Source organism: Bradyrhizobium sp. CSA207, from assembly GCF_029051685.1.
Lineage (GTDB): Bacteria > Pseudomonadota > Alphaproteobacteria > Rhizobiales > Xanthobacteraceae > Bradyrhizobium.
Genome location: NZ_JAACFT010000020.1, coordinates 113,399 through 168,420, shown reverse-complemented (window position 1 = coordinate 168,420; position 55,022 = coordinate 113,399). Strand labels below are relative to the sequence as shown.

The 55,022-nt window shown below is 60.4% G+C and carries 56 protein-coding genes and 2 pseudogenes (1 of these 58 cut by a window edge); 36 read left to right on the top strand and 22 right to left on the bottom strand.

The annotated features are described in order from the left end of the window. From GWG65_RS23335 to GWG65_RS23315, 5 genes and pseudogenes are all read right to left on the bottom strand, one after another. Positions 1 to 124, bottom strand: a pseudogene (locus GWG65_RS23335) (saccharopine dehydrogenase); the annotation flags it as partial. Between the two features lie 456 nt (positions 125 to 580). Continuing rightward, positions 581 to 2,680 carry an ABC transporter substrate-binding protein gene (locus GWG65_RS23330; RefSeq protein ID WP_275197919.1) on the bottom strand — a complete coding sequence of 700 codons (2,100 nt, stop codon included), beginning with the start codon at positions 2,678 to 2,680 and terminating at the stop codon, positions 581 to 583. 826 nt (positions 2,681 to 3,506) lie between these two features. Further along, positions 3,507 to 4,061 carry a thioredoxin family protein gene (locus GWG65_RS23325; protein ID WP_275197910.1) on the bottom strand — a complete coding sequence of 185 codons (555 nt, stop codon included), beginning with the start codon at positions 4,059 to 4,061 and terminating at the stop codon, positions 3,507 to 3,509. A gap of 269 nt (positions 4,062 to 4,330) precedes the next feature. Further along, positions 4,331 to 5,173: a DUF1194 domain-containing protein gene (locus GWG65_RS23320; protein ID WP_275197909.1), complete on the bottom strand. Its 843-nt coding sequence runs from the start codon at positions 5,171 to 5,173 to the stop codon at positions 4,331 to 4,333. Positions 5,174 to 5,531: 358 nt separating this feature from the next. Further along, entirely contained in the window at positions 5,532 to 6,188 is a 657-nt protein-coding gene (locus GWG65_RS23315; RefSeq protein WP_275197908.1) for a phosphoribosylanthranilate isomerase, read from the bottom strand. Between the two features lie 687 nt (positions 6,189 to 6,875). On the opposite strand from GWG65_RS23315, the gene GWG65_RS23310 reads away from it, so the two are divergent. From GWG65_RS23310 to GWG65_RS23245, 14 genes are all read left to right on the top strand, one after another. Beyond that, the gene (locus GWG65_RS23310; protein WP_148740336.1) at positions 6,876 to 7,091 is read left to right on the top strand and encodes a hypothetical protein; all 216 of its coding nucleotides are present in this window, start codon (positions 6,876 to 6,878) and stop codon (positions 7,089 to 7,091) included. 107 nt (positions 7,092 to 7,198) lie between these two features. After that, a complete protein-coding gene (locus tag GWG65_RS23305) occupies positions 7,199 to 7,705 on the top strand; it encodes a prepilin peptidase (protein ID WP_275197907.1) in 507 nt (168 codons plus the stop codon). 1 nt (position 7,706) lies between these two features. Next, complete coding sequence (gene cpaB / locus GWG65_RS23300; protein ID WP_275197906.1) at positions 7,707 to 8,675, top strand: Flp pilus assembly protein CpaB; 969 nt, start codon at positions 7,707 to 7,709, stop codon at positions 8,673 to 8,675. Beyond that, positions 8,675 to 9,871, top strand: coding sequence for an AAA family ATPase (locus tag GWG65_RS23295; protein WP_275197905.1), 1,197 nt, complete (start codon positions 8,675 to 8,677; stop codon positions 9,869 to 9,871). Before cpaB ends, GWG65_RS23295 begins: the two co-directional genes overlap by 1 nt. Continuing rightward, the gene (locus GWG65_RS23290; protein WP_275197904.1) at positions 9,868 to 11,244 is read left to right on the top strand and encodes a CpaF family protein; all 1,377 of its coding nucleotides are present in this window, start codon (positions 9,868 to 9,870) and stop codon (positions 11,242 to 11,244) included. Before GWG65_RS23295 ends, GWG65_RS23290 begins: the two co-directional genes overlap by 4 nt. Then, positions 11,241 to 12,173, top strand: coding sequence for a type II secretion system F family protein (locus GWG65_RS23285; RefSeq protein ID WP_275197903.1), 933 nt, complete (start codon positions 11,241 to 11,243; stop codon positions 12,171 to 12,173). Before GWG65_RS23290 ends, GWG65_RS23285 begins: the two co-directional genes overlap by 4 nt. Beyond that, the gene (locus GWG65_RS23280) at positions 12,170 to 13,078 is read left to right on the top strand and encodes a type II secretion system F family protein (protein ID WP_342760661.1); all 909 of its coding nucleotides are present in this window, start codon (positions 12,170 to 12,172) and stop codon (positions 13,076 to 13,078) included. The genes GWG65_RS23285 and GWG65_RS23280 overlap by 4 nt, the downstream gene beginning before the upstream one ends. Before the next feature lie 2 nt (positions 13,079 to 13,080). After that, positions 13,081 to 13,728 (top strand): isoprenylcysteine carboxylmethyltransferase family protein, encoded by a 648-nt coding sequence (locus GWG65_RS23275; protein ID WP_275197901.1) that lies wholly within the window; start codon positions 13,081 to 13,083, stop codon positions 13,726 to 13,728. A gap of 48 nt (positions 13,729 to 13,776) precedes the next feature. Then, on the top strand, positions 13,777 to 14,208 hold the full coding sequence (locus GWG65_RS23270) for a hypothetical protein (RefSeq protein WP_275197900.1): 432 nt from the start codon (positions 13,777 to 13,779) through the stop codon (positions 14,206 to 14,208). Between the two features lie 9 nt (positions 14,209 to 14,217). Beyond that, complete coding sequence (locus GWG65_RS23265) at positions 14,218 to 15,591, top strand: pilus assembly protein TadG-related protein (RefSeq protein WP_275197899.1); 1,374 nt, start codon at positions 14,218 to 14,220, stop codon at positions 15,589 to 15,591. Then, entirely contained in the window at positions 15,591 to 16,007 is a 417-nt protein-coding gene (locus GWG65_RS23260) for a TadE family protein (protein ID WP_275197898.1), read from the top strand. The genes GWG65_RS23265 and GWG65_RS23260 overlap by 1 nt, the downstream gene beginning before the upstream one ends. Before the next feature lie 401 nt (positions 16,008 to 16,408). After that, complete coding sequence (locus tag GWG65_RS23255; RefSeq protein WP_275197897.1) at positions 16,409 to 18,088, top strand: type II and III secretion system protein family protein; 1,680 nt, start codon at positions 16,409 to 16,411, stop codon at positions 18,086 to 18,088. An 11-nt stretch (positions 18,089 to 18,099) separates the two neighbouring features. Continuing rightward, on the top strand, positions 18,100 to 18,498 hold the full coding sequence (locus tag GWG65_RS23250) for a hypothetical protein (protein ID WP_275197896.1): 399 nt from the start codon (positions 18,100 to 18,102) through the stop codon (positions 18,496 to 18,498). Positions 18,499 to 18,575: 77 nt separating this feature from the next. After that, complete coding sequence (locus tag GWG65_RS23245) at positions 18,576 to 19,112, top strand: tetratricopeptide repeat protein (protein ID WP_275197895.1); 537 nt, start codon at positions 18,576 to 18,578, stop codon at positions 19,110 to 19,112. A gap of 135 nt (positions 19,113 to 19,247) precedes the next feature. Here GWG65_RS23245 and GWG65_RS23240 read toward each other — a convergent pair whose 3' ends face one another. After that, positions 19,248 to 20,060, bottom strand: coding sequence for a hypothetical protein (locus GWG65_RS23240; RefSeq protein WP_275197894.1), 813 nt, complete (start codon positions 20,058 to 20,060; stop codon positions 19,248 to 19,250). A 146-nt stretch (positions 20,061 to 20,206) separates the two neighbouring features. Here GWG65_RS23240 and GWG65_RS23235 point away from each other — a divergent pair, with 146 nt between their 5' ends. Next, positions 20,207 to 20,560: a hypothetical protein gene (locus GWG65_RS23235; protein ID WP_275197893.1), complete on the top strand. Its 354-nt coding sequence runs from the start codon at positions 20,207 to 20,209 to the stop codon at positions 20,558 to 20,560. Positions 20,561 to 21,154: 594 nt separating this feature from the next. Here GWG65_RS23235 and GWG65_RS23230 read toward each other — a convergent pair. After that, complete coding sequence (locus GWG65_RS23230) at positions 21,155 to 21,430, bottom strand: hypothetical protein (RefSeq protein WP_275197892.1); 276 nt, start codon at positions 21,428 to 21,430, stop codon at positions 21,155 to 21,157. A 380-nt stretch (positions 21,431 to 21,810) separates the two neighbouring features. Beyond that, positions 21,811 to 22,086 carry a hypothetical protein gene (locus GWG65_RS23225; RefSeq protein WP_275197891.1) on the bottom strand — a complete coding sequence of 92 codons (276 nt, stop codon included), beginning with the start codon at positions 22,084 to 22,086 and terminating at the stop codon, positions 21,811 to 21,813. Positions 22,087 to 22,408: 322 nt separating this feature from the next. Between GWG65_RS23225 and GWG65_RS23220 the strand changes: the two genes are divergently transcribed. The 3 genes from GWG65_RS23220 to GWG65_RS23210 all read left to right on the top strand — a co-directional run bounded on the left by GWG65_RS23220 (position 22,409) and on the right by GWG65_RS23210 (position 24,668). After that, positions 22,409 to 22,927: a hypothetical protein gene (locus GWG65_RS23220; protein ID WP_275197890.1), complete on the top strand. Its 519-nt coding sequence runs from the start codon at positions 22,409 to 22,411 to the stop codon at positions 22,925 to 22,927. Positions 22,928 to 23,368: 441 nt separating this feature from the next. Beyond that, a complete protein-coding gene (locus tag GWG65_RS23215) occupies positions 23,369 to 23,650 on the top strand; it encodes a hypothetical protein (protein WP_275197889.1) in 282 nt (93 codons plus the stop codon). A gap of 262 nt (positions 23,651 to 23,912) precedes the next feature. Next, positions 23,913 to 24,668 carry an outer membrane beta-barrel protein gene (locus GWG65_RS23210; protein ID WP_275197888.1) on the top strand — a complete coding sequence of 252 codons (756 nt, stop codon included), beginning with the start codon at positions 23,913 to 23,915 and terminating at the stop codon, positions 24,666 to 24,668. Between the two features lie 78 nt (positions 24,669 to 24,746). Here GWG65_RS23210 and GWG65_RS23205 read toward each other — a convergent pair whose 3' ends face one another. The 3 genes from GWG65_RS23205 to GWG65_RS23195 all read right to left on the bottom strand — a co-directional run bounded on the left by GWG65_RS23205 (position 24,747) and on the right by GWG65_RS23195 (position 26,288). Continuing rightward, the gene (locus GWG65_RS23205; RefSeq protein ID WP_275197887.1) at positions 24,747 to 24,986 is read right to left on the bottom strand and encodes a hypothetical protein; all 240 of its coding nucleotides are present in this window, start codon (positions 24,984 to 24,986) and stop codon (positions 24,747 to 24,749) included. 126 nt (positions 24,987 to 25,112) lie between these two features. After that, positions 25,113 to 25,595, bottom strand: coding sequence for a hypothetical protein (locus tag GWG65_RS23200; RefSeq protein ID WP_275197886.1), 483 nt, complete (start codon positions 25,593 to 25,595; stop codon positions 25,113 to 25,115). A 159-nt stretch (positions 25,596 to 25,754) separates the two neighbouring features. After that, positions 25,755 to 26,288 (bottom strand): GNAT family N-acetyltransferase, encoded by a 534-nt coding sequence (locus GWG65_RS23195; RefSeq protein ID WP_275197885.1) that lies wholly within the window; start codon positions 26,286 to 26,288, stop codon positions 25,755 to 25,757. Between the two features lie 219 nt (positions 26,289 to 26,507). On the opposite strand from GWG65_RS23195, the gene GWG65_RS23190 reads away from it, so the two are divergent. From GWG65_RS23190 to fabI, 6 genes are all read left to right on the top strand, one after another. Further along, entirely contained in the window at positions 26,508 to 27,353 is an 846-nt protein-coding gene (locus GWG65_RS23190; protein ID WP_275197884.1) for a metal-dependent phosphohydrolase, read from the top strand. 66 nt (positions 27,354 to 27,419) lie between these two features. Next, positions 27,420 to 28,535 (top strand): AI-2E family transporter, encoded by a 1,116-nt coding sequence (locus tag GWG65_RS23185; RefSeq protein WP_275197918.1) that lies wholly within the window; start codon positions 27,420 to 27,422, stop codon positions 28,533 to 28,535. A 70-nt stretch (positions 28,536 to 28,605) separates the two neighbouring features. After that, a complete protein-coding gene (locus GWG65_RS23180) occupies positions 28,606 to 30,828 on the top strand; it encodes a DUF3141 domain-containing protein (RefSeq protein ID WP_275197883.1) in 2,223 nt (740 codons plus the stop codon). 23 nt (positions 30,829 to 30,851) lie between these two features. After that, positions 30,852 to 31,814: a phosphate acetyltransferase gene (locus GWG65_RS23175; RefSeq protein WP_275197882.1), complete on the top strand. Its 963-nt coding sequence runs from the start codon at positions 30,852 to 30,854 to the stop codon at positions 31,812 to 31,814. A gap of 5 nt (positions 31,815 to 31,819) precedes the next feature. Next, positions 31,820 to 33,034 carry an acetate/propionate family kinase gene (locus tag GWG65_RS23170; RefSeq protein ID WP_275197881.1) on the top strand — a complete coding sequence of 405 codons (1,215 nt, stop codon included), beginning with the start codon at positions 31,820 to 31,822 and terminating at the stop codon, positions 33,032 to 33,034. Next, positions 33,031 to 33,819: an enoyl-ACP reductase FabI gene (gene fabI, locus GWG65_RS23165; RefSeq protein WP_275197880.1), complete on the top strand. Its 789-nt coding sequence runs from the start codon at positions 33,031 to 33,033 to the stop codon at positions 33,817 to 33,819. The genes GWG65_RS23170 and fabI overlap by 4 nt, the downstream gene beginning before the upstream one ends. 19 nt (positions 33,820 to 33,838) lie before the next feature. Here fabI and GWG65_RS23160 read toward each other — a convergent pair whose 3' ends face one another. From GWG65_RS23160 to GWG65_RS23150, 3 genes are read right to left on the bottom strand one after another with little or no spacing between them, the layout of a single operon-like run. After that, positions 33,839 to 34,297: a MaoC family dehydratase gene (locus GWG65_RS23160; RefSeq protein WP_275197879.1), complete on the bottom strand. Its 459-nt coding sequence runs from the start codon at positions 34,295 to 34,297 to the stop codon at positions 33,839 to 33,841. 13 nt (positions 34,298 to 34,310) lie between these two features. After that, entirely contained in the window at positions 34,311 to 34,961 is a 651-nt protein-coding gene (locus GWG65_RS23155; protein WP_275197878.1) for a 3-oxoacid CoA-transferase subunit B, read from the bottom strand. A gap of 4 nt (positions 34,962 to 34,965) precedes the next feature. Beyond that, complete coding sequence (locus GWG65_RS23150; RefSeq protein WP_275197877.1) at positions 34,966 to 35,613, bottom strand: CoA transferase subunit A; 648 nt, start codon at positions 35,611 to 35,613, stop codon at positions 34,966 to 34,968. 173 nt (positions 35,614 to 35,786) lie between these two features. On the opposite strand from GWG65_RS23150, the gene GWG65_RS23145 reads away from it, so the two are divergent. Next, positions 35,787 to 36,245 (top strand): potassium channel family protein, encoded by a 459-nt coding sequence (locus GWG65_RS23145; RefSeq protein WP_275197876.1) that lies wholly within the window; start codon positions 35,787 to 35,789, stop codon positions 36,243 to 36,245. Here the strand turns inward: GWG65_RS23145 and GWG65_RS23140 are convergent. Then, positions 36,223 to 36,906 (bottom strand): helix-turn-helix domain-containing protein, encoded by a 684-nt coding sequence (locus GWG65_RS23140; protein ID WP_275197875.1) that lies wholly within the window; start codon positions 36,904 to 36,906, stop codon positions 36,223 to 36,225. The genes GWG65_RS23145 and GWG65_RS23140 overlap by 23 nt on opposite strands. A 365-nt stretch (positions 36,907 to 37,271) precedes the next feature. Between GWG65_RS23140 and GWG65_RS23135 the strand changes: the two genes are divergently transcribed. Continuing rightward, positions 37,272 to 37,895, top strand: coding sequence for a response regulator (locus tag GWG65_RS23135; protein WP_275197874.1), 624 nt, complete (start codon positions 37,272 to 37,274; stop codon positions 37,893 to 37,895). A 205-nt stretch (positions 37,896 to 38,100) separates the two neighbouring features. Then, on the top strand, positions 38,101 to 38,475 hold the full coding sequence (locus tag GWG65_RS23130; protein WP_275197873.1) for a response regulator: 375 nt from the start codon (positions 38,101 to 38,103) through the stop codon (positions 38,473 to 38,475). Positions 38,476 to 38,490: 15 nt separating this feature from the next. Here GWG65_RS23130 and GWG65_RS23125 read toward each other — a convergent pair whose 3' ends face one another. From GWG65_RS23125 to GWG65_RS23115, 3 genes and pseudogenes are all read right to left on the bottom strand, one after another. Then, positions 38,491 to 39,102: an invasion associated locus B family protein gene (locus GWG65_RS23125; protein ID WP_275197872.1), complete on the bottom strand. Its 612-nt coding sequence runs from the start codon at positions 39,100 to 39,102 to the stop codon at positions 38,491 to 38,493. Between the two features lie 8 nt (positions 39,103 to 39,110). Then, the gene (locus GWG65_RS23120; RefSeq protein ID WP_275197871.1) at positions 39,111 to 39,974 is read right to left on the bottom strand and encodes a dienelactone hydrolase; all 864 of its coding nucleotides are present in this window, start codon (positions 39,972 to 39,974) and stop codon (positions 39,111 to 39,113) included. Positions 39,975 to 40,030: 56 nt separating this feature from the next. Continuing rightward, positions 40,031 to 40,815 (bottom strand): annotated as a pseudogene (locus GWG65_RS23115) (hypothetical protein). A gap of 132 nt (positions 40,816 to 40,947) precedes the next feature. Between GWG65_RS23115 and GWG65_RS23110 the strand changes: the two are divergent. From GWG65_RS23110 to GWG65_RS23100, 3 genes are all read left to right on the top strand, one after another. After that, on the top strand, positions 40,948 to 41,622 hold the full coding sequence (locus tag GWG65_RS23110; protein WP_275197870.1) for a YoaK family protein: 675 nt from the start codon (positions 40,948 to 40,950) through the stop codon (positions 41,620 to 41,622). Beyond that, complete coding sequence (locus GWG65_RS23105) at positions 41,622 to 43,307, top strand: SulP family inorganic anion transporter (RefSeq protein ID WP_275197917.1); 1,686 nt, start codon at positions 41,622 to 41,624, stop codon at positions 43,305 to 43,307. The genes GWG65_RS23110 and GWG65_RS23105 overlap by 1 nt, the downstream gene beginning before the upstream one ends. 410 nt (positions 43,308 to 43,717) lie before the next feature. Further along, entirely contained in the window at positions 43,718 to 44,152 is a 435-nt protein-coding gene (locus tag GWG65_RS23100; protein ID WP_275197869.1) for a hypothetical protein, read from the top strand. Between the two features lie 175 nt (positions 44,153 to 44,327). Here GWG65_RS23100 and ppk2 read toward each other — a convergent pair whose 3' ends face one another. Together ppk2 and GWG65_RS23090 are read right to left on the bottom strand one after the other, a co-directional pair. Next, positions 44,328 to 45,128 (bottom strand): polyphosphate kinase 2, encoded by an 801-nt coding sequence (ppk2, locus tag GWG65_RS23095; protein ID WP_275197916.1) that lies wholly within the window; start codon positions 45,126 to 45,128, stop codon positions 44,328 to 44,330. Positions 45,129 to 45,166: 38 nt separating this feature from the next. Further along, entirely contained in the window at positions 45,167 to 45,619 is a 453-nt protein-coding gene (locus GWG65_RS23090; RefSeq protein ID WP_275197868.1) for a hypothetical protein, read from the bottom strand. A 173-nt stretch (positions 45,620 to 45,792) separates the two neighbouring features. On the opposite strand from GWG65_RS23090, the gene GWG65_RS23085 reads away from it, so the two are divergent. From GWG65_RS23085 to GWG65_RS23060, 6 genes are all read left to right on the top strand, one after another. After that, positions 45,793 to 46,257: a hypothetical protein gene (locus GWG65_RS23085; protein ID WP_275197915.1), complete on the top strand. Its 465-nt coding sequence runs from the start codon at positions 45,793 to 45,795 to the stop codon at positions 46,255 to 46,257. After that, on the top strand, positions 46,250 to 47,482 hold the full coding sequence (locus GWG65_RS23080; RefSeq protein ID WP_275197914.1) for a biotin/lipoyl-binding protein: 1,233 nt from the start codon (positions 46,250 to 46,252) through the stop codon (positions 47,480 to 47,482). Before GWG65_RS23085 ends, GWG65_RS23080 begins: the two co-directional genes overlap by 8 nt. Positions 47,483 to 47,596: 114 nt before the next feature. Continuing rightward, a complete protein-coding gene (locus tag GWG65_RS23075) occupies positions 47,597 to 48,964 on the top strand; it encodes a TAXI family TRAP transporter solute-binding subunit (protein WP_275197867.1) in 1,368 nt (455 codons plus the stop codon). Between the two features lie 105 nt (positions 48,965 to 49,069). After that, positions 49,070 to 50,635, top strand: a complete 1,566-nt coding sequence (locus GWG65_RS23070) for a DUF3300 domain-containing protein (RefSeq protein ID WP_275197866.1) — start codon at positions 49,070 to 49,072, stop codon at positions 50,633 to 50,635. Beyond that, on the top strand, positions 50,632 to 51,549 hold the full coding sequence (locus GWG65_RS23065) for a DUF2950 domain-containing protein (RefSeq protein WP_275197865.1): 918 nt from the start codon (positions 50,632 to 50,634) through the stop codon (positions 51,547 to 51,549). The genes GWG65_RS23070 and GWG65_RS23065 overlap by 4 nt, the downstream gene beginning before the upstream one ends. After that, entirely contained in the window at positions 51,533 to 52,000 is a 468-nt protein-coding gene (locus tag GWG65_RS23060) for a hypothetical protein (RefSeq protein WP_275197864.1), read from the top strand. The genes GWG65_RS23065 and GWG65_RS23060 overlap by 17 nt, the downstream gene beginning before the upstream one ends. Before the next feature lie 353 nt (positions 52,001 to 52,353). On the opposite strand, the gene GWG65_RS23050 is transcribed toward GWG65_RS23060, so the two are convergent. Both GWG65_RS23050 and GWG65_RS23045 read right to left on the bottom strand, forming a co-directional pair. Continuing rightward, positions 52,354 to 54,048 (bottom strand): MASE4 domain-containing protein, encoded by a 1,695-nt coding sequence (locus GWG65_RS23050; protein ID WP_275197862.1) that lies wholly within the window; start codon positions 54,046 to 54,048, stop codon positions 52,354 to 52,356. Positions 54,049 to 54,716: 668 nt separating this feature from the next. Next, positions 54,717 to 55,022, bottom strand: the 3' portion of a protein-coding gene (locus tag GWG65_RS23045) for a hypothetical protein (RefSeq protein ID WP_275197861.1). Its footprint extends 141 nt past the window's final position; 306 of the gene's 447 nt are visible here — the last part of the coding sequence; its start codon lies off the right edge, out of view; its stop codon occupies positions 54,717 to 54,719.

Here is a 55,022-nt window from a genome sequence, read left to right as displayed (position 1 = left end):
CGCGCCCGGCGATCGCCCAGGACGGAGCATCGTCGCCGCGATAGGACGTCGCCAGATATTCGGCGATGAGACGGCCGGTGTAACCCGTCGCGCCATAGACGATGAGGTCGAAGTCCCGCTTCACGACGCTGGTCCTCCTCGAGACCCGGGAGAGCGCTACCCCTTACTCGGACCGGTCTCCCGCCGGCTGGATCGCACCAGCTTGCCTGGCGCACTCATTCGATCAACCTCCTCGGCGCGGGCCGAGTAGCGCCTAAGAGGTGGGGATGCCAGGCCACTTTGCGCTGTCCCGGAGCCTGGCGAGGACACGAGGACGCGCAGCAAATGCCATTCGAGGGGGCAGCCGCTTCATTGAACCGTCCCATCGCGTTTGACGGAGGATACCACAGTTCCTGTCTTTGGGGCGCGCAACATCCGGTTGGAGTCAAGAACGCCAATTTGACCGCGGGCACGCCACTTCTGGTTTACCTCGATAAGCGGACAGTTTCCGGGCCGGTTGGCATGTCTCAAAGGGCCAGATCCGGACCAATGCTGCGAATTCAAGAAGGTGTGGCGGGCCGGCGAGGTATCCACGCTTGCCTCACACGGCATAACGCCGGTAGAGCACGACGATGATAGCGAGCACCATCCCGGCATAAATGACCTGCGCTACGTGATCCAAAACAACAGCGACGCGCTTTCGGCCGGTGTCCCGAAGTTTTTCATGTCGGTAGCCCGCCAATATCGCCATCAGGCATAGTACGAAGAAGATGTAGAACATCTCTTCGACCACCACCGTGTATCCGACATCGCCGATCTGACTGTTCACCGCTACGAGCAGCACCGCGCTCGCCAGGATCGAGGTCACTGGGATCGTCACGCGTTCACGAAACATGGTTTCGGGAAAGAACAGCGTCGCGAATACGACGAGCACGAGCAGAAACAGCGGCAGCAGGTTCTTCAGCATGTAGATGGCGGAGCTGCGGCGCAGCGTGATGGCCGCATCGAAGCCTGCGAATTCCGTCCTTGCCTCGGCACCAAACAAAGACGCCTTTCCGAGCGTCGATCCGCTGGACAGGGATTCGACGAAATAGTTCAGCCCGAGAAATCGCCAGAGCGGAAGTCCGGAATAGGCTCCGTCCTCGGCCCGCGAGCTTCCGTCGTCGGCGAGGCGCAAGCCGAACCGATCGATAACATAGGTGATGAGTTCCCGCCGCTGTTCCGTGTTCTGGAAACGTAGATGCAATTGCTGCGTGTCGAATGGATAATCATGGAGATCGAAACGGGCCTTGAAATCGCCGTTGATGCGATAGAGCCGGTAGCTCAGGCCGTCTTCCTGTCCAGCCTGAATCGGCCGAGCTGGATCGAACGCCCCGCGATCCAGCAAGGCCGGGAATTCGACGTGCGTCTGCGCCTCATCGTCGCCAGCGAACCGCATCCAGAGATAGAATTCGACGTTGAACGAATTTTGCTTCACGTCGACCCGGCTGACGCGAATGATATCGATGCCGGTATAAACGACACGCTGAATCCAGTAGCGCCGATCCTCGAACGCGATGACATGGCCCTTCTCCTGTTCCGCGGCGAGATCGATTCCATCAGGCTGATCGATGCGCACGAGTTGCTGCGGCGCCGTGACGAACCGACCGTAATGGAAGAAACCCATTCGGATCGGGCGCGGAATGTCGCGGTTCGCGTTGAAATAGAGCCGCCCCGTCAGCCCGACGACCGCCGATTTCGGACTGTCGGTCGCGGCCAGTGCAACGCGCACCCGGTTGCGATCCGCAACCTTGCTGTCCGATCGTTTCTGAATCCCCTGGCCCATAAACCGGCGATGTACGGCAGCTCGTTTCAGCGCATCGATCATCAGGCGCGCGGCGTCATACGCGCCGCCGGCAACCCAGCTTGGCGAGGTTCCCGCTTTCGCTTTGTAGTTGGCGGCAAAGGCCTGCGCCGCCGCGCCGGCGCTGTCGAACATCAGCGATGAAGCGGCATACAGATTCTCACTGAAGAAACCCGGATGCGCTTTTTCCTCGGGCTCGTTGGCGAAATTCTGCAAATAGCTTTCGCGGGCCGCGCCTTGGGATGCAATGATCGTTCCCTTGATGCCGTGGCGGCGCAGCGCCTTGACGATGTCTGGGCTAAAATCGGGTGCCGCGCCGACGACGATAACGCCGGGTCCGGGCTCCTGCGCGGCAGCGTCTAGCGTCCCATCCATCGATCCGATCTGACCGGCTGCGACGTCCAGTCCGAACACACGCAACTGGTCCGCCGGATAGGCCGCCGCAAATCCACGCTCAAAACTCTTGCCGTAGGAATCGCGCGTGTGAACGAGACGGACTTTTGGCTCCTTCATCACGGCGCGCAGATGTTCCGCGATCGAGCGCGCCTGTGCGGAGACCGGCGCCAGCGCACGAAAATAGTAATCATTGGTGGATGTCAGATCGTCGGCAGCCGCGCTTCCCGTGAGTGCCGGAATCCGCGCATCCTTATATACCGGCGCTGCCGCGAGCGACGCGGAGCTGAGATAATGTCCGAGCACAGCGACGCATGGGCTGTCGGCGATCGCCTGCGCATTCGCGCGCGCCACGGCTGGATTGCTTGCGTCGTCGAACAGAACGAGTTCAATCGGCCGTCCGTTGACGCCACCCTTGGCGTTCACCTCGTCGATTGCAAGCTGCATCGCGACCAGGCTTTCCATCCCGGCCGAGGCGGACGGGCCAGAGAGCGAATTGGCGAATGCAATGCGAATAGGCTCCGGGCGGGTCCAGAGGATGGCGGCCCAGGCGACAGCGAGCACCAGGACGACGCCCGCAACAACGGCAGGCCACATTATAAGCCGCTGCTTCATCGTCGATCCTCGCATCGATCGGCATAAGCCGAGATTCTCCAGATCGAGGCCTCAGTCGGGCCGAGATTGCCGCCGCTGAGAGCGTTTTTCAAGCCCGCCCCATCGCCACCGGCAAGATCTACGACCACTCAAAGCGGATGAAGGAAAAGTGCGTGGTGCCGAAAGTCCGGGCCGTCGGCAGTAGCCTCGGTCATTCACATACCCCGCCTGACACCGCCCGCATTCGCCGGATGGCTCGGAACTGCTTTCGTTCTCGTGTGAAGCGCAGCCGATGAGGCGTTTTGAGAGCGCGGTCCCGATCATTCGATTTGAACTGACCAGGACGGCTTGCCCCAGGAGCCGCGCCCCACGGCTGGTTTGGGTGCGTCACTGTCGTTCGATGTGTCGCGGGACGAAAGTGTCGCAAGCGACGCCACGGCTGTTATTTGAAGTGTTCTGCATCCGATAGATGCTGCCTCGCCAATGTCGCGTTCGCGTCATTTTCGACCGACTTAGCCGGTTGTCTCACCGGTTGATGTCCGTTTTGCCCCGGAAGCAGATCTGAAGGAGGAGGGGCGAATGCGACCCGACAGCAGCCGCACGGCCCTCGTAATGCCGATAGTCAAATCGCACATGTGCAGCAAATGCTGCCGCATGCGGCGGTCTCAGATACGAAACCCGTTGACTGGAATCGGCTTTATTCCTCCTTCCATTTGATCGAGCAGCCAATAGACGCCTTTTGGTCAGCCGGCGCCAGACCGGTGGCCGCAATCGCGCGCATGGGCTCGACAAGCTCTCGGGGCGCCCCCGCTCGAGGCGGAGTTGTATGCCCTTCGTCGAGCCGGCCGCGATACTTGAGCTTGCGGTCGGCATTGTAACCGAAGAAGTCCGGCGTACAGACCGCCCCATACGCCCGAGCGACTGTCTGGGTCTCGTCGTGGAGATATGGAAACGGGAAATCATGAGCCTTCGCGAAACACTTCATATTCTCAAATGAGTCTTCGGGATAGCTCGCCGCATCGTTCGAGCAAATCGTCGCAAAGCCTATGCTCTCCGACATCAGCACGCGGGCGTCCGAAACCATGCGGTCGATCACCGCCTTAACATAGGGACAATGGTTGCAGATGAAGACGACGACCGTGCCTTTTTCACCCGCAACGTCGTCCAGTGCGTAAGTCTTTCCGTCGGTGGCCGGAAGCTGGAACACCGCCGCCGGCGTATCGAGCGCGACTTCGGTAGCTGCTGTCGCCATATCGCACCTCCTTGTGCCCAAATATATGCTGACGACGGCCTGCTGGGGCACAGTTTCCAAAGCCTGCTCGCCAGTCGCGTCGTTTTGGCCTTACGTCAGTCATTTCCGGTCGACCCTTAACAGCCGCCATTTGGACGAGCGCGGGATTTCGTCGGTGTGGGCCACGAACGGACGTTAGCACCTCCAAGGATCCGGCGCGTGGCTGCGACCATGATAAACTGCTGTCTAAAGTTTGTTCGTCCGGCGGCTCTGAATGATTGTCTCGACCCTCATCGCCGGCCGCGCTCCTGCGATTTTTTTTCGCCGATCAGACAGGGCACTCGGGGCTCTTTCTCGGCAGCTCGGACGATCCCGCTCTCTGGCGTGAGGCCGGCAACTTCGCGAACAAGCTTGGTCCGGATCGCTTCCTGGAATTTTTCGCGATCTTTGATCGTCATGATGAAGGCGCCCGGCCCTCCGATCACGCAGTCCTCGTAATAGAGATCGAGATTCTCGATATCGGTCGTCGAGAGGGATGGCTCCTTCACCATGATCGGGAGGCCGTTGATGATGATGCCTTTCTCCAGGGCAGCGTCGCGCGCGCCGATTACAGGGGCTCCGTCGTTGTTCGGCCCATCGCCGGAAATGTCGATGACGCGCCGCAGCCCGCGATACGGACTCTCTTCGAACAGCTGCAGTGCGAAATTGATCGCGCCGGAAATCGAGGTACTCGAACCTCGGCGAACCGGCGTTTTCATGATCTCGGCGGCCACGGTATCCGCCGATTCCGGGCCGTCGATCACGCGCCAGGGAATGATGATCTTGTCGTCGCCCGACATCGACCACTCGAAATAGATCACGGCCACCTTGCTGCCCGGAATGGCACTCAGCGCCTGCAGGAAGTCTTTCGACACGATGGCCTGTGCATAGCCCTCGCGCTGAATGGCAAGTTCGTCCATATCCATCGAATAGGAGACGTCGACGGCGATAACGAGTTCGACATTGACCGGCTGTACACTGTGGTTGGTGTTGGCGAATCGAGATTTCGAGCTCGGCACGGCAATGCCAGTAACGTCACCTCCAACTATCGTCCCCGCGACAAGCGCCGCCCCGACCGAGACACACCAGCGCATGGCGGCCCTCCCGTCTTTCACGAGCATGGTGACATCCAAAACGCGCCCCGAAAAGAGGCAACATGCAATTGTCGTTCACGTTCCCAGCAATCGAGGCTTGCTCTGGACGATGAGTAGAAGTCCGGAGCTGCCTCGTGCTGCCGGGTCGCGCCAACCCCAAAGGCTTTGCCTGTCCGGACACGGATGCCAGATTCCAGTTAGCAAGATGACTGAGCAGAATCTCAACGCCCTCGTTGCTTGGTTTCGCACCATTCCGCCGATCGAATAGAGGTGAACTCTTTCGAGAGGGCTGCTCTTGGCCAAGGCGGCCATCCGGCCTGAGACGGGAGTCGGAGAAGGGCCAGAAGAGAAGTGCGATCTAACCACTCGTCGCAGCGCGATAGAAGGCTTCTACCTTCCGCAGGTCTTTTGAGTGAGTGCCCTCTTGATCGGTTCTTGTTTTCGAATCAACACCGGCAGGTCGCACCGACCGAATGGCTTCTTTGACATTGTCTGGTCCAAGGCCGCCAGCAAGGATTACTGGGGTGCGAACACTCTCCACTATCTTTAGACTGATGCTCCAGTCATGCGTCACGCCCTGTGCGCCGATTTGCAGATCGCCTGTGCGATGACTGTCAAGCAGGATCCAGTCGACAACTCCATCATATGCTTGCGCCACGGTTACCGCCTCAGGTCCCATGACAGGTACGCTGCGCATGAATTTGCACCTTGGCAGAGACTTTCGCAGTGCCACGACAAGATCAGGCGTGAGCAATTCGCTTGATGCGCCAAGATGGACGATGGGCGGATCAAGCTCCCGTGCCATCCGCTCGACGAGAGCGACATCCGCGGAGAGGAACAGCGCGGAAAGTACGGACGGCGCCCGGATCATCTTCATAACGGCTGACGCTTTGTGAACCGGAAGCTCCCGAGGGAAGGCACCATCGCCGACGAGCACGCCGATATGATCCACGCCGATTGCCGATATCGCCTCAGCTTCCGCTGGTGTTGCAACTTCGTAAATTTGGGTCAGCATCGTCTTACACCGCGCTGCCTGCCACTCAGTTGAATAGACAGGATGGCCTGGTCTTGGGTCAATGGCCGTTTTGGAGGCAACATCAGCGACCTGACGAGGATAGCAGCTTTTGGCTAAGCAGACGTTGGTCGCACACAAGCCAGATAAGGACCACAGAGGGTTCCACTCAGCTAAAAAGATTTCGTTCTTGAATTGAGTGAGATCAGAAGCGGAATAGTTTGGGACAGTGCGGCTGCCGGATTCCGTCGCGTGTGGTCATAGAAGTTTGAGCGTTGAATTCGTCGCGTCGTGCGCGGCTGTGGGACCTCCGACACATCGGCGTAGCACGCAAATTAAATGCCGTCGCACAGCAAGCGGTCTTTCTCCAATATTCAGATTATTATCTTTCGGACGTGCCCCGTATTATTCCGGAGAACGCTTCCGGCTCTCTACTAACACTCTGAGGAAGCGAGGGGGTTGGCTATCGTATTTGTATTACGGGAGTTTCCCTCCGTCCGGGCGCGATCCAACGATGGCTCGCTTGGCGATAAATATTCAAATTGGTTAATTTAAGGACAATTATATTTTAAATGTTGACTGGGATGGACATTTAATAAAGAGTTTATCGGTGGCGGCCGGAATTAAAACCGCAGCCGCTGAAGGTTGCCGAGGTGTCTACAAATCCATCTTGAAAGAAAGGCTTTCCCTATGTTGCGCTATTACATCAAGACCACCGATGCCTTGAAGCGCCTGCGCGCAGACCAGGACGGTGTGGTGTCGTTCGAGTACATCATCGTCGCGGTTTGTATCGTTGGCGCGGTGGGTGCTGTGTTCGGCGGTGGAGCTGGTGGTCAGATCGGCGCTGCGCTGACGACCGGGATCACCGCTATCACCACCGCTTTCGCTACTGCGATCGCTGCTTGATACGGCCATCTAACCCCAGAGGGGGGCAATCCAAGGCGCCCCCCTCTTGTTAGTGTGCCCCACTTTTTCCTGCTTCTTGCGCGTTCCACCTTTGAGGCGTGCATTTTATGAATTGGATTGCTCCCGCAGCCTCGATTCTGGAAATCCTGCTGTTGCTATACGTCGCAACGGTCGATGTGGCGACGCGGTTGATCCGAAACGAATTCTGTCTGGCGCTGGCGCTCCTCGGGATCGCTGCTCAATTGACCAGCCCGATGGAACTTGCCCAATCACTGATATCAGCTGCGATCCTGTTTCTGCTGCTGTTGGTCATTTACACGCGGGGATGGATGGGCGGCGGCGATGTCAAGCTGCTGGTTGCCCTGGCGGTTGGTCTCCCGCCGACCGGCGTAATGCAACTGCTGACCATCACCGCCCTGGCCGGCGGCGTTCTTGCCCTGGTGCATCTGATGATGCGTCACCTGCCATATCCGAGGTTGGCGCCCGCCGGCTCGTCGCTCGCACGCCGGGTCTACGCGATCGAGCGTTGGCGCCATTTGCGACACGCCCCGCTGCCTTACGGAGTTGCCATCGCCTGCGGCGGCATTTGGGCCGTTTTAAGCAAAGGATTTTGATATGTCGTCCGCTTTGCGCCTCTCAATCATCCTGGTGCTGTTGCTCGCAACCACTGCGTTCGGGCTGATTGCCTATAACATGAACCTGCCGAAGGCGCAGCCTCCGGCCCCAGTACAAGTCACAGAGACGACTCCAGCGCCGGCGGCGCCGCCGACTGCCGGATACTTTGTTGCGGCACGTCCCTTGCCGAGGGGGACATTGGCCCGCGAAGAAGATTTCACCGTGCGGTCGGTGCCGCCGGAGCGCGTTCCTCAGGGGGCTATCCTTGAAACGCCCGAGTCCAAGGCCGGACTTCCCGGTTCTCTCATCCGCAAGTTCGTCGACGCTGGCAGCGCCGTCACATTGCAAGACATCCTTCGTCCCCGAGATCGGGGCTTTCTCGCGAGCGTCCTGGCGCCGGATAGCCGTGCCATCAGCATCAAGGTTGACGAGGAGTCGGGCGTCTCGGGCCTCATCAGGCCGGGTGATCATGTGGACGTCGTGTTGACCCAGGTCTTCGAGAAGGCCGATTCCGCGCGTCGCGCTCTTAGCGAAACCGTTCTGCGCAATGTTCGAGTCATCGCGATTGACCAGGAGATCGTGCAGGGCGGCGGGCGACCCATTAGCGGGATGGCAGGCAAGCAAGCGCAAACGGTGTCACTGGAGCTTACGCAGGAGCAGGTCAAAAAGGTCACCGTCGCAAAGCAGATCGGAACGCTCTCCCTCGCCGTACGGGCAGCAGTCGATCAGTGGGACAAGACGGATACTGGCGCGATGTCCAGCTGTGATGTGTCGCCGGAGCTTGCTCGCCAGAATGCAATTGCCGCTCAGAGAACGGCAGTGGTCGTTCATTCGGGCGGTCAGGTGAAGCAATACACAGTCAGGAGACAAAACGAAGACGCTCTCGTCAGCTGCGATGGGTCGTCGGAAGTTGTCCGCCAGACTGCAACGGCCTTGGGTTACGCTAACAAGTTGTCGGAGAAACGTTGATGAACATTGCCATAGCCACTCCGCCTGAAGAAGCGACATCGATCGTCACGCGTAACCGCATCGTCTGTTTCGTAAATGATGAGCTCAGTGCTGCGGCTCTGCGCAAGGGCCTCGAAGGTAGCAACCTATCGATCAAGCGCGGCACGATCCGTCATGCCATACGGATGCTCGAAACCGACACCGAATTATTCGCGTTGGTGGCGGACATCAGCGGAATCGATGATCCCTTCACCGAACTGGAAAGGCTGGCCGGCGTCTGCCCGCCCGATGTCAGGGTCGCTCTGATCGGTGAGAGCAGGGAGATCACCTTCTACCGCGCGCTCTTGGAGCTCGGCTTGACCGAGTACCTGCCGAGACCGCTCACGCGGGACATGGTGCTGGACCAGCTGCGCCCGAAACTGATTGGCAACGTGACGCACAGTTCGGTTGATCGTGGCGGACATGTGATCTCGATCTGTGGTGCGCAGGGTGGCGCCGGCGCAACGAGTATCGCCATCAATCTCGCGCTGCAGCTGGCCGAGACCACCAAGGCCAAGGTTGCGCTGCTCGACCTTCACCTGCAAGGCGGCGAAACAGCTGTCATGTTGGGTGTTCAGCCCGGGCCAGGCCTGCGCATTGCGCTGGAAAACCCGATGCGTGCGGACACATTATTCCTTGAGCGCGCGGCAATTGAGGTCAACGAGCGAGTTTGCCTGATTTCTGCCGATGAAGAACTGGATGCCCAGCTCGACATCACCGAAGCGGGCGTGAGGCACGTGCTGGGCCTACTCCGCCAACGGTTCAACTACATCGTTGTCGATGTACCGGTCCCGTTTCCACCATCCATCCATCCGGTGATCACTCATTCTCGTCACGTGCTGGTGCTGCTGGAAGCCGAGGTGACCGGACTTCGCAATGCCCATGCACTGCGCACTGCTGTCACTAACATCGCCGGCAAGGATCGGGTCTTTACTTTGCTCAACCGTGCCGATCGTGCCGGTGGCCTTCCCAGGGCTGCGATCGTCAAGGCTTTGGGCGCAGAACCAGACATGGTGGTACCCGATCTCGGCAAGGGGATGACGCAGGCGGTCAACCTCGGAATTCCAGCACTCAAGCACGTATCAGGACTGCGACGTCACCTCGCGCCGATCGTACGGGAGATCACGGGGCTCGGCGTCGAGCGGAAGGGACGGCTCAGGAGGCTGCTCGGATTATGAAGACCTTCGGTAGGCGCGACGACGATACGCCAGCTCATTTGCCGGCATTGACGCCATTGCCTGCGTCGACGCCGAGCTTGCCTGCATCTGCGCCCAGGCACGAACCTTCGCCTCAGCGGCCCCTGCTGCCAGCCTCGCTGCGCGAGCGGGTCATCGAGCAGATTGAGCCGTCGGTTGCAGCGACTGTTTCGCGCGATGTCCTTAGGCGGCAGATCGAGGAAATCATCCATGGGATCGCCAACGAGGAACGACTTGAACTGTCAGGTCGCGAGCAGCTTCAGCTTGCGGACGAGATTGCGGACGACATGACCGGCTACGGGCCGCTGCGTCCGCTTCTGCTGGATCAATCGATCAACGATATCATGGTGAACGGTCCGAGTAATGTCTACGTGGAGCGAAACGGCAGGCTGGAACGAATTGCGGTGCGATTCCGCGACAATGATCACATCGCCTCCGTCGCTCAGAAGATTGCCGCGCAGGTTGGTCGGCGCGTCGACGAGTCCAGCCCGATGGTGGATTGTCGCCTGCTGGATGGCAGCCGCGTCAACATCATCCTCCCGCCGCTGGCGATTCATAGTCCGTGCATCTCCATCCGAAAATTTCCAAGCCTTCGTTTGGATATGGCCGGATTGATCGAAAACGGCTCAATGACCGCGGCCATCGGACAATTGCTGGAGGTCGCCGCCCGGTCTCGGCTCAACGTTCTGGTCTCCGGCGGTACCGGATCCGGCAAGACGACGCTCTTGAATGCGATGAGTCAGTTCATCGATCACAGCGAACGCATTGTCACGATCGAGGATGCGGCAGAATTGCAGCTTCAGCAGCCGCACGTGGTCAGCCTGGAGACCCGGCCTCCCAGTCTCGAAGGCACGGGGCAGGTGACACAACGCGATCTGTTGTGGAATGCCCTGCGCATGCGTCCCGACCGGATCGTCGTAGGCGAGGTGCGCGGCGCTGAAGCATTTGACATGCTGCAAGCGATGAACACCGGCCATGATGGTTCGATCTCCACGGTGCATGCCAACAGCACCCGTGATGCCCTGACCCGCATCGAAAACATGGTGCAGATGGGGCAGGTCAATCTGCCATCGCGGGCGATCCGATCCCAGATCGTCGCTGCGCTGGATCTCATTGTGCAGGTCGAGCGCATGCGGGACGGACAGCGCCGTATCGTTCAGATCAGCGAGGTAATCGGCCTGGAAGGGGAGGTGATCACCACCAATGACATCGCGGCCTTCGAGTACCAGGAGGAGGATGTGCATGGGCGGATATCGGGCACTTACAGGTGCAACCTCGCGACTCCGAAATTCAAAAGCCGTCTTGTCTATTTCGGGCTAGATGGAGCTTGGGCCGAGGCCATGAGGCAAGTATGATGCCGGAGTCCGTGATCGTCACTGTTCTGGCGCTCGCGATGTGCGCAGCAGCCGTTTCGTTGTGGCTCGACGCTCGGGAAAGACGCATCGATCGCCAGCTGGCGGTTGCTTTGCCAGCCTCGCATCCAGCCAACCTGCTGTCCATTCGCCGCACGGAGACCGGATCCCGGACTCTGTTCCTCCATCGCCTGGCCAATTACAATCCCGAGATACCTTACACTTGGCATCTGGCCTATGTGCTGCTCGCCGGTGCCTTCGCAGCGGCAGCAATCCTCTATGCGAATAGCCTGCTAGGATATTCCATTCTCTACGGGTGCATTGCTGCTGCAATCGCAGCCATCATCGTGGTGCGGGGGCTGTTTGGATGGCAGCAACGTCGCGTCGCCCTTCAACTTTTTCGACAGCTGCCTGATGCGATCCAGCTGATCACAAGTACGGTTCGATCGGGTTTGCCCGTGCACGAAGCATTTCGCGCGCTCGCGCGCGACATGCCGCAACCAACAGCTGGGCAGTTTGCCATCGTATGCAGCGAAGTGAATCTGGGGAGACCGCCAGCGGAAGCTGTCGAAGGCGTCTATCGGCGAACGCAAGTGGCAGAGTATGCGATGTTTGCGGTGACACTTGCAGTCCAGTTGAAGTCAGGTGGCAGCTTGGCCGAAACTTTACAGAACCTGGGAGACACTGTGAGGCAGCGTGTTGCGCTAGCTGGTCGCGCCAAGGCGCTGGCAGGAGAGGTGATCTTTTCCTCACGAGCACTAACAATCTCACCCTTGGTTGGAGGTGGCGTACTATACGCGGCCAATCCGCAAACTGTTGATCTATTGTTCACTGATCCGGTTGGAAACAAGCTGCTGGCTTACGCAGTAGCCTCAGTGCTTGTCGGAGCCTTGGTGATCAGTTGGATGGTCAGAAGGGAAACACAACTATGACTTTTGGTCTCAGTCTGGTGGCCCTCGCAGTAGCAGCTGGGACTGCGACCTGCTTGTTGATCATCCGCGAAATGCACGTCCGTGCATTGGACACACGGGTGTCAAACGCCGTGATGGGCATCCCTTACCGGTCAGCACCCTTCCAAGACGTGACCAGTTGGTTTTCATGGCTCGGCATGCGGTATCGCCGCTTCTACGCGGAGGAAAATCTGGATCAACTACGAACGATCCTTCAATCATCAGGTTTCAATCATCGTCGAGCATTGCCGACCTGGATCGGTGTCAAAGCCGTCAGCATGTTCCTATGCCCCATCATCGCCGGGTGTGTCGCTCAGCTTTTCGGGAAGGCAATGACGGACGTGCTGGTCTTCACCCTCATAGGCGTGATGTTCGGAATTTTGGGGCCGCGATTGATACTGGCGGTTATGAAGCGGCGGTTTGATGCTGCGATTCGACTAGGCACGCCGGATATGATCGATTTGCTGGTTGTGTGCAGCGAAGCGGGAATGGGCCTGGAGAGCGGGCTGGCACGTGTAGCGCAAGAAATGCACAAGACCAATCCCCCTATAGCCCGGGTCTTGAGCGGTCTTCTTGATGATCTCCGGATACTGCCAAGCCGCAGCGACGCATTCGAGAAATTAGGATCTACGTCAGATGGGCTTCGCCGATTCGGCACCATGGTCGCTCAAAGCCTGCAATACGGAACGCCGGTGGGCCAGGCTCTGCGGAGTATCGCTGTCGACCTCCGGCGAGAACGTATTACCAAGCTTGAAGAAAGAGCACACAAGCTAGGCGCCAAGCTGACCATTCCGATGGTGTTGTTCCTGCTTCCAGCCATGTTCGTCATTTTGGGAGGAAGTCCCATTCTGCACCTCGTGCGTTCGTTTGCCAGCTTCGGTAAGTAGCCATGAACACGATTGCCCTGTCGAAAACCTCCTCTTACGATCGGATGATGCAACTGTTCGGCGGCATGTGGTTCATGTTGCTGGCACTTGGCGTCGCCATCAATATTGGATCATCGGCCGATAAATCCTGGCCGTCGCTCTTGTCGAGTGTTTGCCTTGCGACCTTCTACGTGCTCCTGGCGCTGTTGATCGTGACGCGATCGCCGGCAACGGCGCAGGCGGATGGTGTCCTCCCAAGAATAGCGGCGTTCGTCGGCACCTATATGCCATGGACGATCGCCTTCTTCGGCAAGACCGACCAAGCATTACCAAACCTGGCGTCCACCGCTTGCGTGTTGATCGGCATGATCATGATGCTGGTCACCATCCGGCATCTTGGCAGGTCATTCAGTTTGGTGCCACAGGCGCGTAACGTGGTGCAAACGGGTCCGTACCGGTGGATCAAGCACCCACTTTACCTCGCGGAAGAAATCGCGGTGTTGGGCGTCGTGCTGAGAAATCCGACGTCTCTAACAGCGGTTTTGCTCGTTCTGCATATCGGCGTCCAGGTATGCCGAATTTACTACGAAGAGGACCTGCTTCGGCGCAACTGCCCTGAATATTGCGGTTACGAGGCGTCACGCTGGAGATTGATTCCTCATGTTTGGTGAATTGATCCGGTCGACGACCGGAATGGTGAGTATCGTTCGAGGTCGCTCATGAGCGGCAAGAAGTCTTTCATCGTGGATCAACGCGGCGCCGTCGCGTTTGAGACATTGATCGTCTACTTTTGGTTGGTGGCGTTCCTGCTTATGCCGCTCGCCGACGTAGCCGCCGCAGGCTTCCAATTTATCTCCGGGTGGTCGGCGTTGCGCGGCTTCGGCCAATATGTGCAGTACTATAATCCGCTCGGCCCCGACGGCACGGTGACCTGGAGGCCAGGGCTACAGACAACAGTCGCTGGTCATATGATCGGCAACCTCCAGGTTAAATGCGGAGACGCGGGCGCTACCTGCTCCCCGAGCAATATTGCTTTTCCCAAGTACATTACATTTTCGACAACCATCACTTTGGCCCCGATTGTTTTGAGATCGGTGCTGTGTCCCACCACTTGTACGTACACGCTGCCTTACTCAGAACGCTTCCAGTAGGGTGCTTCCATGCGCAATCTGATCCGTTCCAGACGAGGCGCGGCCGCACTCGCAACGGTCATTGCCCTCGTGCCGCTCATAGGAGTGGTCGCACTCGGGGCCGAGGCCGGATCGTGGTACGTCACCAAGAAGAACGCGCAGAACGCCGCCGATGCGGCGGCCTATTCGGGTGCATTGCGGCTTGCATGCACGATCGCTGGTGCGACCTGCGACACCCAGTCAGTGGATTATCGCGGCAAGGAATTCGCGGCACAGAACGGGTTTTGCAACTCGAGCCCGAAGGACACCACGCCCTATCCGGACGGCCAGTGTGCGCCCAGCCTTCCGACCAGAACCTCGCGGGCCGTGCAGATCGATATCGGCGATTACAATACGGGCACGTTCACAACGCCACCTACAGGCAGCGGTAACGCCGTTCGTGCAAGGGTCAGCCAGCAACAACCGGCCTACTTGTCGGCGGTGCTGGGTTTTATGACCGTCAATATCCCCGCCCAAGCCATTGCGCTGGTCCAACTGCCGAGCAAGGTGTGCGCCTTGGCGCTTGGGCCTGATCCGACCGGCGGAGGGGCGCTCAAAATTGCTGGTAACGTCAGCAACAACGGAACAGGTTGCCCGGTGATGTCGGATGCCAGCGTGCAATTTGCCAGCACTCCTTCTTTCACCGGCTCAGGATGGGCCGTTTTAGGTACAACTGGCTGTAGTCCAACCAGCACCTGTGCCGATCCCGGCGTAACGCACAATTACTTCATGCCTCCGGCCCTGGATCCGCTTCAGGGTCTGAACAATGCGTCCTTCAACACGAGGACAGGAAGTACCACCAGCGCGTCTACAAAGCTGGCACAATGCCCTGCCAAGACACCGCCATACCCGAACGGCAGCAAGTGCTACAGCCTTCAGCCCAACGACAGCAGCGGCGCATATACCGGTAATTTTAACTGGGGTAGCCAAGATTATGTGAATTTTGCTGCGCCAGGAACATATTTTTTCTGGAATGCATCGGTGAACATGACCGGCGCAACCGTCTCGGGCGTGGGTGTCAATCTCGTGTTGCTCGGCAATTCCAGCCTCACGATCAATGGCGGGAATATCAATCTTTCTGCCCTTGCTAGTAACTCGAGTTTTCCTGCGCTGAATGGGGTTCTGATTGACGATCAAACGACTGCGAACGTCAACATCGGCGGCAATGGCATGATTAAGCTTGCGGGCGCGATGTATTTTCCCAAGGCAGATGTGTCGTTCGGCGGGAACACGCAACCTGACAATACGACCTGCTCGGAGGTAATTGCCAAAAGACTCACCATGACCGGGGGCGGCTACCTGAGCACGGATGGATGTGCTCCGACCACGATCGCTTACACCCAAGTTGTCGCTTTGGTGCAATGATGAGAAAGCTCGACAATCGCGGTGTCGCGCCGTTTGAACTCATCCTCGTCTTCGTGCCGCTTTTCACATTGATGTTCGTCATCTTCGATCTCGGACGCTATGCGATCACCATGCAGTCCTTGCGGAATCTCGCGAGTGTCGGTGCCCGGGCGGTCATGATCAATTGCTACACGCCTGTATTGCTTCAGAACCCGCCTCAGTCGCCGTCAGGTTGCACCGGGGATCCCCTGTCCGCGACGGCTAAGCAGAACGCGGCGCCGTTCCTGTATTTTGGCCATCTCACGCCGACGCTGACCGTGGGGTCCAGTGGCAACAATTTGACCGTTACAGCTTCCCAGGCAAGCTTCACCATGCTGATGCCGATATGGGGCACATCGCTCAATGCGCCGAGCGCGTCCACCCAAATTCCCTTCTAGTGGTAGTGCGCGACCACCCCCGGAATGCATCTGGATTTCGGTAAGCGGGAGAGAGTAAATCCCAGCTGTCCGAACAGATCTTCCGAAAATCCGTAGAGACGTTGCCGGGCGTCGGAGTAACAGCAGGAACTCGGCCGCGGCCCTGATAGTCCCGAGCAAGCAGGTAAAGAGTGGTGCTCTCTGGCAACATTGCGAAGCTTTCTCTGCCGTTACCGCAGTGCGGTAAGCGTCTCTTCTTGCAAGCAGTCCACATGAGGGATGATGATCTTGGAAACACGAAGTAACGAATTGTAGTGGGACAGGTTGTAAGCTCTGCGAACGTGGTGCGCGGAGGGAAATGTTGAGGACGTCGAGCACGTAGATTTGCGGGCATCTCCGTGGATCGCAGTGGGGGAACTCGGATGGGTGGCGGTCGCGTTTGGGGTAACAAGGTAGGGAAGGTTTTCGCGTTCGGCGCGATGGGTCTGGGCGCGGCGCTCGCCTCGTCTGGATTCATTGATCGCGCGGCGGCTGCAGACCGGCGGAGCTCCTCCGGCGGCGTCATCGTCAGCGAGATGAGCGACGTCCAGCGGGTCAAGATCGTCGTCAACAAGTCGCGCACCTTCAAGGTCGACACGGCTTTTGCGACCATCGTGGCGGGTTCGTCCGACATCGTCGATGTGAAGTCGCTGAGCGATCACCTCATCTACGTGCAGGGCAAGCAGACCGGCACCACCAACGTCATCCTGTTCGACAGTGCGATGAAGCAGATCGGGATCCTCGACATCGAGGTCGTGATCGATACCGGCAATCTGCAGCAGAACATCCGGACTAGCACCGGCGGGCAAGGAATCCGCGTGTCGGCTTCCGAGGGGCAGGTGGTGCTCAGCGGAACCGCGGCCGACGCGGTGACTGCCGAGCGGGCCATGGCGATCGCCACCAGCACGGTTGCGAAAGGAGGAGTCGTCGTCAACGCCATGAGCGTCGCGGCGCCGCAGCAGGTGATGCTTGAGGTCCGCTTTCTCGAGGTGAGTCGGGAGGCTGGCCGCAACCTGGGTGTCAACCTTTATGCTGCCAACGCTAATGGCACGAACGTAGGCAATACCGGTCTTGGTTCAACTACGGCCATCGGGCGGGCACCCATCGGCGGCATCAATAGTCTCACTAGGGCACCCACCACCGGCAGCACAAGCACCCTTAGTTCCAGCAGCACTCCTGTTGGCGTCAATCCTGCTGGCAGTCTTCCGATACTCGGAACTTTAGGGACGCTCGCGGGGGCTGCCGGCGGCGTTGCTCCGGTGCCGTTCGGAAGCTTGTTGACCAGTATTGTCAGGACCAGCGGCGGCGGCTCCGTAGACCTGCTGATCTCTGCATTGGAAACGAAAGGGTTGGCCCGCCGGCTGGCCGAGCCCAACCTGACCACGCTGTCCGGCGATGCCGCTCGCTTCCTGGCCGGCGGTGAATTCCCTGTCCCGATACCAACCACGTCCGCAAACGGTTTTCCCACCATTACCATTGACTACAAAAAGTTCGGTGTTGAGCTGGCCTTCGTCCCAACCGTTCTCTCGCGGGGCATGATCAACCTTCGGGTTGAGCCGTCGGTCAGCGAGCTTGATTTCTCCAATGCGGTGACGATTGCGGGGACGACCGTGCCAGCATTGACCCGCCGCGACGCGCGGACCACGGTCGAGTTGCGCGACGGCCAGAGCTTTGCCATTGCTGGCCTGCTCCAGACGCGCAACCGGCAAGACGTCTCACAATTGCCGTGGATCGGCTCGGTGCCGGTGATTGGAACCTTGTTCAGCAGCAAGTCCTATCAGCAGGAGGAGACGGATCTCGTCATCATCATCACGCCGCGCCTCGTCGCGCCAGCGGCACCCGGCCAGCGACTAGCGTCGCCGCTCGACTCCCGCCTTCCGGCCAATGACGTCGATTTCTTCCTCAATGGCCAGATGGAAGTCCGCAAGCGCTACGATGATTACGTTAATTCCGGTGGCGAGGTGAAGGGTCCGTACGGCCATATCATCGCTCCTGAGCTCACCGCACCCGTTCCGGCACCGGCCGCCGCTGCAAACCAGCCGGTCGTGAAAACCCTCAACTAGCGGAGCGAGAGATGACCATAAGGTATCTGGTTCTGTTCGCGCCCTTCCTCCTTGGGGGGTGTTACGGTCTCGCCGGTCATGACGAGGTGGACCGCTACTTCCAGCGTTCCGACACCATCACGATGAGTGCCGGCGACGCCAAGCAGGTCAACGCCGTCACCCACACCATCCACCCATGGCCGCGATACGTCGGCGATCGCCGGATCGCATACGATGCTCGACGCGTGGGTGCGGCCGTTTCGCGTTACGGCAACACGCAACAGCCGGTCGATCAGCTTCCCGATAATGGTGATCCGACGAAACAAATGGGTCAGCGGCCTCCCGTCACCCAGAACGTCAACGTAACTGGATTGGGAGCGGGAGCATCGTCAGGAATATCGGTGCCGGTCGGCGGAGCAACTGCCAGGTAGAGGAGCGAAGGGGCCTTAGCTTTGGGTAATTTAGCGACGATATTTCCATGAGGCCGCTGAGCCGGGGGACAGTGCTTATGCGGCGCATCATCTGCATGCTGACTTGTTGCTGGTTGGGGATAGGCCTTGCGGCGTGTGACCAGACGCTGAGGGAGGCCGCAATCGTGGCCCCTGTCGATCCGCCGGGCGGGGACCCCGTGCAGGAACCGACCGACGTCAAATATTACCCTTCAGACGAACCCGTTCGGCTGGGGCTGGAGCATTTCAACCGCGGCAGTTACGGGATTTCCCAGCGCTATTTCAAGGACGCCGTCGAGAAATCGCCGAAGGATTTGACGGCCTGGATTGGACTCGCAGCGAGCTATGATCGTCTGCGTCGTTTTGATCTGGCTGATCAGGCCTATGCCCAAGCGATCCGGCTGGGAGGCGAAACCGTTCAAATCCTGAATGATCAGGGATATTCGTACATGCTGCGCGGCAATCTCAGTGCGGCGCGACGGAAGTTTGAGAAGGCCTATTCGCTCGATCCAGGTAACCCGGTGATCGCCAATAACCTCGAGCTTCTCAACGGCAGTCGCAGGTTCATCGAAAGGCCGCCGAATAATCAGCCATAAGTCGAATAGCTAGCCGCAATAAGCTTTGCGGGGCACGCTTTGGCGCTCGCCTTTGAACTTGCGGATCGGCTATCGAACGCCTTGCGCCATTCCATAAGGTTTACAGTCGTTGCAAGCGGCGTAGGCCGCCGCTCGTCAATTGGACCCGATCACAGTATCAACGTAGTGGCTGCCATTTCGCGTAATGACAATGACGCCGTTGCGAATGGTAAATCTCGCGCCAAGCAGTTTCCGCACCTTCTCCGTGATCGGAGAAGGGAAGGGGATGGTTTCCCCCGAGACGGGATCGCCGACCTTAATCGACTCAGTCACGGACCTCCCAACCGGGGCAGGCTTGATATAGTCGCGGATCAGCTGAATCTCTTCGCGCGACAGGATGAGCGAAGCCTGGTCAGGCCGGGTCTCTGGCGGCGGCTTAGGCGGTTCGCTGCTTGGCTTCTCACGTGCCTCGTTGGCGGTTGCGATCTGATCAAGCCTGGCTACGCGGAGCTTGAGCGCGATGATCTCGCGTTGCAGCGTCGCGATCTCCACTTTGAGCGACTTGACCTGCGTGAAGACAATGGTCGCGCAAACGCAGATCACGAGAACAACAACGCTCAGCAATCCAAGCAACCAGCGCTCGATGTTTCCCATCGACCCTGTGGCCCCGTCGGGTCGTTGACCGCGCTGCAAATGCCCGTGCCAAATTTGGCGTCCTCGCTTCATCCAATCTGTACAGGCGGTCACACTGGCGGACACACCTCGTACAGAACCGAAATGTGCGGATGACGCAGCAGAGGCCTCTTGGGCCGGATGAACTATAGGTGATTTGTTGCTTTGCTCGGCGCCTGGCTCCGGCTTTTGGTTCTCCGCGAGGTGACGCTCCACCGGCCGATGAGCGGCGGTGTGGAACGGATCACGCCCCATCGGCTGATCAGGCTGGCCGATATTTTTTCTCGAAAGAGTCATCTATCAACTTTAGCGGGTGCGCCGACGCGGCTTCGAATAGAGCACCAAACGGTCGTTTGCAACGCTGCGTTTGCGTGCCGACGTCGCCGGGTCTGTAAATCATTCACCATTTCCGTGGGCGCAAAGCGTGCCGAAAGGCGAAGCCTATGTCAATTGAGGACAACGGCGGCAACATTGGATCAGGACATCGGGACCGCAGATATCGTTTCGTAGCACAAGCTCTATGCGCGGGGCCGCGCACGACCGTTTGCCTTACAGACGAACGACTTCGCCGCCTTCTGGAGGACTTCGAGCGCCTGATCTGCGTGCAATCGTTCTACGAAGATGCACCGATACGATCGCTTGGCACGTCGAGCATTGATGGCGTCATGAATCCAAGCTACCAGATTCTGCTTGTCGGGATGGCCGTCCTCGCCGTCGTCGGCCTGCGGGTCCTGATCAACCATATCCGGCTTGGGCGCCTGATCACGGCCGTCGTCAGCGACCGCGAGATGGCGTAGTCAATTGGCATCGATATCAACCGGACCCTCATCTTGGCGTTCTCGCTCGGCGTCTTTCTCGCCGCATTGGGAGGAGCTCCGGCGGCTTGCCCTAGTTTGCGTCGTTTGGCTGGAGGTTGCTCAAATTGGCCCATGATGGATTGGATCGAGAGTTCAAGTTCTTCAATTGGTTAGAAGGTTGCGTGTGCACGATGTGTGCACCGAGAGGTCAAGGAGAATCTATATTGAGCCAATGAGGATCGGTCGGCGCATTGCGCTCTCATGTGGGCTCTCACCAGCCGCCGCATGCGCAATTCCGGTTCGATGAAGATCTCCTCCTTGTCCGTAATCAGCGTTCGACCTTATGAATCACTCCGCCGAGCCTCATTCCTTTCGCCTCAGCGAGAGATCGAGGGGCGTCGAGATGTTCCGCCCACCTGGTCGCCCAGAGCAGGACAGCGCGAGGTGCTTGCGATCGACCGGAGCCGCTGGAGCTCATGATCTGGGCTCCGTCGTGCGTTGGCCTCTATCAATAGCGCTCCGAAACCTGAACAGCGCATCCTGCAGGAACATCATCCGGCAGGATGCGGTGTTCAGAGCTGGCAACGACAGCTATCAGCGGCAGACATAGCTGCCGTTGACCAGAACGCGGACGCATGCCGTGCCGGCCGCGGCCGCGCCGACGGCCGCGCCGCCTACGACCGCACGTCTGGTGGTGCGGCGTGCAACGCCCGCGACTGACACGGGTGTCAAGGGCCGCCCGACCCGTGCTTCTGCCCGGCTTAGCGAGAGCGAAAGGCCTTCGTCGGTCGACCAGCCAATTGAACCAGACACTCCGAGGGCGACCACGGCAACCGCGAGTGATAATTTTGTGAGCATGCCACGCTTCATGATAGTCTCCGTCCTGTGAGAGTGAATTTGGATCGCTCCATGGACCGGTGATGGGACCATTGATTAAGGTCAAAGAACCGAAGAAAATCGCGCAGCTGGTAAGCGTCGGCGAAGCGCGAAGACGCTTTCAGCCGAATTCGGGCACACGCGTCAGTCCGCTCGGCTCTTTTACTTCTGCACGCAGAGGGGCCTCAGCGTCTCGTCGGTGCTGCGTGCCTTCGCGTATTCCATCAGGGCCGTCCGGGCTGTTTCGCAACGCTCCGCGCTCGAGAATTCTTGCGTCGATATCACGGGCTATTAGCAACGCCGAGCCAGCTGACGACAATTAGAACATAGGTCATGCTTCTCTTCCGCACAGCCGCCGGCCACTTGAGCGTAGCTTAGAGCGATGAGCGGCTTATTGAGGCGCCGCTCTTCATCATCTCTATCATCTCTGCCGGGCGGTTCGTAGGCCTGTGTTTCGCCGCGACCCTGAACGCGAAGAAGAACCTGGCAACGATGCCGCTTTTCAATTCGTGCTCGTCATGAAGCGTCTCGGCGGCCAGGCGTGACCAGCTTCTTGCCTCGGCCATCCAGACAGTTTGGTTTGCCGCATCCTGGCTTGCAAGCTGCCGGCAAAGTGCTGCGCGCGAACTCAGCTCGAACTGACTCACCATCGGCCCTCCCTGCCAGAAGCTCGATGTAGGCGATGAGAGTTCTATCCCGCGCAGCACGATCCTGCAATTGCCCTCGTGGTCATTGTACCAAGGGGCATGTCACTGGCACTCACCAAGCCGTGCAACACTACGCGAGGCGATGTTGCGAAAACTCAATTCGTTGATCTGGCTCAAGCGAAGCCGCGCTGGAATGCGATGAATATTGGGCTGCTGCAGCGTGCGAGCGCGTGCCGAACGGAGCGCCGAGCAAGCTTCAGCAAGTGCTTCACCAGAGTCACGCCGCAGCGGATGCAACGGCGGTTCGGTTTAGGCAACCACGCCCATGCAGGTTGCATTGCTTCGCCAATTTTGCCGCCGTCGCCCGTTGCTCGCCAGACGAAAATCTGTGGCGGCGATGGCACCGACAATGCCCATCTCACGATATCTGTTCTATGTCGGCGGTGCGTTGCTCGCGCTGTTCTTCGTTGCGGATGCCTCTGTCCCGGATCGGCCTGCCATACGCGGTGGAGCTGGGCGCTCCGGCACTATCCGCATTCATTCTGATTGGAAATTGCCTGAGCGGGTCGTTCTCGACACCAGCCAGCCCACGATCGTCGCGACTGACATCGCTAAGGTCGAGCTTGGTGCCCCGCCGGGCGCCGACTTCCCACCGACGCGCGTGCGCGAGGCATTTGCTCAGCTTGGACCGCTCGATGCCGAACGGCTGCGAGTGCGTCAGTCGACAAAGGCTGAAGCGAAGCCGCAGCGTCAAAACAAAATTGCGAGGAGGCACATCGAAAGACGTGTCCGGCTCGTCGCACGGCCGCCGCAGTACGGCTGGTTCGGCAACCAGGTGTGGTGAGAGTCTCCGGTCGTTGCGTCTTTAGCGTGGGGCGAACACCGTTGACACTGATCAACGAATGCACGTCGAGGCGTTGTCTACTGAAACGTCCTCAAGATCGGGAGTCACTGACATGAGTGAAACGCCAAAGTTTGAACGACTCGCGCGTCGCGACGCTCTTTCGTTGCTGCAGCTGCCTTTGGAATGGCGACATCCGGCACGTTCCTGTTCGGAGCACAAGCGCAGGCGCAGACGGTCGGCATGGAACGACGCCAGGAGAGGCGGGGAGCGCGCCACGAGCGGCGCCATGAGCGGCGCACGGGACGGACCGAACGGCGCGAGGAGAGGGGTGAAGGACGCATGGAGCGCAGCCAAGAGCGGCGCTACTAGGACACCAACATGATCTCACTGGTCATTGATGGTCGACAGATGTCCGCTTGATCGCGATTCGGAAGCTGGCGGATGCCGCAGACCTGGTACGTCACGTTCGAGGTGCACAAGCGTGGGACCTTGCCGAAGCGGCGAAGTCCCCGGGAGACGCGCACATTCGAGAGCGAAGCCGAGGCACGGACTTTCGCGCGAGAGAAATTCAATGAGGGATTGATCGTGTTCGCAGGCACGCTCAATCCCTTTTTGCCCCGACGGCTGATTCCCTCGAGCGACATCCCGTTCTGGATCGCGCAAGACCAAGGCGGGGAGGTTGCTGGTCGCGAGGACAAGCGCGACCCGGAAAAAGGGTCGTGATCACCACCGATTTGTTGCCGATGCCAAGAAGCGAACTCCGGCGGCAGACGGCTTTCCTCCATTCGGACACCAGGCGAAATCATTGAGGGCTTCGCCAGCGAGAGAGATCGGCTCGGGTACGAAATGTCTTGGGGTGTTGCCATTTTGGCACGCGGAGATTGCACCCTCGCCCGTAGAGTTCAGCCGGAAGTTGGGGAATCATTGCATTGCAACAAACCCGCCGTTTCGACCAGTCAGAGGCGGCCGGCAAGGAGAAAGCACGATGAAAAGGCTTCTGCTAACAACCGTTTGTCTGGTGGCATTGGGCGCCGTGGGGCCCGCCATGGCTGCCGATATGGCCGTGAAGGCGCCGCCGCCGGCGCCGATGATCGCTCCGATCTACAATTGGACCGGGTTCTATATTGGCGGCAATGGTGGTTGGGCGCAGAACCACAACTGCGTGGATTTCCTTGACGCGGCTGGCGTAGCCGTCGCTTCCGGCTGCCGCGATCGATCCGGTGGCGTCATCGGTGGCCAGCTTGGTTATCGATGGCAAGCCAGCCAGTGGGTGTTTGGTCTGGAAGCTCAGGGCGATTGGGCGGATCTCAGCAACCAGCGCGTTAGCCTCATCGATCCTTCGCTCTCCACTCGCACCAAAACGAGTGCCATCGGCCTCTTCACCGGCCAAATCGGCTACGCCTGGAATGCGTCACTGCTCTACGTGAAGGGTGGCGCGGCGGTGACGGACAACCGCCTCAGCGTCCTTGATACTGCATCCGGCGCCGAGCTCGCTGCGCAAAGCGCAACCCGCTGGGGTGGTGTCATTGGTGTTGGATTCGAGTATGGCTTCACCCCGAATTGGTCGGTGGGCATCGAATACGACCATTTGTTCATGGGGCACCGGAATAATTCGTTCACGGTCGCTGATCCGCGACTTGCCGCTTTTGTGAATGACCGGATCACGCAGGACGTGGACATGGTCACGCTGCGCTTCAACTACCGCTTCGGTTGGGGCAACCAGGTCGTCGCAAAGTACTGATCTCTCCGTATCTGGCTTCTTCAGGGGCCGGCGGCAACGCCGGCCCTCATTTTCCGCGACGTTGTCGCGGCAAGCTGATCAGCGCCTGCCGACGCGATCGACCGGACCACCACGATTAGCCGGAGTGCCGGGCCGCACTGCCTCGCGTGCAGCAGCGCGAGCAACGGGACGCGCGCCCAAGACGACGCCCGGTCTCGCGACGCAATTCGCGGGATAGTCCACGTATTGGCAGTATACGACGGCGTTGGCGCTGTGGGGACTCGCGAACACGAATCCGATTGTCACCAATGCAGCCGCTAGTCCGATAGATGGCTTCATTTTGGTCTCCTCCGTTTGGAGCCGTACTCGAGAACAGTGCTCCATCTGCGAGTTGATCCAGATCAACGTAGGTGTGAGCGCTCGCGCTCCCGGCGCTCGCACGCGTAGGAGGTTACGGACTCGGATCTACCAGCCGGAATAATAGCTTCGCCTCGCGTAGTAGCCGTCGTAACCGCCATAGCTGCCGTAGGCGCTGTACGTATTGGGCGGGCAATAATCGTAGCCGTATTCTCCGCCGTAAGAGGCGTATCCGCCATCGTAGTAGGGATACGCACCATAGTAGCCCGAGCTTGCGATCGCGCCGCCGACGACGGCAGCGCCGGCGCCCAAGCCGCGGTAGCCATAGCCTCGATATCCATAACCTCTGTAGCCATATCCGACGCCACGATAACTCAAACCACGATAGCCCAATCCCGCTCCGCGGTAGCCTCCGCCCCATCCGCCGCGATAACCCCAGCCACCATAGCGCACTTTCACCACGTCGTTATCGAGCGCGGCTCTCATTGCGCCGACGTTGGTGGGCAACGGCGCAGCTTCGCTTTCGGGTACAGAAATCATCGTGCCAGCGGCAGTAAGGATTGCTGCAAATGCTACTTTGACGAACCTCATAACGTCCTCCGCCTGGGTGAAATATCGACTGACCGGCGAGGGAAGGATTTCCGTCGCGCCGGCGGCATGAGTGTGCACGTGAAATGTTTGCGGTCGTTACCGAACCAGCTTTGATTTGAATCAACGAGCGAGGATGGAGCTGTGAGCGGCTCGGGACGGTCACGCACTCCCTTGCCCGAGACGTCGCACCAGATGGATCGTGTGTGGGTCGTGACGCGCGGCCGGCCTGAACCCGAACTTGCCGAATACCGCCAGCATTGACCTGTTCTCGGGCAGGACCTCCGCCGTGAGCTCGTGCAATCCCGCGTCGGTGGCAATCCTGCCGAGATGATCCATCAGGATGGAGCCGACGCCTCGTCCCTGCCAGGCATCGATGACGACGAAAGCCATCTCGGCCCGCCCAGGCTCGAACACGACGTATCGTCCGCCGCCGACGATGATTTGCCGGCCGGCCTGCTCCGCGAGCACCACCAGGGCGACGTGATCGCTGAAGTCGACGTCCATGAAGAAGGCGCGCTCCTTGCTCGAGAAATGACGCTTCATCGCGAAGAACCGGCGCTGCAACGACTGCGCACTTGTCTGGTCCAGCGCGGTTAGCATGTCGGCCTCGTCTGCCGGCCGCAGCGCCCGGATTTCGACCGGGCTGCCGTCCCGCAAGTGCTCTGTTGCGCTGTATTTGGCGGTGTCCGACATGAGCGCTCTTGTCTTTGGAGGCCGGAAAATGCAATTGGCCGCGCTCCGCCCATGAGGCGTCCAGTTGGTTGCAGCTGCTTGATCTGCATCAAGGGTCCGGCGCGGAAGCGGCAACTATGCTGGTTGTTGGCGCCGTGCACCTTGACCTGTGCAGACGGGATCGCGGAGAGTCCTGGCTTGATCTGCATATCGTCCACGGTGCCGTAGTGGAGCGACCCGATGATCACGGTTCCGGAACTGGTATCGCAAGCTCTGGGCACTTTTCTGGCGACAGAAACCAAGGACCGGTTTGGTGCCTCGCATGCCGGTCTGACCGAACTGCTTCCGTTCGCGGCCAAGCTCACCATGGAGTGCATCGGCAATAGCGATGCCCTCTATCACAACATCGAGCATACGTTGCTCGTGACACTTGCCGGGCATGATATTCTGACAGGGCGCGCGCTTCTGCGGCCCACCACGGCAAACGATTATGCGAATTTCATTCTGGCGTGCCTTGCTCATGACATCGGATATGTGCGCGGCGTCGTTCAAGGCGACGAGGACGAGCTGTTCATAGCCGACGTGACCGGCGGCACCGTTCGTCTGCCGCGAGGATCGTCCGATGCGGCTCTCGCGCCATACCATGTCGATCGGTCAAAACTGTTCGTGCTGGAGCGGCTGGATTCTGTCGAGCAGCTGGATGCGGACCGGGTAGCTCGGGCGATCGAATATACCCGATTTCCTTATATGATGTCCTCCAATGATAGCCTCATCGAAGAGGAAGGATTGCTGTTGCGCGCCGCCGATCTCATCGGTCAGCTCGGCGATCCGAACTATCTGAAGAAGTCGAACGCGCTGTTCTACGAATTCGAAGAGATCGGACTCAACAAGACCTTGGGCTACGCGACGCCGGCGGACATCGTCTACAAATATCCGCATTTCTATTGGAGCAACGTCGCCCCTCAAATCCAGCCCGCGATACGCTACCTCAACGTGACGTCCCGCGGCCGGCAATGGATATCGAGTCTCTACGGTAACGTGTTTCGGGCGGAGCGTGAGCTGAACTTGTCCGGACCTCAGCCCTAGAAGAGCCGCCGCGGCTTGATCTGGATCAAGCCCGCTGAGCGAGAGCAGGGGCTAGCTCGCCACAGCATGCGCGGCATGACTGAAGGCGCGTCCGTGAAAACACTCCGCCAGATCGTCTCCGGAGACGAGATCATCCAGCTTTTAGTCCGGCTCGGATTGCTGGGGCTGTTGCTCGTCTGGGCGCTACTCCTTGTCCGTCCATTCGTGCCCATATTGGCCTGGAGTGTCGTGCTCGCCGCTGCGCTGAACCCGGTGTTTCGGCGCCTCTGTGACATTTTCGGTGGACGACCGAAGCTCGCAGCGACGATCCTCACTCTCGTCAATCTCGCGGTCGTGATCGGACCCGCGACGTGGCTCGGCATGGGCGCGGTCGACGGGATTACAGAAATTGCCGCACAAATGACGGCTGGTGAACTGCATGTTCCCTCGCCGCCGCAGTCACTTAAGGAGTGGCCCATCGTGGGGCCTCAGCTCTTCGATCTCTGGGATCAGGCGACGACCAATCTCCGTTCGCTTTTGCGCGCCGTCGTGCCCTACCTGAAGCCGTTCGCGGCGACCTTACTTGGATTTGCCGGCAATGCCGGCGTGGGAACGGTCAAGTTTCTGCTGTCGGTGGCGGTAGCCGGGGTGCTGTTTCCGTATGGACCTCAGCTCGTGGCGGCAGGGCGCAGCTTTCTGTCGCGCATCGTGCCGGACCAGAGCGAGCACTTTCTGGACCTGGCGGGGGCTACCATCCGCGCGGTGGCCCAAGGCGTGATCGGCGTCGCTATCATCCAAGCTTTGCTGGCCGGTATCGGCTTCAAGCTGGCCGGCATTGCCAGCGCGGGCCTTCTGGCGTTCGTGGTGCTGTTGCTGTCCATCGTGCAGATCGGCGGAACGATCATCATCCTGCCGGTCATCATCTGGATCTGGACCGACAAGGAATTTCCGATCGCGCTGCTCCTGACGGTGTTTCTCGTGATCGTATCGGTGCTCGATAACATCCTGAAACCGCTTGTCATGGGGCGCGGCCTGACGACGCCGGCGCTCGTCATTCTAATCGGGGTGATCGGGGGCACTCTCTTCCACGGTATAATCGGTCTCTTCATCGGACCTATCATTCTGTCTGTAGTCTGGGAGCTGACGGTCGCCTGGATCCGCGCCGAACGTGCTGTGCCGGCGAAACTGGCGATCGAGCGTTGACCTATATCAACGCGGCCAAGTGCAGCGGGCTTTGGATGAATCGATACGACGAGGAAGTCGGAGAACGGCGATGGAAATGCCTGTATTGCCCGGTGGCCCAATATCCGGACTCGTCGCGTCGGCGGTCGAATACATGGTCGATGCGGGACAACGGAGCATCCTGTTCCTCGACGTGATGCGCCGGCGCGGCGATCAGTATCGGGAGCACGTCGCCCAAGCCGCCCCTCACGTCTTGCAATATGCCGCCGAGTTGATCGTCGACGGCCGGCAGCTGGACGAACCAGTCAATTACGCGCTCGTCCGCATCGTTCCGCCAGCAGGCGTGGAGATTGATCCTGCGCGGCGCCCGTTCGTCGTGATCGATCCGCGCGCCGGACACGGTCCGGGCATCGGCGGATTCAAGGCTGACAGCGAGATCGGCGTCGCCATGAAGGCGGGGCATCCCTGCTACTTCGTCGGCTTCCTGCCGGAGCCGATGCCGGAACAGACGATCGAGCGCATCGCGCGCGCCGAAGCCAAGTTCATCGAGAAGGTCATCAGCCGTCATCCGGACGCCGATGGCAAGCCCTGCGTGATCGGAAATTGCCAGGCCGGCTGGGCCGTCATGATTCTGGCGTCACTGCGGCCTGAACTGTTCGGGCCGCTGATCATCGCCGGTGCACCGCTCGCCTACTGGGCCGGCGTACACGGCAAATATCCGATGCGCTATTCGGGCGGCCTGCTCGGCGGAAGCTGGCTGACGGCGCTTGTCAGCGATCTCGGCGCCGGCAAGTTCGACGGCGCCTGGCTGGTGCAGAACTTCGAGGGCCAGAATCCTTCGAATACGCTCTGGACCAAGCAGTATAACGTCTATTCGAAAGTCGACACCGAGGCCGAGCGTTACCTCGAGTTCGAGCGGTGGTGGGGTGGGCACGTCAACCTCAATGCCGAAGAGATTCAGTTCATCGTCGACGAGCTCTTCGTCGGCAATAATCTTGCCGCAGGCAACATCAAGATGTCTGACGGTGAGCAGGTGGACTTGCGCAACATCAGGTCGCCGATCGTGGTGTTCTGCTCGAAGGGCGATAACGTCACGCCACCGCAGCAGGCGTTGGGCTGGATCCTTGATTGCTACACCGACGTCGACGACATCAGGGCCTATGGGCAGACGATCGTTTACACGGTTCACGAAAACGTGGGTCATCTCGGCATCTTTGTCTCCGGGGGCGTCGCCAAGAAGGAGCACGCCGAATTTTCCAGCAATATCGATCTGATCGATGTGCTGCCGCCCGGGCTCTATGAGGCAACCTTCGAGGCCAAGGGCGCCGACACCATGCATGCCGACCTCGCGGTCGGACAGTGGGTGATGCGCTGCGAGGCGCGGACGCTCGATGACATCCGCGCCATGGGCGGCAATTCGCCCGATGACGAGCGGCGCTTCGCTGCCGCCAAGCGCGTCTCGGAGCTTAATCTCGCCGCTTATCGGAAGTTCGTGCAGCCCTGGATCAGGGGCATGGTGGCGCCGCAGACGGCGGAGTTGATGCGCAATCTGCACCCGCTGCGGACACAATATGAGGCGTTCAGCAGTCAGAATCCATGGATGACCGCGGTGAAGTCGGTCGCGGAAGGGTTGGAAGAGAACCGCAAGCCAGTTTCGAAGGACAATCCTTTCCTGGCATTTCAGGAGCAGATCTCCAAGCAGATCGTTCATGTCCTCGACAGCTGGCGCGATTCGCAGGAGGCGCTGAGCGAGGCGATCTTCCTCAACGTCTATGGCTCGCCTGCGCTCCAGGCCGCGCTCGGTATAGATCCGAAGGTCGAACCTGCGCGTCCGCGCGAGATGCCCGCCGATCATCGTGCCATGCTCGAGAAGCGGATCGGCGAGCTCAAATCCCGGATCGACGAAGGCGGGCTGCGCGAAGCGGCGCTTCGCGCCCTGCTTTATGTCGGTTCTGCGAGAGGAATGGTCGACGAGCGTAGCATTGAGGCGCTGCGTCTGGTCCGCCGTGACCACGCCGGAGCGCGATTGACACTGCCCGAATTCAAGATGCTGGTGCGCGAGCAGTTCTTCATGTTGCTGCTCGATCGCGAGGCGGCCCTGGCCGCGATCCCGAAACTGCTGCCTGATGACGTCAATCAGCGCCGCGCGGCCTTCACCGCGGTGAGCGAGGTGCTGTCCGCCAGCGAGGAAATCACGGGCGAACGCGCGAATCGCCTGCAGCATATCGCGGCATTGTTCGGCCTTGAGGCTGGCGAGCAGCAGGGAAGGGCGTCGAATATCGCCCCTTTCGATCCCAAAGCAAAGGCATCGTAACATTGGTTGGAAGGAGCGGCCTCATGTCAGCCGATGCCACGCAGACACAGCCTCCGAGCAAATACGACCGCCTGATCGCGGCCGCCAGGGCGGTGCCGCCGACTCCGACCATCGTCGTGCATCCTTGTGACGAGACATCGCTGCGCGGTGCCGTCGAAAGCGCACAGGCCGGCATTATCCGCCCGATCCTGGTCGGGCCGGACAAGAAGATCCGGGATACGGCCGCCAAGCACGGCCTCGACGTTGGCGCGTTCGAGATCGTCGATACCGCGCATAGCGACGAATCTGCCACTCGGGGCGTCGAGCTGATCCACGCAGGCAAGGGCGAGCTGCTGATGAAGGGCAGCCTGCACACCGACGAGCTGATGCGCGCTGTCACTGCCAAGGCCGGCGGCCTGCGTACCGACCGGCGCATCAGCCATGTCTTCGTGATGGACGTGCCGGCCTATGCCGAGACCATCTTCGTGACGGATGCGGCCATCAACATTTTCCCGGACCTCGACGCCAAACGCGACATCATCCAGAACGCGATCGATCTCTATGTGCAAGCTGGCTTCGGCAAATCGCCGCGCGTAGCGATTCTGTCGGCGGTCGAAACCGTCACCTCGAAGATTCCATCGACGATCGAGGCCGCGGCACTCTGCAAGATGGCGGATCGGGGCCAGATCACGGGCGGTGTGCTCGATGGGCCACTGGCGTTCGACAATGCCATCGACGAGGAGGCGGCGCGGATCAAGGGGATAAAGTCCGAAGTCGCCGGCCGGGCGCAGATCTTGGTCGTTCCCGATCTCGAATCCGGCAATATGCTGGCGAAGAATCTTGCCTATTTCGCCAAGGCTGACGGCGCCGGCGTCGTGCTCGGAGCCCGGGTGCCGGTCGTTCTGACGTCGCGTGCGGATTCGCCGCGCGCACGGATGGCCTCCTGTGCGGTTGCAGCCTTGTATGCCCATGCACGGCGCCAGCATGCCCCTACGATCGCCGCGTGAGCGCCATGGATACGATCCTTGTCGTCAATGCCGGCTCCTCCAGCGTCAAGTTCCGGATCTATTCGATCGAGAACGAAGGAATGCTGCGGCAACAGCTCAAGGGGCAGATCGACGGGATCGGCAGCCGTCCCCGCCTGCGGGCGAGCGGCGTCCACAGTGATCCGCTTGCCGATCGAGCCTATCCGATCGATGCCGTGCCGGACGTTCCGGCTGCGATGGAGGTCGCCGGCGCGTGGCTGCGGGACGAGCTTTGCATCCATCCCATTGCGGTTGGTCACCGCGTCGTTCATGGCGGACCGGACTACGACCGCCCGATCCTGGTCGATCATGGTGTCGTGACCCGGCTGGAACGGTTTATCGCGCTGGCGCCGCTGCATCAGCCACACAATCTGGCGCCGATCCGCTCGATCCTCGCCAATCTCCCGGCACTTCCGCAGGTCGCCTGTTTCGACACCGCCTTTCACCGCACACATAGTGCGGTCGCGGACCATTATGCGATCCCGCACCGGCTTCATGCCGAAGGCGTGCGGCGCTATGGGTTTCACGGTCTCTCCTACGAATACATCGCGAAGACCTTGCCGAAGTTCGCGCCGAAGGTTGCGAAGGGACGGGTCATCGTCGCTCATCTCGGGAGCGGCGCGTCGATGTGCGCGCTCAGCGGCGGGCGAAGCATCGAAAGCACCATGGGCTTCACCGCTCTCGACGGGCTCCCGATGGGAACGCGCCCTGGTCAGATCGACCCGGGCGTCGTGCTCTACCTGATCTCCGAGAAAGGGATGTCGGCATCAAACGTTCAGAATTTCCTTTACCGCGATTGCGGCCTGAAGGGACTATCCGGCATCAGCAACGACATGCGCGAACTCGAGGCCAGCGACAGTGTCAACGCCAAACTGGCGATCGACTATTTCGTCTACCGAACCGGGCTCAACGCCGGGATGCTCGCAGCAGCATTGCAAGGCCTGGATGCGTTCGTCTTCACGGCCGGCATTGGCGAGAACTCCGCCACCATCCGTGCACGCGTGGCCGAGCAGCTCAGATGGCTCGGTGTTTCCCTCGATCAGGCCGAGAATGCCCGGCATTCGCGGCTGATATCGGGGTCAAACAGCCTGATTCCGGTTTATGTCGTGCCGACGGACGAGGAATTGATGATCGCGCAGCACACGTTGTCGCTGCTCATGAACAGGCCAGCCACCAATGTCAGACAGGAGAGGGCGTCATGATTCCCGTGTTTCCTGATACCAAGGTTGCCCTGAAGGGGAAAAAAGGCCTCATCGTGGGCATCGCCAACGACCAGTCGATCGCGTGGGGATGCGCCAAGGCCTTTCGCGCCCTCGGCGCCGATCTTGCCGTCACCTACCTGAACGAGCGTGCGAAGAAGCACGTCGAGCCGCTCGCGCAGGCACTTGAGGCTCCCATCTTCATGCCGCTCGACGTCATGATAGAGGGGCAGACCGAAGCGGCGTTCGCGCGGATCGAGAAGGAGTGGGGCCAGCTCGATTTCCTGCTGCATTCGATCGCCTTCTCGCCGAAGGAAGCCTTGCACGGGCGTGTCGTGGACGTCGGTCGCGACGGCTTCCTGAAGACGATGGAGGTCTCCTGCTGGTCATTCATGCGCATGGCTCATTTGGCCGAGCCGCTGATGAAGAACGGCGGCACCATGTTCACTATGACCTATTACGGCAGCCAGATGGTGGTCGAGAATTACAACGTGATGGGCGTGGCGAAGGCCGCGCTCGAAGCGTCGGTGCGCTACATCGCGGCCGAGCTGGGGCCGAAAGGAATCCGTGTGCACGCGATCTCGCCGGGTCCGCTGGCCACGCGCGCGGCATCAGGCATCCCAGAGTTCGACGAACTGATGGACAAGGCGCAATCGAAGGCGCCGTCGCGCAGCCTCGTAAGCATCGACGATGTCGGCAACGCAACCGCGTTCCTGGCGCTCGACGGCGCCAAGCTCATCACGGGCAGCGTTCTCTACGTCGACGGCGGCTATCACATCATCGATTGAGGAGAAACCGGCGCGTTGCTCAGCGATAGTGCAGAGCGATCAGCTCGGCGACGCAAGCCGGCCGTTTGCCGCCTTCGATCTCGATCACGAGATGGTAATTCACACGCAGGCCGTCGGGAGGCACGTCCTCCGTTTCGGCAACGGTGACGCGGCCGCGCAGCTTCGAGCCCGCCGGGACCGGCGAAAGGTACCTGATCCTGTCCGCGCCGTAGTTCAGGGTGTTACGCAGGCCCTTCAGCCCCATCACCGAACGGATGAACATCGGCGCCAGCGCCAGCGACAGCAGCCCGTGGGCGATGGTGGTGCCGCCGTGCAATTCCTTACTCGCGCGCTCCTGGTCGACATGGATCCACTGCTCGTCGCAGGTCGCTTCCGCAAATCTGTTGATCCGATCCTGGGTGATCTCGATCCAGTCGCTGGCGCCGATCTCGGTGCCGACGGCGGATCTGATCTCGTTGAAATCGCCAAATATCTGCATGTCCATCACCTGGTCAGATCATCATTTCCGGGACATGGTCAGGAACGACGAGGTCGGCGTCCGTCACCGCCATGACTTCGCCGATCGTGACGCCCGGCGCGGTCTCAAGCAGCGTCGCCTTGCCGCCGGCAAAGCCGATCACTGCCATGTCGGTGACGACCAGGTTCACGGGCCGCACCGAGGTCAGCGGCAAAGTACATTTCGCGACGATCTTCGACTTGCCCTTTGCCGCATGCTGCATGGCGACGATGACGCGCTTGGCGCCGCTGACGAGGTCCATAGCGCCGCCCATGCCGGGCACCATCTTGCCGGGAATCATCCAATTGGCGAGATGGCCGTGCGCATCGATCTGGAGACCTCCAAGCACGGTAACATCGACATGGCCGCCGCGAATCAGTCCGAATGACATTGCGCTGTCGAAGGTCGAAGCGCCGGGTAGCGCACTGATCGGGCGTCCGCCTGCGTCCGTCAGCGTCGGATGTGCCAAGCCCTGCTCGGGGATCGGCCCGGTGCCGATCAGGCCGTTTTCCGACTGGAAGAACACCTTCAGGTCGGCCGGAACGTAGTTTGCGACGAGCGTAGGGATACCGATGCCGAGATTGACGAGGTCGCCGCTCCGGAGCTCCTTGGCCACGCGCCGAGCGATAAGGGTCTGCGGATCCATGACGTCACCCGTTCGTAATGAGGTAGTCGACGAGCGGTGCCGGCGTTATGACGTGATCCGGCGCGATCACGCCGACAGGCACGATGTTCTCCGCTGTGACGATCACGGTATCGGCGGCCATCGCCATGACGGGATTGAAGTTCCGCGAAGTCAGTGCGTAGGCGAGGTTACCGAGGTAGTCGGCCAGGAAGGCGTGCACCAGCGCGAACTGCGCGCGCAGGGCCGTCTCCAGCAGGAACGACCTGCCGTCGACTTCGATCTCACGCTTACCTTCCGCAACCAGCGTACCGACGCCGGTCGGGGTCAGAACGCCGCCCAGGCCGCATCCGCCGGCGCGAATGCGCTCGACGAATGTTCCCTGAGGAATGAGATCGACAGCGATCGTGTTGGCCAGCATCTGCTGCTGTGCCGTTGGGTTGAGGCCGATATGCGTTGCGGTCAACCGCGAGACCTGCGCGGTGTCGAACAGCTTGCCGACGCCTTTGCCGGGGATGGCTGCGTCATTGCAGATCAACGACAGGCCCGTCTTCTTCTGCCGCACCAGTTCGTCGAGCAGGCGCTCCGGTGTCCCGACGCCCATGAACCCGCCGACCATGATGCTCGCGCCTGAGGGAATCATCGCGATGGCTTCTTCGACGCAGATAGTCCGCATGATTGCAGCTCCGGCCGGCGGGGAAACGACGAAGAACCTCAGCGGAGAGATGCTGGGGGGCAGGCTGCCGCGCGCTCTTGATCTGCATCAAGGCGCCACATCATCCCCCCGCTGGATGGCAACGCTGACCGACCAAACCACCGGCATGGCCGAGTCCGCAGTGGGAGCCCGCGATGGCCGTCCAATTCCTGCTCGGCACCTTCATCAGCGTGATCAACATCATGATTCACGCACTGGTGACTGTTGCGGCGATCGACATCGCCCGCACCGCCGGATTGAAGCACACGGCGCGGCCCCGATCGCACCTGATGGCCGTGATGGTCACGACTGCTGTCATTTTGATGGTGGCGCACACTGTCGAGGTTCTCATCTGGGCGCTGGCCTACGCCATGGTCGGCGCGGCGCCTCCGGGAAGCGATCTGCTATATTTCACCTTCGTGAACTACACCACGCTCGGCTATGGCGATATCACGCCCGTGGAGGGCTGGCGGCTGACGGGACCTATGACAGCGATGAATGGAATCCTGATGTTCGGCTGGTCGACCGCCGTCCTGTTCGAGGTGCTTCGCAAGACGGTCGAACATCTCGCCGCGATCGCGGCGCCTGGGCCTAGTTCTGCAGATCGAGACTAGCGAGCTGCGGCCTATCTAGCAGCACAATCTGGCGCTGATTGTTTCCGATGAAGCCGAGGATCCCGAGTTCGTGCAGCCGGGACAGGGCACGGGACACGGTCTCCAGAGTCAGCCCGAGATAATCCGCGATATCCCGTCGCGACATGGGCAGTGCCATGATCCCGGCGGCCGTCAGGCGCTTGTCCATCTCGATCAGAAAGGCTGCGACCCGCTCCAGCGACGTCTTGCGGCCGAGCAGCAGCATGTGATCTTCCGCATGCTGAAGGTTGCTGGTGGTCATGCTCAGCAGGTTGCGGGCGACCATGGCGTCGCCCTGCGCAACCAGCTCGAGACTTTGGCGCCTCACCAGGCGAACCGTGGTGTCGACGATCGCTTCGGTCGTGAATCTGTGCGCACTGCCGTTCTCCAGCCCAAAAATATCGCCCACCAGATGAAACGCGCCAATCTGGCGGCGACCGTCCGACAGCAGCTTATAGCTCCGCACAGCGCCCCTCTTCACCTGATAGACGTACTCTGCGGGCTCCTTTTCGCCGTAGACTTCGGCGCCTTTCTTATAGGTAAATTCGTTTAAGCTGATGATCGGATTTGAGTCGGTGTTTAAGCCGATCTCGCGGAGCGAATGAAGCCGCAAGGAAGCGTCGGCGGCGTTGCGAACTAACATGACCAACTCCCGAACTGATGGGGACGCGGTACTTCCATCACCGGGAATAAGGAGCCGCCGAAATCCACTTCCCGCGAAGGTTGTTTATGCCAAAAGCGGGCTTTTCAACCATTGTCTGTAGGTGCATTGTACCAAGGTACAGGGGGCCGCGCGTGATGCGCTGGATGAGAATCCAGTCAGAGGTTCTGTCAGATCGCACGGCAATATGCCGACAGCGGACGTCCGTTCGGGATTGTGCCATTCCAAATGGGCTGCTTTACTCGGGCATTGACGGCGCGGTTCGGCAGATCCCTTTGAGTTGCTTCGCCAGGCTCGCGCGATCACTTGGTCTTTCTGCGTTCCAAGAATTCGTCGAGGGGGAAACATTGTCTGGCTTCGTTTACGTCGTGGACGACGACGCATCCTTTCGGATGGCGATCCAGCGTCGGCTCAAGCTGGCCGGATATGAAGTTGTGACCTACGCGTCGGCGCAACAGCTGCTGGATGATCCGCCGGCGGCGGAACATCCAGGATGCATCCTGCTCGACGTGCAGATCCCCGGCCTGAGCGGCCCCGAATTGCAAGCCTCCCTCGCCCAACGCCATTCGCCGCTGCCCATCGTCTTCCTCACCGGGCATGCCGATACCGCGACGACTGTCCGGGCGATCAAGGCCGGCGCGGAGGATTTTCTTACTAAGCCAGTCTCGTCGGAACAGCTGATCGGCGCGATCGAACGCGCAATGGCTCAACAGGAGGCGGTGCGCGGTCAACAGGGCAAGCTCGATTTGATTCGTTCTCGCTTGATGTCTCTGTCGCGGCGCGAACGACAGGTGTTCGATCTGATCGTGCGCGGGAAGATCAACAAGCAGATCGCCTATGAGCTTGGAACGACAGAACGCACGGTGAAGGCGCACCGCCATCAAGTGATGACAAAGATGCAGGTGCCATCGTTTGCCGAATTGGTCTCCGCCGCCGAGCGGCTCGGCCTTCTGGAGTCGGGAAACGCGTAAACCCAAGGCCGGTTTTCGTACGCTATCGTCAGGGATCGCGATGAGGACCTGTACGATAGGACAATAGGAAATGTTATTTGACATAATTCGGCCGGGACTGACTACATGCCGGTGTCGTTAAGTCATCGGATTAGCGCAGGAACCTTTGCCGTGCAGCGTCGTTGCGACGCGAGTGCTAAGTTTCCAATGAGAAAGCCAGGCCCCATTGTTTGCACGTAAGTCGATTTACGTCGTGGACGATGATTCATCAATGCGCCGAAGCATGGAACGGTTGCTTCGGAAGCACGGCTTTGATGCGGTCGCTTTCGAGTCCGCCGGGGCGTTGCTTCGTTATGGCTGCTTCGAAGAGGCGTGCTGCATCGTTCTGGATATCAATCTCGACGGAGAGTCGGGCATCTCCCTCCGCCGCAGGCTGGCAAGCGAGGGCGCTACTGTCCCGGTCATCTACATTACCGGTAACGACTGCCAAGCGAACCAGGCGGCCGCGATGCAGTCCGGGTGTGCCGCCTACTTGGCCAAGCCATTCGCAGCAAGTGCTCTCATTGACTCCATTGAACGCGCTTGCGCCAAGGATGTCTGATCCTGTCTCGCGTGCTCACTCCTCGATGTCCTCCTCCAGGGTCTGTACGGGCACGCTGTTGTGAACCGAAGCGAACTGCGCCAGTGGCAACGATGTCGTCAGAGACAGAAGGTTGGAATCGGTGACCTCGAGCACCAGAGTCTTGCCAGCTTCCATGTCCTTGATGAACTTGGGATCCGCAGCGTCGGCGGCGATGCAGGCATTGGTCAAGCACCAGGTGTAGGGGAACGATCGGGAAATTCCCCGATCGACGGTCAGCTTGGCAGGCTGTTGCAGATACATGCCGACGGGGACAAACAGTTGCAATCGGGCAGTGCGGTCGCCGTCACGCTCGATTAGGTCTACGCGTACCGCCATCTGGCCCGTTGCAAACTTGCCGGTGATCGAAGTCCGGCACAGCATCGGCCCACCTCCCGGCTTGACGCAGAGCTTCCGCCAGTCGCCATAGGCGATGTCCTTGGCTTCGCGGTGTCCGCCAGGCGCGATTTCGGCGGGTTTTGCCTCGCGCGCCTGCTTCTGCGCTGCGGCGTTCCGGGCCGAAGCCAGTCCGACAATGGTCGCTGCGAACAATATCGACAGGCAGGCGCGCGCGTGCCTGAGCCATGGTGTTGGAGAAACCTTGATCATGTTACGTCTCAACGCGCCGGCCTCCGCGGCTGTTTCTGTGCGTCGAGGAATTTTTCGACGAGGGGTGACCAGATCGCGATCGTGTCGGGCGAGCCGATGAAGAAGTGCCCTTCGTCGCCCAACGGTGGCATGAGATGATATTCGGCCCTGCCGCCGGCAGCGGTGAAGGCGTCGTGCATGCGCTTGGATAGGGCCGGGCCGAAGAACGTGTCGTTTTCGATATAGAACCACAGCATCGGTACCCGCGAGGTCCGGCCGAAATCGGCGGTTGCCTCGACTAGCTTGTCCGGCGCGCAGTTGTTGTTGGGTTTGCCGTCGACGCGGCCGCCGCGTCCTGCCGCGAAGGTGATGATCGCCTTGACCTGCGGCGGGTTTACGCTCGAAAGCGCGCTGGAGGCCCAGCCGCCGGCGGACTGTCCGACGACGACCGCGTCCTTCGGCAGAACGCGCTTCTCGGCCACCATGTAGTCGATGATCCAGAGACCGACCTGCGCGACCGCACGTCCGGCGTCATGGAAGTTCGGATTTGTGCAGTTTCCGACCTTGGAGAAGAACGGTCCGTAGAGACCGTGCTCGGGAATGTCGATGGCGGCCGCAGCATACCCGGTGCCGACTGGCGCCATCACGAGGTAGCCGCGCCTGGCAAACCACTTCGCGGCGTCGCGAAACTCCACCAGCGGGAAGAAGCTGCGATCGACGGTCTTGAGCGACACGCCGTGGTTCATGATCGCCAGCGGGAAGGGACCGTCGCCGACGGGCCGCACCACATAGGCTAACATCGGTAGCGGCAGCGGCAGGGCCCAGATTTCCTCCTGGATTCTGACATTGTCTTCGGCGCGTGCAGGAGCAAGAAGGCTGGCCAGGAAGGCCAAGGCTGCCGCTATCGATCTTAGGCTTAAGGTATGCCGGGACTTCACACGCGCCTCCGTCAACCGGCGAAGGTGCTGGCTACGATGATTGGGCCAAGGACGGTCAGGACGACGTTGCCGACGGCGTAGGGCACGGCAACGCCGAGCACCGGCGTCTGGCTCTCCGCAACCTCGCAGGCACCGGTCACGGCGGCGTCGACCGTCATGGCGCCGGCCAGCGCTCCGCATATGATGACTGGGTTCATGCGGAGCAGGCGATGGGCAAACAGGGTGGTCACGATCAGCGGCACCAGCGTGACCACCAGGCCCATGCCGACCAGCAGCATGCCGTGCGACTGGATAGCAACCCACGCGGCATAGTCGGCGGCGACGTTCGCCTCCTGCTGCTCCAACACGTCTTTGGCGAGCCCGAGCTGGGCCAGCGTGCCGGACTCCGTGCCGATGACCGATGACAGTGTCAGGGACCCCGCAGCGAGACCGGAAGCGGTGCCTGGACCGAGCGTAAACACATTGGCAAATATAAGAACGATGACGAGGCCGGTGCCACCAAGCAGAGCGCGAGCGCAACCTGCGCTAGGGTGCGGATGCTCAGCGAGGCAAAGAACTCTGGCCCCGACCGGTACCCGATCGTGAACACGAACAGGCTGAAGAGAATGACTCTCAGTAGGGACGGAAACGCGAAGGTGCCGAGCTGCCCGATCAGGAGGGCCACGATGAGCGTGCACGCGGTCGTGCCGATCGAAAAGCCAAGGATCCGAACGCGGCCAAGAATGGTGCCGAGCGCTACCGACAACAGCAGGAATGTTTCCGGAGCGGCGGAGATGATCCATCTGACCGTGCTCATGGCGCAAGCCCTCCAGCCATTTGCGCCAAATCTGGTTGGTGATACCCGGCGATGCTTGATTCAGATCAATCCTCGTAGTCGGTCAGCCGCTCCCTGTGGAGCCGTAGGATTTCAAAACCCGACGTTTCGGACATGAGCACGATGAATACTGCCGCTGCTTCGTCGATACGCCGCGACGAAACGGTGCCAATCGCGCTGATGCTGGCCTTCGCAGGCGGCTATCTCGACGCCTATACGTGGATCATCCACAGCGTGATGGCTAATGTGCAAACCGCCAATCTCGTACTGCTTTGGGTCTATGGCTCGATCGGCAACTGGACGAAAGCGCTCCACTTCACCCCAGCGATCCTTGCGTTCGCGGTCGGCATCGTCGTCGCGGCGTGGCTGCGCTGGGCAACCGGAGAGCGCGACAGCGCGATCAGCACGCTGGTCGAAATCCTGCTGTTGGTCACTATCGCCATCCTGCACAACCGTCTGCCGGATCTCGCGGGAACACTTGGGATTTCGTTCGTCGCCACCGTACAGAGCGCCGTCTTCACGAGGGCCAAGGGCGTGGTCTACAGCTCGGTCATGAGCACGGGCAACATGCGGCAAGCGATTGAAGGTGTGTTCGCTGCAACCTCCGGCAATGGATCGCTACGACCTCCCGGCATTGTCGCCACTTTATGCGTCACGTTCGGTCTCGGGGCCGCCCTTGGTGCCTTCGCGACCAAGCAAATCCCGAATCTCGCGCTCGGTATCCCCGTGATTGCACTCCTGGTCGTGCTGCTGCGCTGCGAAGCCCCACGCGACGAGGCTACCCTATGATGTCTTCTGAGCGAAGATCTCGCTGGATCTCCCTGTTTCCGCCCGCGACCTGGCTGGCGCACTATCACAGCGCTTGGCTGCATTCGGACACCATCGCCGGCATCACCCTCGCGACATACGCCATCCCCGTGTCACTGGCCTATGCGACGCTGGCGGGCCTGCCGCCCCAGATTGGCATTTACGGTTACATGCTCGGCGGCATCGGCTACGCGCTGCTCGGATCATCTCGCCAGCTTGCAGTCGGTCCGACCTCCGCGATCTCGCTGATGATGGCGGCCACGGTCGGGGCACTGGCCGGCGGAGACGCGGCGAAATACGCCGAGATCGCGAGCCTGGCCGCATGTGCGGTGGCACTGCTTTGTCTGATCGCCTGGTTGTTCAAGCTCAGCGTTCTCGTCCGCCTGGTGAGCGACAGTATCCTGGTCGGTTTCAAGGCCGGCGCAGGACTCACCATCGTGATGAGCCAGTTGCCGAGCCTGCTCGGAGTCACCGGAGGCGGTCACAATTTCTTCGATCGCGCCATCAAGCTCGCCGGCCAGCTCGGCGGCACCAATTGGCTGGTTCTGGCGATCGGAGCCATCGCGCTCTTCTTTCTGCTGGTGGGAGAGCGGCGGCTGCCGGGAAAGCCGGTCGGCCTTACGATCATGGCACTGTCGATCGTCGTGGCGACACTGCTTGGCTTTCCGTCCCTTGGCGTGCCAGTCACCGGCAGAATTCCCGAGGGATTGCCGGCGATCGGATTGCCCAGCTTGGGTCTATTGGAGCCCGACGAGCTCTTCCCGTTGGCTGCGGGATGCGTGCTGCTGGCCTACATAGAAGGTGTCTCCGCCGCTCGCAGCTTTGCTGCCAAGCACGGTTATGCCCTTGATGTCCGGCAGGAATTTTTGGGGCTGGGAGCGGCGAACCTCGTCACCGCATTCGGCCACGGTTATCCTGTGGCCGGCGGGCTGTCGCAATCTGCGGTCAACGACAACGCCGGCGCGCGCACGCCACTGGCGCTGGTGATCTGTTCGGTGACGCTTGCGCTGTGCCTGCTGTTCTTCACGGGGTTGTTGACGAATCTGCCCAAGACAGTCCTGGCGGCGATCGTCTTTGCCGCGGTCCACAGGCTGGTGGACATCCGTGCGCTGTTGCGGATGTGGCAGGTCAGCCGCATCGACTTTTATGCCGCGGCGATTGCGCTTCTGTCCGTGCTGCTTCTGGGGATCCTGCAAGGTGTCCTGCTGGCAGCCATTGCGTCGATCGTTCTGCTCCTGGCGCGGGCCTCACGTCCGAATGTCGCTTTCCTCGGACGGCTCCCTGGTACCGGCCGTTACTCCGACAATGCGAGGCACGAAGGCGTCGAGCCATTGGTCGGCATCGTTGCCTTTCGACCCGAAGCTTCGCTGCTCTACATCAATGCCGAAACAATCCTGGAAAAAGTTTTGGACACCTTGCGGACGTCAGTCGATATCAGGCTGGCAGTGTGTGATCTCTCGGCATCGCCCTACATCGATCTGGCCGGCGCGCGCATGTTGCACGATCTCCATGACGAACTCGCCTCCCGAAATATCGCGTTCCGTATCGTCGGCGCGCACGCACAATTACGAGATCTGCTGCGGGCTGAAGGCCTGGCGGAAAAGACCGATAGCGGAGCGTGGCTTCGGTCGGTCGACAGCGTACTCGACGAAAGCAAAGCCGGGTAGTGGTCTGATCTCAAGCCGGAGGATCCATACGGCTTGTTAGCCGGCCGGCTCTGATCCGATACCGCCCATCGCCCGCAATCGGCCGCGCGAGAGCCGCCTCGGGCGATACTGCATCGCGAAGTATTTCAGAGCTCTTCAGGATGCGCGTCAGTTGACTTGGATCAATAGACCGAGGTGGGCGGGCAGCACGATCCGGCCGCGACCTCGCAACGATCCGGAGAGAGACATGCCCAAGGACGCCAAGCCTGCAGAAAAGCGCATCGATCAGTTCATTTCCGGGCCTGGCGGACGCCCTGGATCGGTTTCCCGGTCGGCTACGCCGTGTCGGGCATCCTGCTCACCGTGTTCGGCTACTTCGCGATGATCCTGGCCCAATAGCTCGACATCACAACCAAAAGGAAACAAGAGTCATGAGAAAAGTCGCCATCCATGCTGCCTTGGCTGCCCTGCTTGCAAGTGCCGGCTTCAGTACGCCATCGCGTGCCGAAACCGGCCAGGTTGCCGTTGTCTTCACCAAGGGCGGATTCATCGTCGGCGTCGGTGGCGGCGAAGGCGTTCTGCTGCTCCGGGGCCACAAATATCCCTTCACGGTCTCGGGCATGAGCGTCGGCTTCACGGTCGGCGCTTCGACCACCAAGCTGGTCGGCCGCGCCCTCAATCTGAGGGGGCCGGAGTCGATCGAAGGCTCTTACGCTGTGGGCGGCGCGGGCGGTGCCATTGCCGCTGGAGCCGGAGCCGTTCAGCTGCAAAACGGCAATGGCGTGATCCTGCAGCTTAGCGGGCCGAAAGTCGGCGCGGAGCTCTCTGCCGCCGTGGGTGGGGTGACGATACGTTTGAAGCAGTAGGGGCGATCGGCCGCTTCAGCGGCCGCAGCGCTCAAGCTTGAATGGCGACGGGTTCCCTCATGCACGCAGGCCACTGAAGGAATGCGCTGTTGACAGGCTCTACCAAAGACTGTCAGCGGTATCGGTGTGGCGTTTCACGATCGGACCGCACCGGGAGTGCGGCCCGATCGTCTCGTCAATACTGCTCGGCGACGAAGTTCATCCCGCGCAGGCTGGCCTGGTCATTGTAGCGCCCCTTGTCGGAACGCTTCGGCAGCTTCACCTTGTCCTTCCTGATCCGCTTGTGCGGGATGGCCTTTAGGATATGCGCGATGCAGTTCAGCCGTGCGCGCCGCTTGTCGTCGGAGCGAATAATGTACCAGGGCGCATGGTTCGTGCTGGTCTTCTTGAGCATCAGATCGCGCGCTCGCGAATAATCGTACCAGAGCCGAAAGGATTCCACGTCCATAGGGCTGAGCTTCCATTGTCGCACCGGATCGTCGATGCGGGCGTTGAAGCGGCGCTCCTGCTCGTCCATCCCGACCTCGAGCCAGATCTTGATCAGGATGATGCCGCCGTCGATGACGTACTTTTCCATCTGCGGGCAGAGCGCGAGGAAACGATCGTGCTCGGCGGGTGAACAGAACCCCATGACATATTCGACGCCGGCGCGATTGTACCAGCTCCGGTCGAAGATCACGATCTCGCCACCGGCCGGAAACTGCTTCATGTAGCGCTGGAAAAAAAGCTGCGTCTTTTCGCGATCCGATGGCGCCGGCAGCGCCACCACCCGGAATACGCGCGGGCTGACCTTTTCGGTGATCGCCTTGATCGTGCCGCCCTTGCCGGCAGCGTCGCGGCCTTCAAAGAGCACGATGACCCGAAGCTTGTTTTCCTTCACATAGTCCTGGAGACGGCAAAGTTCGACCTGGAGCTTTTTGAGCTCCTTCTCGTAATCCTTGCGCTTCATCCGTTCTGCCGCCTCGTCCTTTGCCATATTTCGCATTCCGTTGCCTCAATTCGGCCAAAGGGTGATCAGTCTCCCCATGCAATGGTGACCCCGATGTCACCGGGCACGCCGCCTGGGAAGTCGATCACCTGATAGCCGATGCGATAGCCGCGCGGTTTGAGGTATTCGGTCCAGAGCTCGAAGATCTCCTTTGGAATACCCGTCAGCGTTTTCTCCCAGCCCGCCTCCATCTGGTTGATCGCGCGGCCCTTGTCGGTGCACAGGGTATTCGGGAAGCGATAGACCTGCACTTCAGTCAGGCCGTTTCGCACTGCACGCTGGATAATGGTCGAGGCCAGCTTGATCTTCTCGTCCTCGGTCTTGCCGGACGGCTTGCTCAGCCGCTCGATCAGGGCACGTTTCTCGGCTTCGGCCGCGGCGGCGAGGCGCACATATTCTTCAGCCTTCTCGGCCTCTTTGAGGGCCGCTTCCTTGCGGATTTGCGTGGCGTTGGGGATGAGGTCATCGAGGCTGGCCATGGCTGGAAGCTCCTGTTTGGCTGTCGAGCGTCGGTGCTTAGGGCAGGCTAGGGCTGGCAAGGCCAAGTCCTTTGATTCAAATCAAGTGGCTCCATACCGGGCTATTCAACGTGGGCAGGCTTGGATTGTGGGACCAAAGTGGAGAGATACCCTTGAGCGAGCAACTTCACCTGATGGCCCCGCATCATCTGCCGTTCTATCTCGCGCCGGGAAGCGGGACGGATACGCTGATGGTCGTGATGGGGCTCTTCCTGATCGGCACCGTGTTCTGGGTTGGTACGCTCTATTGGAAGCTGCACAGCCTGCCCGAGCGGATGGCTCACAAGTCACAGAAGCTGCAGTTCGAGTTCGTGGCCGTGCTCGGTCTGATCTCCCTGTTTACCCACATGCACATCTTCTGGGTGGCGGGACTATTGTTGGCCTTGATCGACCTTCCGGATTTCGGCACGCCGCTGCGCAGCATCGCCGGTTCCGTCGAGAAGATCGCAGACGCAACGCCGGGACAGCAAAGCGAGGTTGCCGAACCCGGACCGCAGCCACCCGAAAGACCCGGGCCAGCGACGACGGTTGTCAAACCCAACCCGCCGCCGCCCGAGAAACCCGGCGCGGCGAAAGAGAAGGAGCGCAGCCATGTTTGAGCTCATGTTCTGCTCCCTTCTGACCATCCTGCCGGACTACCTCTACCGCCGCTATGTCCAGGGCAAACGGTTCGGCAAGGAGATCACCTTCTTTTCCATTTGGTACGAACTGCGATGGGGCATCACGGGCTGCTTGATGCTCACGGTGTCGCTGATCACCATGATCTTCTACTTTCACCCGTCAACGTCTTCTGCGACGCTCTATTACCGTACGGTGCCCATCCTGCCCGAGGGCTCTGGCCGGGTGGCAGAAGTCAATATCGGCTACAGCGAAGCGGTGAAGAAGGGCGATGTGCTGTTCAGGTTGGACAGTTCGAAGCAGCAAGCGGCTTTGGAGACGGCCAGGCGCAAGATCGCCGAGGTCGACGCCTCGATGACAAGCGCGGAAAGCGACGTGGTCAAGGCCGAAGCGCAGACCCAGGAAGCCAAGGCCGGCCTTCAACAGGCCAAGGACGAACTGGACGTCAAGACCGAGTTGCAGCGCCGTAATCCCGGTATCGTCCCGCAACGCGACATTGAGAAACTACAGGTCGTGGTCAACCAGCGGCAAGCTGGTGTGGACGCGGCCACCGCGTCCAAGACGTCGGCGACGTTGCGGCTTTCAACGCTGTTGCCTGCCGAAAAGGCGAGTGCCCAGGCGGCATTGGCCGAAGCGCAGGTCGATCTGGACAAGACGTTTGTTCGCGCCGGTGTCGACGGACGTGTGGAGCAATTCCTGGTCCGCACAGGTGACGTCGTCAATCAGCTGATGCGGCCCGCGGGCGTGCTGGTGCCGGAGGGCGCCGGCCGCCGCGCCTTGCAAGCCGGCTTTGGTCAGATCGAGGCTCAGGTGATGAAGGTCGGCATGGTGGCGGAAGCAACCTGCATCTCGAAGCCGTGGGTCATCATTCCCATGGTCGTCACCAACGTCCAGGACTACATCGCGGCCGGCCAGTTCCGAAGTGGCGAGCAACTGATCGAGGCGCAGAATGTCGGGCGACCCGGCACGATCCTGGCTTTCCTGGAGCCGCTCTACAAGGGCGGTCTTGAAGGCGTGACGCCGGGCAGCAGCTGCATCGTCAATGCCTATACCAGCAATCACGAGGAGATCTCCGCGAAGGAGACTAGCACCAGCCGGGCAATCGCCCTGCATGTCGTTGATGGTGTCGGCCTCGTTCACGCCATGCTCTTGCGAATTCAGGCGCTGCTGCTGCCGATCAAGACGCTGGTACTCAGCGGACACTGACCGTGTTCGGCTTTGGCTTGAATCGCACTACGGTTCAGCGATACGCCGCAGCTGAGCCGGGGGCGTTAATGAGCGCGTCCGGCCACCGGACGTCCTATCCACTGTGAGCGCCGCATGGCCCTTGCCAAAATGCCGATCTGGCTTCGTTCCCTTATCGTCGCCGGCGCTGTCGTGCTCGTTGTTGGAGCGGGCACGTTCGGCTACCGTTGGTACTCTCGCCCGATGACGCTGACCATCGGGGTCGGATCGCTGGACGGCGAGGCCACGCGTCTGGTCTCGGCACTGGCGAGCAGGCTTGCCGTGGTGAATGCCCCGGTCCGGCTCAAGCTGGTGGAAACGACAAACGCGGTTGATGCTGCCGAGCAGTTTGCGGCCGAGAAGGTCGATCTTGCCGTCGTCCGCGGCGACGTCGGCGACCTTTCGCAGGCGCAGGCCATCGTGGTCCTCGCCCACGCCGTCGTCCTGCTGGTTGCGCCGCCGGGCTCCGCCATTACCGACATCGCCGGGTTGAAGCGCGTCAGCGTCGGCGTGATCGGCGGCGAGATCAATCGCAACATCGTCAATGTCCTCAGCGATGAATACGGGCTGGGGCGTGCCAACGTGACATTCCGCAATCTCCAGCCGACGGATGCCCGGCGCGCACTCGATGCCAAGGAAGTCCGGGCCATTCTGATCGTCGTTCCCCTCGCCGAAAAATATCTGGCTCTATTGCGTGGTCTCTTTCTGCAGACGCCGAAGACTGCGCCGGTCCTCCTTCCCATCGAGGCGGCCGGCGCCATCGCGGAGAAGCAGCGCGCCTACGAAAGTTTTGACGTCCCGAAGGGTACGTTGCGTGGATCGCCTCCCATACCGGGCGAAGATCTGACCACATTGCGGGTCTCTTTTTACGTGGTCGCGCGAAAGGAGCTTAGCGCTGAGATGGCCGGCAGCCTCGCGGACGCGCTGATGAAGGCACGCAGGGATCTGTTGGGTGAGTTGCCGATACTCTCTCAAATGACCGCGCCGAGCACGGATACGGACGCCTTCCTTCCGGTCCATCCCGGCGCCGCAGCATTCTACAACGGAACGCGACAGAGCTTTCTGGACGAATGGGGAAACATCATCTTCCTCGTGCCCATGATTTTCGGCGGCCTCATCTCGGTGTTGGCCGCGGCCTGGAAATTCCTTCGGGTCGCCGACCTTTCGAAGGATGAGCGGGGGGTGGATTCACTTTATGCCCTGGGTGCCAGGATACGCACGACCGAGGTGGATTCGGAACTGTCCGATATCGAGGCCGAGATCGATCGGGTTCTCCAGATGCAGCGCGCCAAGACGGCGGCGGGAGACGAAAACGCGCTCGATGTCACGACGCTGAATGTAGCCGCGCACCGTCTTCAGAGCCTGATCCACGATCGCCGGATTCTGCTGTCTTCGCGGCCGGGCAGCAGCGCCCGAGCGGCGCGGTCGGATCTCGATCGGCCGCCACTTCCGGCCGTGGAGTGAATATGCGCGGACCTCAGCGAGAGCTCCGCGTTCCTTGATCTTGATCAATAGAGGATTCTGATCGTTCAAGATGCTTGCCCCGGCGAGGCCTCTAGGGAGGATGTGATGTTTCGTTGCGGCAAGCCCCTGATCGCGATGGCGCTGCTCTCGGCATTAACGGTCGCCGCGGCCGCCCAAACGGCTGACAAGCCTCTCGCCGCAGGCGGTCAGGCGCAACCGCCGGGCCAGGCGCCGCCGACTGTGGAATTGCTCAAGCCCGAGCAGGTCGAAGCGCTGGTGGCGCCGATCGGGCTCTATCCCGACGAACTGCTCGCCAATGTGCTGGCGGCATCCACCTATCCTCTGGAAGTCGTGCAGGCCGATCGCTGGCTGAAAGAGCGCAAGACTCTGAAGGGCGATGCCCTGAAAACCGAGGTCGAGAAGCAGGCTTGGGACGACAGCATCAAGGCGCTGGCCTCGACCGCCGAGGTGTTGACCATGATGAGCGACAAGCTCGACTGGACCAAGGCGCTAGGCGACGCCGTGCTGGCGCAGCAGCCGGACGTGATGGATGCGGTCCAGCGGCTGCGGACCAAGGCCTACGACAACAAAAAGCTGGTCACCACTAAGCAGCAAAAGGTGAGCGTCAAGACCGAGGAAAGCAGGCAGGTGATCGTGATCGAACCGGCCGTGCCCGATACGATGTACGTTCCGTATTATGAGCCTGCGACGGTTTACGGCGCGTGGCCCTACACCGAATATCCGCCATATTACTTCGGCTATCCCTCCTATATCGGCGCGGGCGTTGTCGCGGCGGGTCTTGCTTTCGGCACCGCCTGGGCCATCGGCCGCTGGGGCAATTATTGGGGCGGCGGCTGCAACTGGGGCAACCGCAACGTCTATATCAATCATCGGACCACGAATATCGGTAGTGGCTGGCAACACAACCCGTCGCATCGCCAAGGGGTGCGCTACAACAATGCGAACGTTCAGCAGCGCTTCGGCAACAGCAACCTCAAGGCCGGTGCCGCCGACCGGATGGATTTCCGCGGCCGCGACGGACAGCAGGTGTTGAAGCCGGGACAGGATCGGCCAGGTGCGGGAGATCGTGCCGGCGACCGTGCCGGGGACCGCGCAGGTGATCGAGGTGGTGACCGACAAGGCGCGGGGGATCGTACCAAGGCGGGAGGCGATCGCGCCAAAGGCGGCGGCGATCGCGCGGCCAAGGGGAGTGGTGCCAAGAATGCGGGCGCGAAGAATGCCGGCGCCAAAGCAGGTGGTGCCAAGGGCGGCGGCGCCAAGGCCGCGAACCGCGGCGGTGGCGGCGGCGCGCTGAACGTGTCGTCGGGTCGGTCGGCGGCCGCTGCATCGGCCCGTGGTCATGCGAGCATGGCGAGCATGGGTCCGCGCGGCGGCGGCGGACGGCGTTCTGATATCGCGCTGAAACACGATGTCGTTCTGCTCGGCCATCTCGCCAGCGGCCTTGGTTACTACCGCTTCAGCTATATCGGCAGCGACAAGGCCTATGTCGGCGTGATTGCGCAGGAGGTCGAAGACGTGAAGCCAGAAGCCGTCACCCGCGGAGCCGACGGCTATCTCCGGGTTTATTACGAAAAGATCGGTCTGAAATTCCGTACCTATCGCGATTGGCTTGCCGGCGGCGCGAGGATTCCAGCGGAGGTGCGGCAATGATGGGCTTGAAGTCGCTTCATCGTGCGGCCTTGCCGGCCGTCGTGGCGCTGGCGCTCATGAGTTCGCCATCCCAGGCGCAGCAGTCCTATCCGACACCGGAGGATGCAGCAGCGGCGCTCGCCGCCGCCGTCAAGAGTGGGCCGGACCGGGCCATCCTGAAAGTCCTCGGCAGCGCCGCCGAGGACATCGTTTCGTCAGGTGATGAGGTCGCCGACGTCGACATCCGGCAGCGCTTCACCTCAATGTATGATGCCAGGCATTCGATCAAGACGGAGGGTAACAAGAAGGCGACGCTGATGCTAGGCTCGGACGACTTCCCGTTCCCGATCCCGCTCGTCAACACCAAGACCGGCTGGGAATTCGATACCGCCGAAGGCCGCATCGAAGTGCTGTATCGCCGCATCGGTCGCAATGAGCTCGACGCGATCCAGACCAGTCTCGCCTTTGTCGATGCCGAGAACGAATACGCCGACAAGGATCGCGGCGAGGGGGCCGGCGTGTACGCACAGCGCATCGTCAGCAGTGCGGGCAAGAAAGACGGGCTGTTCTGGCGCGACGACAACGACCAGAGCCCGCTCGGCGCACTGGCGGCGCAGGCTTCGGCTGAAGGCTACAAGGCCGAGGAGAGCCCGGCGCCCTATCACGGCTACTATTTCCGCATCCTGAAAGGGCAGGGGTCAAACGCGCCAGGCGGCGCGCTCAACTATGTCGTCAAGGGCAAGATGATCGGAGGCTTTGCGCTCGTCGCCTGGCCCGCCGAATACGGCAATTCCGGCGTTATGACCTTCCTGGTCAATCATGCTGGCGTCGTCTACCAGAAGGATCTCGGACCTCGGACCAAGGCCCTGGCTCCCCGCATCAGCGCGTTCGATCCGGACCAGACCTGGAAGAAGGTCGATGTTTCGAAACCCTGAGCAACGCACGGAGATATTGCGCCAGCCTGTTTGGCGTCTGCCTGCCCTCGTGCTGCTCGCACTCCTCGTGCCGATGACCCCCTCGTTTGCGCAGGCCTCCGCGCACGTCCGTATCAAGATCATAAAAGCGGGGCTGCTCGTCGGTGGTGGCGCTGGGACCGGCGTGCTGACTTATCGCGGCCGCCATTATCCGTTCCGCGTCACCGGATTGAGCTTGGGCTTTACCGCCGGCGCTACAGTTGGGCGGCTCGAGGGCCGGGCTTCAGGCATTCGAGAGGTCAGCGATTTTGCCGGCACGTACAGCTCGGTCGGCGGCGGGGCCGCCCTGATCGGCGGCATCAATGGTGCTCAGCTGCGCAACGACAAAGGAGTCACGATGGTGCTGCAGGGTCCAAAGGCTGGCGTGGAGTTTGCTGCCAACCTCAGCACGATCATGATCTCTCTGAGGTGAGCGTGTACCTGTCCGCACTCCGGTCAGCATCGAGGCTTCTTGGACGCGCTGGTCTTGTGCTTGCGTTGGTCGTCCTCGGCGAAATCCGGACCTCACATGCGGGACCGCTTACGCCGTTTCGCTATCAGGAGCAGGCACAACGGCACTGCCCCGAGGACGAAGTGGTCTGGCTCGATTTCCGCGTGGGCCGGTACTATTCTCGAAAGCAAAAGCGCTACGGCTCTGGCCTTGACGGCAGTTACGTTTGCCGGAAAGAGGCCATAGCAAGTGGTTTTGGCCGGTCGTTGCTGGGGCTGCGGTAGAGCATTGCGATGGGGGTGTAACGCGGAACGAATCGTGATTGTCTCAAACCGTTATTGCGCCGAAGACTGAGCGGAGATTGGCATTTCCAGCTCGAAAACGGAGCCTTTGACGTCCGATTTGACCAGTCTCAGCTTTCCTCCACACCTTGCGACCAAGTTGGAGGAGATGGCCAGTCCCAATCCCATACCGCCTTGTTTCGTCGTGAAGAACGGGTCGAAGATGCGCTCTTGATGACGCGGTGTGATGCCGGTGCCCGAGTCCTCGACGGACAAATGGACCATGGTGCCACCATCAAGACCGGTTTTCATACGGAGCTTTCGTTGATCGGCGGGGACCGAGCTCATTGCGTCAATCGCGTTCTTGCAGAGGTTCAAGACAATCTGCTGAAGCTCCGTGCTGTCCAGGGCGACTGGAGGAATGTTGCCCTCAAACTCCGTAGCTACTGATACCCCATTGGCCAGGAGATCGTGCTTCAACAGTCTCAGCGCAAGCTCTGCGACATCCTCGACGTTTGTCAAAGCGCCGCCGTGCGCCGTTTTGATTGTCATCTCGCGAATGCTCGATATGATGTCAGCGGCCCGGTTACCGTCGGCTTCGATGTCAAAGAGGATGTTCTCGAGGTCCTCCAGTTCAGGGGAGGCAGCTCGCAGGTGACTCAGGCCTGTCGCAGCATTGAGCGAGATGGCCCCTAATGGCGATCTCAGCTCATGGGCGATCGCACCAGTGACCGCGTCGATGCTCAGAAGCCGGTTCGCTCGTTCGCGTCGCTGCAGGGCAGTGACGCTGGCGAGGCGCGAATAGAGAAACATCGTTTCGATGAGCAATACGGTCAGCAACATGCAACTGCCGATCAGCACGAAACCGCGTGCTGCGTACCAACCGATGGTGAATCGAACCGAGCTGCCGATGATCGCCACAAGGAAATTGGGCAAGTAGGCGAGCAAAGTCACCATCAGCCAGAGGTCAAGAATGGTGCGCATGCGCACAAACAAGACGGTGAGAGTCGTCACATTCCACAGCAAAAGTATCAGGTTGACCTGATTACCGAGAGGCGTCTGATGCCTGACGTCGTTCACGTAGAAGCTAGGGAGAAATTCGGCTTTCGCGGTCACCATCCACGTCAGTCCTGCCACGGTGGCGGCGATGCAGCCGATAGCAATTGCGATCGCGGCTATTGCAGGTCTGCCTGGTCTGTCGGCGGTGGAATGATCCTTCGTGAACCCGTAGACCAAGATAGCCGCGGGAAAAGCCGTGTGCCAAAGCACGTAAAGCCAAGCGGGGCTATCCAGTCCATCCCCAATGACACCTGCGGGAGCGTATCCGTTCGGAAAGGCGAGTGTTTGCAAAAATGCGAACGATCCGCTGAAGACGTATCCACTTGCGAGTGCGAGAAGTGCCCGCTGAGGTTGGATCGCAAATTGAGCAAACAGCAGGGCTGCCGTGATGAGCTCGGCCAGGGCCAATGCGGTCTGCAATACTGGAACGAAGCCATTGATCTGGCCCAATTGGATCCGGGCGAACGGCGCGATGACCGCTGCAAGGACGATGAGCAAGACGGCTACACCCACCGCCCAGGCCTTTTGGCGAGGGGTTGCGGGCATGTTCGCGATGATCAATGGGAATTCTTGCTCATCATCGTGAGTGGGCTCGGCGGTCGCGGTGGCCGATCGCTGGCCCGCTTGCGCAATGCCCGGCCCTGATGCTGTTGCACCGCCGACAAGTCCCATGAACTTGCGCTGGCTCATGCCGCCTCCGGGGCACCACGAGACAGCATCTTACTCGTCCTCACGCCTGTTGGAAGCCCGTAAGGGTGAGGATTGGCCTATTCGAGTGCGTCAGCCGACGGACGTCCCGGTCGCTCCAGAGGACGTCTTTTCTGTCGGTCGTTCACAGCCAATTGAGCCGTCGCACCATCTACGCCGAAAACTTGACCAGGTATCATTCTCGCTGCACTAGGCTTGACCGGCATTGCTGTCCCTCTTCAAGTCGGAGTTTCCATTTCGATTGACGCGAAGCGCGTTCCCGCGTTTCATCGAGGCGTTCCACTAGGAACACCGACAAATAGGCAGTCCGAATGTTTCAGTAGAAATCCATCTGGGCTACAAACATGTGTAACGCCCGATTGCTGGGCGCACTTGTTGCTATTCCAGTCCGCCGACAAAAAGGGATAAGTTTCTGGGATATCAAGACTATCGCTTTTCCGTGGCGCCCATGATGGATTGGAGCGATTCACAGTCCCATATAAGGGGCCGAATTCTCAGACGTGCTGAGCCTCAGATCGATCCTTGCTCCATTTTGGCAACGGATCTAACCACGCCCTGCTTCCCACCGGAAATGGTGCCACGGGTCGCACGTCGGTACGCGCCTCTTCTAAGCCAGTTCTGCAGCGCATGATTATGAGCAATCAATGTGCCTAGCGCAGCAAATACGGCACTGCTGATTGCCTGCTGCTGACTGCGCAGATGATTTTCGAGCAGCTTGTGCGAATTGCGCGGATAAGGCAGAGGATCATCTGACGTGACAGCGGAATATCGAAGGCTTTTTTCCTGCCGCCCTTTGGTTTGAGAATGTGCAGCGTACGGCGCCGAAAATCTACGTGTTCTGGCTTTGCTTCCTGGAGCGCGGTGGGCCGAGATCCGCAAAGGAGAGTGAAGAGGTGGAACTCTTTACGTACGGGGTTGTCGAGGACGGCAAGCTCCACAAACCAGCCCTTCAGGTC

What these genes read in the sequence shown, in the direction of transcription:
- GWG65_RS23320 (WP_275197909.1), bottom strand. Translation starts at nt 5,173, where the DNA reads ATGCGCTGGTGTGTCTCGGTCGGGGCGGCGCTTGTCGCGGGGACGATA.
- GWG65_RS23140 (WP_275197875.1), bottom strand. Translation starts at nt 36,906, where the DNA reads ATGTTAGTTCGCAACGCCGCCGACGCTTCCTTGCGGCTTCATTCGCTC.
- GWG65_RS23280 (WP_342760661.1), top strand. Translation starts at nt 12,170, where the DNA reads ATGACTTTTGGTCTCAGTCTGGTGGCCCTCGCAGTAGCAGCTGGGACT.
- GWG65_RS23315 (WP_275197908.1), bottom strand. Translation starts at nt 6,188, where the DNA reads ATGCTGACCCAAATTTACGAAGTTGCAACACCAGCGGAAGCTGAGGCG.
- GWG65_RS23220 (WP_275197890.1), top strand. Translation starts at nt 22,409, where the DNA reads ATGCAGGTTGCATTGCTTCGCCAATTTTGCCGCCGTCGCCCGTTGCTC.
- GWG65_RS23210 (WP_275197888.1), top strand. Translation starts at nt 23,913, where the DNA reads ATGAAAAGGCTTCTGCTAACAACCGTTTGTCTGGTGGCATTGGGCGCC.
- GWG65_RS23090 (WP_275197868.1), bottom strand. Translation starts at nt 45,619, where the DNA reads ATGGCCAGCCTCGATGACCTCATCCCCAACGCCACGCAAATCCGCAAG.
- GWG65_RS23185 (WP_275197918.1), top strand. Translation starts at nt 27,420, where the DNA reads ATGCGCGGCATGACTGAAGGCGCGTCCGTGAAAACACTCCGCCAGATC.
- GWG65_RS23225 (WP_275197891.1), bottom strand. Translation starts at nt 22,086, where the DNA reads ATGGTGAGTCAGTTCGAGCTGAGTTCGCGCGCAGCACTTTGCCGGCAG.
- GWG65_RS23065 (WP_275197865.1), top strand. Translation starts at nt 50,632, where the DNA reads ATGATGGGCTTGAAGTCGCTTCATCGTGCGGCCTTGCCGGCCGTCGTG.
- GWG65_RS23150 (WP_275197877.1), bottom strand. Translation starts at nt 35,613, where the DNA reads ATGCGGACTATCTGCGTCGAAGAAGCCATCGCGATGATTCCCTCAGGC.
- GWG65_RS23125 (WP_275197872.1), bottom strand. Translation starts at nt 39,102, where the DNA reads ATGATCAAGGTTTCTCCAACACCATGGCTCAGGCACGCGCGCGCCTGC.
- GWG65_RS23250 (WP_275197896.1), top strand. Translation starts at nt 18,100, where the DNA reads ATGACCATAAGGTATCTGGTTCTGTTCGCGCCCTTCCTCCTTGGGGGG.
- GWG65_RS23070 (WP_275197866.1), top strand. Translation starts at nt 49,070, where the DNA reads ATGTTTCGTTGCGGCAAGCCCCTGATCGCGATGGCGCTGCTCTCGGCA.
- GWG65_RS23275 (WP_275197901.1), top strand. Translation starts at nt 13,081, where the DNA reads ATGAACACGATTGCCCTGTCGAAAACCTCCTCTTACGATCGGATGATG.
- GWG65_RS23215 (WP_275197889.1), top strand. Translation starts at nt 23,369, where the DNA reads ATGCCGCAGACCTGGTACGTCACGTTCGAGGTGCACAAGCGTGGGACC.
- fabI (WP_275197880.1), top strand. Translation starts at nt 33,031, where the DNA reads ATGATTCCCGTGTTTCCTGATACCAAGGTTGCCCTGAAGGGGAAAAAA.
- GWG65_RS23075 (WP_275197867.1), top strand. Translation starts at nt 47,597, where the DNA reads ATGGCCCTTGCCAAAATGCCGATCTGGCTTCGTTCCCTTATCGTCGCC.
- GWG65_RS23195 (WP_275197885.1), bottom strand. Translation starts at nt 26,288, where the DNA reads ATGTCGGACACCGCCAAATACAGCGCAACAGAGCACTTGCGGGACGGC.
- GWG65_RS23260 (WP_275197898.1), top strand. Translation starts at nt 15,591, where the DNA reads ATGAGAAAGCTCGACAATCGCGGTGTCGCGCCGTTTGAACTCATCCTC.
- cpaB (WP_275197906.1), top strand. Translation starts at nt 7,707, where the DNA reads ATGTCGTCCGCTTTGCGCCTCTCAATCATCCTGGTGCTGTTGCTCGCA.
- GWG65_RS23245 (WP_275197895.1), top strand. Translation starts at nt 18,576, where the DNA reads ATGCGGCGCATCATCTGCATGCTGACTTGTTGCTGGTTGGGGATAGGC.
- GWG65_RS23305 (WP_275197907.1), top strand. Translation starts at nt 7,199, where the DNA reads ATGAATTGGATTGCTCCCGCAGCCTCGATTCTGGAAATCCTGCTGTTG.
- GWG65_RS23145 (WP_275197876.1), top strand. Translation starts at nt 35,787, where the DNA reads ATGGCCGTCCAATTCCTGCTCGGCACCTTCATCAGCGTGATCAACATC.
- GWG65_RS23255 (WP_275197897.1), top strand. Translation starts at nt 16,409, where the DNA reads ATGGGTGGCGGTCGCGTTTGGGGTAACAAGGTAGGGAAGGTTTTCGCG.
- GWG65_RS23330 (WP_275197919.1), bottom strand. Translation starts at nt 2,680, where the DNA reads ATGGAAAGCCTGGTCGCGATGCAGCTTGCAATCGACGAGGTGAACGCC.
- GWG65_RS23160 (WP_275197879.1), bottom strand. Translation starts at nt 34,297, where the DNA reads ATGCAGATATTTGGCGATTTCAACGAGATCAGATCCGCCGTCGGCACC.
- GWG65_RS23310 (WP_148740336.1), top strand. Translation starts at nt 6,876, where the DNA reads ATGTTGCGCTATTACATCAAGACCACCGATGCCTTGAAGCGCCTGCGC.
- GWG65_RS23295 (WP_275197905.1), top strand. Translation starts at nt 8,675, where the DNA reads ATGAACATTGCCATAGCCACTCCGCCTGAAGAAGCGACATCGATCGTC.
- GWG65_RS23270 (WP_275197900.1), top strand. Translation starts at nt 13,777, where the DNA reads ATGAGCGGCAAGAAGTCTTTCATCGTGGATCAACGCGGCGCCGTCGCG.
- GWG65_RS23205 (WP_275197887.1), bottom strand. Translation starts at nt 24,986, where the DNA reads ATGAAGCCATCTATCGGACTAGCGGCTGCATTGGTGACAATCGGATTC.
- GWG65_RS23155 (WP_275197878.1), bottom strand. Translation starts at nt 34,961, where the DNA reads ATGGATCCGCAGACCCTTATCGCTCGGCGCGTGGCCAAGGAGCTCCGG.
- GWG65_RS23285 (WP_275197903.1), top strand. Translation starts at nt 11,241, where the DNA reads ATGATGCCGGAGTCCGTGATCGTCACTGTTCTGGCGCTCGCGATGTGC.
- GWG65_RS23180 (WP_275197883.1), top strand. Translation starts at nt 28,606, where the DNA reads ATGGAAATGCCTGTATTGCCCGGTGGCCCAATATCCGGACTCGTCGCG.
- GWG65_RS23235 (WP_275197893.1), top strand. Translation starts at nt 20,207, where the DNA reads ATGTCAATTGAGGACAACGGCGGCAACATTGGATCAGGACATCGGGAC.
- GWG65_RS23100 (WP_275197869.1), top strand. Translation starts at nt 43,718, where the DNA reads ATGAGAAAAGTCGCCATCCATGCTGCCTTGGCTGCCCTGCTTGCAAGT.
- GWG65_RS23230 (WP_275197892.1), bottom strand. Translation starts at nt 21,430, where the DNA reads ATGAAGCGTGGCATGCTCACAAAATTATCACTCGCGGTTGCCGTGGTC.
- GWG65_RS23240 (WP_275197894.1), bottom strand. Translation starts at nt 20,060, where the DNA reads ATGACTCTTTCGAGAAAAAATATCGGCCAGCCTGATCAGCCGATGGGG.
- GWG65_RS23175 (WP_275197882.1), top strand. Translation starts at nt 30,852, where the DNA reads ATGTCAGCCGATGCCACGCAGACACAGCCTCCGAGCAAATACGACCGC.
- GWG65_RS23080 (WP_275197914.1), top strand. Translation starts at nt 46,250, where the DNA reads ATGTTTGAGCTCATGTTCTGCTCCCTTCTGACCATCCTGCCGGACTAC.
- GWG65_RS23050 (WP_275197862.1), bottom strand. Translation starts at nt 54,048, where the DNA reads ATGAGCCAGCGCAAGTTCATGGGACTTGTCGGCGGTGCAACAGCATCA.
- GWG65_RS23170 (WP_275197881.1), top strand. Translation starts at nt 31,820, where the DNA reads ATGGATACGATCCTTGTCGTCAATGCCGGCTCCTCCAGCGTCAAGTTC.
- GWG65_RS23110 (WP_275197870.1), top strand. Translation starts at nt 40,948, where the DNA reads ATGAGCACGATGAATACTGCCGCTGCTTCGTCGATACGCCGCGACGAA.
- ppk2 (WP_275197916.1), bottom strand. Translation starts at nt 45,128, where the DNA reads ATGGCAAAGGACGAGGCGGCAGAACGGATGAAGCGCAAGGATTACGAG.
- GWG65_RS23200 (WP_275197886.1), bottom strand. Translation starts at nt 25,595, where the DNA reads ATGAGGTTCGTCAAAGTAGCATTTGCAGCAATCCTTACTGCCGCTGGC.
- GWG65_RS23190 (WP_275197884.1), top strand. Translation starts at nt 26,508, where the DNA reads ATGATCACGGTTCCGGAACTGGTATCGCAAGCTCTGGGCACTTTTCTG.
- GWG65_RS23265 (WP_275197899.1), top strand. Translation starts at nt 14,218, where the DNA reads ATGCGCAATCTGATCCGTTCCAGACGAGGCGCGGCCGCACTCGCAACG.
- GWG65_RS23085 (WP_275197915.1), top strand. Translation starts at nt 45,793, where the DNA reads ATGGCCCCGCATCATCTGCCGTTCTATCTCGCGCCGGGAAGCGGGACG.
- GWG65_RS23325 (WP_275197910.1), bottom strand. Translation starts at nt 4,061, where the DNA reads ATGGCGACAGCAGCTACCGAAGTCGCGCTCGATACGCCGGCGGCGGTG.
- GWG65_RS23290 (WP_275197904.1), top strand. Translation starts at nt 9,868, where the DNA reads ATGAAGACCTTCGGTAGGCGCGACGACGATACGCCAGCTCATTTGCCG.
- GWG65_RS23105 (WP_275197917.1), top strand. Translation starts at nt 41,622, where the DNA reads ATGTCTTCTGAGCGAAGATCTCGCTGGATCTCCCTGTTTCCGCCCGCG.
- GWG65_RS23060 (WP_275197864.1), top strand. Translation starts at nt 51,533, where the DNA reads ATGTTTCGAAACCCTGAGCAACGCACGGAGATATTGCGCCAGCCTGTT.